This is a genomic window from Streptomyces pratensis (assembly GCF_037137275.1).
Classification (GTDB): domain Bacteria; phylum Actinomycetota; class Actinomycetes; order Streptomycetales; family Streptomycetaceae; genus Streptomyces; species Streptomyces pratensis_B.
The window spans coordinates 1-55,346 of the sequence record NZ_JBBBEN010000097.1 but is presented as its reverse complement, the minus strand read 5'-3'; the positions used below and the strand labels follow the sequence as shown (position 1 = coordinate 55,346).

The window sequence follows — 55,346 nt, the reverse complement described above, 5'->3', positions numbered from 1 at the left end:
TCCTCCTCAAGGACATGGAGCCCGGTGAGCTGCTGGAGAGCATCCGCGTGGTCGCCGCCGGCGAAAGCGTCCTCGCCCCGTCCGCGACCCGCAGGCTCATCAGCCACTACGCGTCCGGACCACGCGCCGGGCTCCCGGGCCGCGACGTCCCCCGCGAGCTCGGCAGCCTGACCAGCCGTGAACGCGGCGTCCTGCCTCTGGTGGCCTCCGGACTGACCAACGCGGAGATCGCCGGCCATCTCGGGATCACCGTCGGGACCGTGAAGTCCCATATCAACGCGCTGCTGCGCAAGCTCGAACTACGGGACCGGGTCCAGGCGACGATCTTCGCCTACGACCTCGGACTCGTCCACCCGAACCCGCCCCACTGACATGCCGCTCACCGCCACGCTCACCGAGGAGTCCCCCGTGGAGACCCGTCCTGGCTTCCCACCCCTTCGCTCGGCAGGCCGGGCCTTGAACACCCTTGCCGCCCGGCTGTACCTCATAGCCTGCGCGCTCCTGCTCGCCTGGGCGATCCTGGCCGCCTCCGAGGGGTCCATGGCGCTCGTCCTTCCCATCGTCGCCACCGCCCCGGCCGGTCTCGTGCTACTGCTCGTCCTGCCCGAGGGAGCCGTGGCGTTCTTCCTCTCCCTCGTTCTCGGCGCCCTGGTCAACGCCCTGGTCATCGGGTGGTGCGCCCGCGCGCTGCGGCGGGGGCGCACCTCTTAGGACAGCAGCCTGACCCACCGGTCGACAGCTCCGCACACGGAGTCTCCTGCCGAGCCGGGGCCGGGGCGAGCCTCAGTCGGTGGATTCCAGGACTTCGTAGACGTGCTTGATGTAGTCGTGGGTGCGTTCCGAGCCGAGGACCCCGTCGCCCACCCGGTTCATCGTGTACGAGAACGTGACGCCCCGGTCGAGGTCCATCATGACGATCGAACCGCCCCGGCCGACCCAGAAGCAGATTCTGCCGGTGGGCATGTGCGGCATCGTCCTCGGGTCGGCGAGTGCGTAGCCGATGCCCCAGCGAACGGGCACGCCCAGAAACAGGTCGACTCCGTCGGCCTGTACATCGAGCACCTTGTCCACCGTCTCCGTGGAGAGAAGCCGGAGGCCGTTCACCTGGCCGCGCCGTGAGATGACGGAAAGAGCACGGGCCATACCTCGTGCGTTGCCGTGGCCGTTGACGGCTCCGAGTTCGGCGGAGCGCCACTGCGGGGTGTCGACGTGTTCGTCACGGGCGGGACTGCCGGCCAGGGTCCTGGTGAAGATCCCCTCGGGGTCGAGGCCGGCGGGTATACCGGAGGTCTGCGAGGGGGCTGTGAGAGGGGCGATGCGCGGCCAGTCGGCCTGACGCGCGCCGATCTGGACATCGGCTCGCGTCGGCTTGGCGATCTCGGCGTCGACGAACTCCGTCAGCGTACGGCCACTGACCCGCCGGACAAGCTCTCCCACCAGTTGTCCTTGGGTCTGCACGTGGTACCCCGAAGCGGAGCCCGGCTCCCACCACGGGGCCTGTGAGGCCAGCCGGGCGCTCGCGGTAGGCCAGTCGTACAGGTCTTCCACGGAGAACGGCCGCTCCCAGCCCGAAAGTCCCGAGGTGTGGGACAGGACGTGCCGCACCTCGATGTGCTCCTTTCCCTGGGCGGCGAACTCCGGCCAGTAGTGCGCGACCGGGCGGTGCAGATCAAGTGCGCCGCGGTCGACGAGGACGAGGGCCGCGAGACTGGTGAGGGTCTTCGTGGTCGACCACATGCTCACCACGGTGTCCCGGTGCCACGGAGCGGTCCGTGCTTCGTCCGTGTGGCCACCCCACAGATCGACTTCCATGACCCCGTCCACATCGACGGCGATCGACGCCCCCAACTCCTCGCCGGCTTCGAGGTGCGCTGCCAGCGCCGCTCGTACCGGTGCGAACCGGGCAGTGCTCGTTCCCTCGACGATCATGCTCTTCTCCACTCTGGACGACAACCGTTCGATCTATCAACGGGCCAAAGCTCACAGTGGTTCACGCATCCCCGCAGGTCGTGACATCTGTTTACATACCGCTCCCACCGGAGGCCGGTGACGGGGCCCCCGCGCAAGCCCTCTCACTCCGCCGTGCCGCCCCCGGTGCGGGCGAGTACCGGCCGCGAGCCGTCGGGCCCGGACTACGCGGGTCCCGGTCTGCGGGGAGGGGCGGTGGCCGACCTGTCGGTGGAGGGACGAGAGGCTCCTCCACTCCTGGTTGCACACGACGATCATCCAGCCTCCCGAGGACCGGGCCGGGCCTCGGGCCCTAGTCTCGAAAACGTCGGGGAGACAGCCGGGAGCGGCTCCACAGACGGTGTCACCGTCTTCGCCGCCCTGACCTCCCGTCCGAATCGCCAGGCACACCACGCCGGCGCCCGCATGCACCAGGAGACCAACCATGTCCAAGCGCGTCCTTCTCCCGTCCCTCATCGGCGTCGCCGTCGTCGGCGCGGTGACCGCCGGTGGCCTCGCCATGGCCTCACCCGCCACGGAGCCGACCGTGAAGAATGTCCAGACGCGTTACGCAGCTCCCGCGAGCAGCCGCGCCGGGTCGCTCACCTTCTCGGCGGAGGTGCACGACGATTCGGGCGTCCGCGGTCTCAAGGTCCTCGTCTGGCCCGCGAGTGCCGAGCTCGATCCGACCGCGGCGGAGATGCGCGACGTGGAGAGCGCCAGGTGCCACAGCATCGCTGACGGAACCGCTCGCTGCGTCTACACGTTGCGGGTCAGTGCCGAGGAGGCGGCTGAGCTGGACCGGGGCGCCTGGTACATCTCGGCGCTGGCGACGGCGACGGACGGGGACACCGTGTTCCTGCGCCACGCCGCAACCCTCGACCCGGCCCGCTGACCCACGGCCGGCGTCCCGTACGGCAGGGGCGCCCCTGCCCGGGCGGTGCGTCGCGCAGCTGACGAGGCCTGCCGCCGGAGGAGGCCCTGCTAATGTCCTGTCCGATATGCGGGAAGCGGACAACGGAGTCCTCGTCACTCCTGTACCCGGAGCCCCCGCGCCACGATGCCGGTGGGTTCGCCCGGCGGGCCGGACCCCATGCCGATCACTGCGCGAACAGGTCGTCCATGTGCCGGGCCCTGGTCGGTGTGCCGCAGGGGTGACGCCGTGAAGTGAGATTTCGGCTGGGTACGGTGAAAGCTGTGGGGCAAGGCCTTGACTTCGGGCTGCTGGGTCCGTTGGAGGTGCGGCGGGCGGGGACGGTACTGGACCCGGGCCGGCGCAGGCAGCGGCTGCTGCTGATTCGCCTGCTGCTCGCCGACGGCCGGGCGGTCTCTTCGCAGACTCTGTGCGAGGAACTGTGGCCCCAGCAGCCGGGGCGGGCGCCGGGTGCGGCGCTCGGCTCCCTGTACGCCCACATCAGCAAGGTACGCGCGGTGCTGGAACCCCCGCGTCTGCGCCGACAGGGCGCTTTCGAGATGCTGGTCACCGAACCCCTGGGCTACGCCCTGCGGGTGCCGCCCGAGAACCGCGACACCGTGCGTTTCGAACGCTCCGTTGCCCGAGCACACCGGTTCATGGGCCAGGGCCGGCCCGAACACGTCGTGGAGGAGGCCCAGAAGGCCCTGGACATGTGGCGCGGCACGGCGTTCGCCGACGCCGCGCACCACCTGTTCGCCGCCCAGGAGACAGCACGCCTGGAAGAACTGCGGCAGACGACCCGAGAGATGCGCACCACTGGCCTCCTGCTGCAAGGCCGGATCACCGAAGCCGTCAACGCGGCACAGGAGCTCACCGCACAACACCCCTGCGGGAAACCGGCTGGGCCCTGCTGGTGCGGGCTCTTTACCTCGCCGGCCGGCACCCCGAAGCTCTTCAGCGCTACGCCGACGTGCGTCGGCGCCTCGCCGACGAGCTCGGCCTGGAACCGGGCCCTGCCCTGCGCGCCCTGCAGCAGGGCGTCCTCCACCACGACCTGCCGGCACTGCACCCGGCCGACCAGCCGAACGCCACGGTGACCCAGCACGGCCGCCGTCCGAGCGGGGCCCCGACCGGGGCGTCGGACGGGAACGGAGCGGCCTCTTCGACCGGCCCGTCCGCCCGCCGGCCCGGCGGCGCGGTAGCCGAGTCCGCCGTCCAGGGTGCAGCGGCCGCGGACGGCGGGAGAACAGCGTCCGCCCCTCTCCCCCTGGCCCGTCCGGCGCAACTGCCGCGTAGCCTGCCGGTGTTCGCCGGGAGGGCGGCCGAAGGCGCGTGGCTGTCCGCCGTCAGCGGTGCGCCGGACCGAACCGGGACCGCGACGGCCCCCGCCGTGGTCATCAGCGGTGCTCCCGGTGTCGGCAAGACGACCTTCGCCGTGCACCACGCACATCGCGTCGCCCCCTCGTTCCCCGACGGGCAGCTCTTCGTCAACCTGTGCGGTTTCCACCCGCACGCACCCGCCGTCGCACCCGGTATCGCCCTGCGCGGCTTCCTCACCGCCCTGGGCGCCCCCGCCGCGCGCATCCCCGCAGGCACCGACGACCGGAGCACACTCCTGCGCAGTCTCCTCGCCGACCGGCAGGTCCTCCTCGTGCTGGACAACGCCCGCGACGAGCAGCAGGTACGCCCCCTGCTTCCCGCGGGACCGGGCTGCCTCACCCTGATCACCAGCCGCAACCAGCTTCCGGGCCTGATCACCACCGACGGCGCCAAGCCCCTCCGGCTCGCGCTGCCCTCACCGACCGAGGCGCACCAGGCTCTCGAACGGCGCCTGGGAGCCGAACGGCTCGCCGCGGAGCCCACCGCCGCAGCCGACATCATCCGTCTGTGCGGAAGGCTTCCCCTGGCCATGTCCGTGGTCGCGGCCCACGCGGAGCTCGACCCCTCGCTCCCCCTCCGGGCCATGGTCGACGACCTGCGGCACACCCACGGCGGACTCGAAGCATTCGCCGGCTCCGACACCACCACCGACGTGCGTGCCGTCTTCTCCTGGTCCTACCAGTCCCTGGATGAGCACGCCGCCCGGCTCTTCCGCCTGCTGGCCCTTCATCCCGGCCCCCACATCACCGCCCCCGCCGCGGCAAGCCTCGCCGGACTTCCCCTCTCCCGGGCCCGCTGTGCACTCGGCGAACTCCTCAGTTCCTGCCTCGTGGAACAACCGCTGCCCGGTCGCTACAGCCTGCACGACCTCCTACGCGGCTACGCCACCGAGCTCGCTCACACTCACGAGACCGGCCAGGGGCGTCATCACGCCACTCTCCGGGCCCTGGACCACTACCTGTTCACCTCCTGCGAGGCGAATCGATTCCTCAAACAGGACATATCGCACAACCTCGAACTCGGTGAGCCCCGCTCGGGCGTCAGACCGGAGGAACTCACCACCGTCACGCAGGCGACCCGATGGCTCGCCGCCGAGCAGGCCGTGCTGACCGGCCTGCTCCACACCGCCGTCGGTCAGAAGCTCGACGATCACACCTCCGGGCTCGCCTGGTCACTCAAGGAACACCTCAACCGCCAGGAGTCCTGGCCAGAAGCCATCAGCGCGCTGACCCCCGCCCTCGAAGTGGCCCAGCGTCGGAACGACCTCCTCGAAGAGGGCCGTTGCCTACGGCACCTGGGTGGCATCCACGGCTACCTCGGCCATCAGGAGCAAGCCCTGCACCAGCTGCACCACGCGACAGCGATCTTCGAAGAGCTCGACGACATCGGCGAACAGGCACGAGCCCACTACGTCACGGCCTGTGCACTGTTCCTGTTCGGGCGGACGGCGGACGCTGTGGCAGCCTCCGAGCGGGGACTGGAACTCTCCCGGAAGACAGGTGAGGAGTTGTGGTTGGCCGAGTGCCTTCTCGAGCTCGCCTGGTTCCATGCCAACCTGCGGAACCTCGAGAAAAGCCTCCTGTACAGCGAGGAGGGCATCGCCTTGTTGCACCACCTCGACGCGCCCTGGCAGCTCGCCCAGGGGTGGGACATCCTGGCCCACAGCCTCCGCCTGCTCGGCCGTTTCGAGGACTCGGTAACGACCTACCAGCGGGCGTCGAGGGCGTTCGGGGAACTGGGAGACCACAGGAACGCCATCGGCACGCTGATGCGGCTCGGCGACACCCGGCTTTCCATGGGCGACCGGGAAGGCGCGCGGACGGACTGGACCGACGCCCTCGCAGACGCTGAGGCGCGGGAGATGTCACACAGCGCTCAGCAGGTCCGTGACCGGCTCACCGCTCTCGACATGGATGAGGACCCCACGCCCACCGTGCCGGAGAGAGCGGTCGGGAAGCACGAGCTCCCGGCGCCGAGGAGTAGTGATCCTGCCCCCTGAGCCGTGATGGGGAGGGCCCGGCGGGCGGTCGATTCGTCGGCCCGTTCGCGTTCTGTTCCGGGCTGCTGACATCGTCGTCGCGGGAGCGGACCACGCCGAGCTCCTGGACTCAGCGTGGCAGGCGGCAGGAGAGCCCGCGTCGCGAACAGCGCGGTCGGCACGGACCCGTCGGAAGCACTCACGGGCGGGGGGCGGAGCGTCTCTGCCGTCCCGGACGGCTGCGGCTGTCGGCTGGGCCGCCCGGGACGACTCCTGCTCTGACACCGGAGGTCCGCCCAGTGCGGCGAGGCCCCGGCCGTCGAGTCCTACTCGAGCCGGAAGCTCGTCAACTGGTCGTTGTGGATGGGCATGACGCCGGTCGAACCGCCGGCCCGGTAGCACCCCATGTCGTAGCTGTAGTTCTGGTGCCGGTACATACAGACGGTGCGGTCGGTCCGGTTCCAGACCGAGGTCGTACGGTCGTTCATGTAACTGCCGACGTTGGGCGTGCTGTTCGGGCTGGAGAAGAAACGGCCTTCATAGTTGCTGTGCTGCCAGATGCAGAAGTGCCCGGGGGGACACTGGCTGTAGTGGGCCTGGGCCGCTGGAGCGTTGAACGTCACCAGAGCGCCTGCCAGCACTGCTCCGGACAGAAGGGCGCGGCGAAGCCGTGAACCGATCACAGGTGTTCCTCTTCGTTCGTCACCGGCGGACATGCCGGGAGATGGTGGGTGCGGTAACTCTCACGCGGGAGACGCGGCGGAGCATCCACCGCGGAGCGGTGCGCCATGACCTCCGTATGCGTGTCCCTCTGCTGTGAACGGCCGGAACAGGGCGGCGGTTCATCTGCGCGGAGAACCACGAACGAGGGCAGGCAGGAAGGGCGCATCGTCCTTCCGGACGTCACCCCGGCCGTGCACCGGTCACGCGACCCGGACCCGGCCCCGCCGATGGCCCGGACACGCAGCGGTCTTCGCCCGACAGCAGGCGCGGCGAAGGCCGCCTCCCAGGGTCCGTCCGCTCGCCTGGCGTGCGCAGAGACGTGCCGCAGCTCGTTTCTGGGGGCGTGGACAAGCCCGAGGCCAGAAACGGTGGCAACGCTCCACGGTTTCGGCTCGGCCGGCCCGTGACGCCGAATCGAGGGCGCTACAAGCCGAGCTGAGCGGGACGACCGGCGCCTGGAGGCCGGTGGTGAACCCACCGTGCACGGCCGCGCCGGCTACGTCCCCAGGACCCCCTGCTTCTCCAGCACCTTGCGCAGCGCTCGCACGGCGTAGAAGGCACGGCTCTTGACAGTGCCGGGCGGTATGCCGAGGTGCTCGGCGGCCTGATCGACGCTGCACTCCAGGTAGTACATGAGGCGGATGACGGTTTGCTGTCGCTCGTTCAGCTCCCTCAGGGCCTGCGTCACCACATGAAAGTCGATCGTGGACACCGTGCTGTCGATGGAGGCGTCCAACTCCTCAACGGACGCGAGCTCCAGCGGCCTCACCTGGCGCGCCCGATGATGATCGATGACCAGGTTCCTGACCACGGTGAACAACCAGGGCCTGAGACGTTCGTTCCGGCTGCCCAGGAACCGGGCGTGCTTCCAGGCGCGGGCCGCGGTCTCCTGGAAGATGTCCTCCCCCTTGTGCCAGTCGCCGTCCAGCAGACGCGTGGCGTACCGGACGAGCAGAGGGCCGTACTGGTCGTAGATGTCCCTGACGAAGGCGTCGTAGTCGACGTCCGAGGGGAGGCGCCGGGCATCCGGCCGAGTCGGATCAAGGCCGGTGGCCCCCGTTTCCATGATCCCGTTCATGAGAGCGCCCCATCCTGTTGGTGTGCAATGGCGTGCTCACCCGCCTGCGCGGACGAGCAGCTCACACACTCGTCGGAAGCCCTTGGCCGGACCTTGTCGCTTTCTTGTCGTTCCCCGCTGAACTCCTACGCGCGTACAAACTTGCTTGCAGTGCGCAGCCAGGGGACGCACCGGGCGTCCGCATCACGCCGGGTGCCGGCACGGAGGCCGGACTTCGCCGCCTCTCATGGTCGACGGCGTCGGCCGGGGGGCTGGGCAAATGAGGGGTTCGCATCCCGTGCCTCCGGAACCACCGGCGCGCGTGGTCGAGGCCGCCCCCTTGTCCGCGCGCGATGTCGCCGCCCATCCGCGGCGGGCGCGGACGAGCCGAGCTTCCACGGACACGCTCGGGCGGCCGAGCTGATGGCGATCGGCAGAGGATGCGCGTTCACCGCACGCTTGCGCGGCGAACACCGCACGCGAAAGCCCCCACAACACGTCTCCCCAGGTCAGAACGATTCTGGGACGCTCGGTGGGGTGGGTGGGACTCGAACCCATAAGAGTGACGGCTCTCACCTGCGACGATGCCAAAACAACGGACAAAGCGGCCCGTTTCCGTCCGGCTGGCCCCCGCTCGATCCGGCTCGAACGAGGAGCGGTTAGGCGTTCGCCACACCGCCCCTGTACACGTACGACAACTGGCTCCGAGGAGCGCAGAAAGAACCCCCAGCCGCGTTCCTGACTCCTCCCCCGAGACGGGAAAGACTACCGGCCTCGACCTGCCCCCTGTCACGCTGCGTAGTGCTCGAGTTCTAGCCGGTGCGGAGCGGCCCACTTTGCCGGCTGCGCCGGGCTCGACTGCATCGCTGTCCCTGGCGGAGAGTTGACCAGCAAGCTACCGCTGAGCTCGGAGTCGGCCCTCTCGCCACTGGAGCGGCCGCTCAATCCGGCGCGAGTTCAGGTGCCTGTGACCACGCTCGGCTCGCCCGTGGTCCACAAGGTGTGCAATACACGGCGGTCGATGCGCCACCCGCTGTCGGTGCGGACGAATGAGTCCGTGTACGTGCCGCCGGTGTGGTAGAAACCGGTGCCGCGGTGGTGGTGGGCGATGATCTGTGTTCGCGTGCGTACTCCCTCGTCGGTGGGCTCGACCCAGATCGCTCCCAGGAAGTGCTGGGTGGCATCGAGCCGCCTCATGAGGTCGCCGATGGCACCTGCGATCTCGTACGCGCCCCGGGCCATCACGCCGGTGAAGTCCTCGCCGCCCGGGATGTAGCTTTCAAAGGTGTTTTCGAGCTCTGCGGTGTCGGTGAACGCGTCCGCAAGCTGACCGAAGTCACGGCTATCCAGCGCCTCCACATATCCAAGGATCACCGACCGGATCTCTGCTTCGTCGCGACCGTCGATCTGCTGGGTGTTCTGCGTCATTACCCTTTTCCTTTGCTTCTGTGGTGCATGAATTGGTCGTTGGTGGACGGGAGAAGTCAGGTCAGGGAGCAGTACGTCGCTGGCGTGCTGCGTGTCGATGTACTCGTCCGCACAGGCGACGCGGTCATCGCGGTCGCCGCGCCGCGGTGGCCCTGTTGGAGCAGCGTCTCGGTGCGTGACCGCCCCAGGCCTGCTCAGGCGGCGGTGATGTGCCGGGTGTGGAGATCGCGTGTCATGTCCGTACCTTCTGGGCGGCCGGCTTGTGACGGCCCGTCCGGTCGCGTGGTCGGTGGTGGGGGTGTGCGGTCACATCTGTCCCAGGCCGCCGTCGAGGAAGAGTTCGGCGCCCGTGGTGAAGGAGCTCTGGTCGGAAGCCAGGAACACCGCGGTGGCGGTCACTTCCTCGGGGCGGCCGATGCGGGCCAGGGGGATGCTGCTGCCCATCTGGTCCCTGACCTGCTGCCGGGACTCGTCGTCGTGCGCACCGGCCGCGACGTAGGTGGCAGGGGTATCGATTGGGGCCGGGGCTCAAAATGTTGACGCGGATACCGCGTTCAGTCAGTTCGTAGGCCCAAGAACAGCCCAGGCTCCGCAGGGCGGCCTTGGTCGCGCCGTACAGGCTCATCTGGGGAACGTTGCGGGAGGCGCTGACCGAACCGACGAGGATGCGGTGCCGCCGGTGATGAGAGCGACCTTGTCGGACAGCTGTCCCATGGCCGGCTCCTTCCCTTCTGGTGTTGCGGCCGTGGCCCTGTGGTGTTAGTCGTGCGGGTAGGAGATCGGGGCTGGCGGGCAGACTCCGCCGCCGGGCGAGTGAAGGTCGAACAGGGCCAAGCGTGGCGGCGAAGGTCGTGGCTGCCGCTACACAGAAGGCCGGGCCCAGGTTGGAGGGGAAGAAGGCGGCGTTGTCACCTGCGGCATGGACGCGACGGTGATCGCGAAGCCGAGGGAGCCTGCGACCTGCTGGGCGGTCTGCAGTAGGCCTGACATGGAACCGGCGTCTTCGGCTTCCGAACCGGGCCTGATCACCACTACGGTCGGGGTGAAGACCAAGGCCACCCCGACGCTGTGGATGAGCAGCGCGGGCAGGACGCCCGTGGCTTAGCTGCCGGTGGAGTCGAGGGCAGGGAAGCGACGAACTCACCGTGACCAGGAGCGCCCCAGTGAGCGTGAGTGAATGCGAAGCCCGACGTCAAGGCGCCGAAACGCAGCGCGCGTTGGCAGTACTGCACGACCACGAAGAGGATGGCCGACTGGGTGCCGCCGATGAGCGCCATGATAGCCGGCCTCCAGCCCAGCATCACTGCTGCGGGAACGAAGGACAGGATCGCCCAGGGGACTCAGTGGTATGGATGAAGCCGTAGACGAGCGCGAGGGGTCCGCCGGTGGCGGCGGCATCCACGTCTTCTCGAACATCGCCACCGACCGCCCCCGCAACAGCAAAGCCGGGGCCGACACCGGCTAACCCACCAGGTCACGCCCGGCCCGACCCGCACCAATACCCTCGGTGGAACGGAGCCCTCTTCAAGGCGGGACGACCGCTGCTGTCCCAACCAAGCGCAAGCAGGAAAACACGGCGTCATCTCATTTCTGCTTCGGCCCTCGCTCGTACCGGTTACGCCGAGCGGCATCAGGCCGGGTTCTCGCAGAAGGCCTCCACATTGTTGCCGTCCGGGTCCCGCACGAAGGCGGCGTAGTAGCTGTCGTGGTACTGCGGCCACATCTTCGGCTGGTGCAGAACCGGTGCCCCCTGGGCCACGGCCGCGGCGTAAAAGGCGTCGACCGCGTCACGGCCGGGCGCCGCGAAGCCGAGGTGCGTCTCGCGTGAGGGTGGTGCCGGTCCGACCACCGGACCGATCCAGAACTCGGGGCGCCCGGGCCCGTAGCCGATACGCTGCTGGTGCTCGATACGACGACTGGCGCCCAGAGGTGCGAGCACGACGTCGTAGAACGCCCCGCTCTTCTCGGGATCGGCGACCTGGATCTCCACGTGGTCCAGCACGTTTTCCTCCTCCTGGGGGTGGTGCGGAGTGGCGACGGGAACGATCAGTCCTGGTAGCCGAAGAAGGTCTTGATCTCCTCGAGCACCCGCCCGGGTGCCTCGTGCAGGAGCCAGTGCCCCACTCCCTCGACAGGGCTGCCTGTCGCCTGCGGAGCGGCGTCCTTGAGCGCAGTGTGGAACGCATCGAAGAGCTGCGCCTGGGCGATGATGTGGACGGGCATGTCCAGGGGCTTGCGCATGAGGCGGCGGTTGTCGGCCTCGTCCTGCGGCCATGCCTGGTAGTAGCGCGACCCGTTGTGCAGCACGCCCGGCCGGCCGTAGACCCGCGCGTACTCTTCGAGGCTCTTCTCCGGGGCCGGCGCTCCGAGCAGTTGATAGAAGTACGAGAGGAAGAGGCGCTCCTGTCCGGCCACGAGCTGCTCGAAGAGCGGTTCCTGCTGGAAGAAGGAGAAGTGGAACGACAGCGGCTTGAGCTGGTCGAAGGTGAGTGAACCGCCGACGAGGCCAAAGTCCATGATCATCAAGCCGCCGAACTGTTCGGGCCACTGGGCCGCAAGAGCATAAGCGACGGCGCTGCCGAAGTCGTGCGCGACCAACTGCACCCCCTCCTGGTGGCCGAGGTGGACGAGCAGGCGGTGCACGTAGCGGGCGAGCGTGGCCTTGTCGTGCGTGGGCAGCTCACCGGTGGTGTCCCCAAGTCCCGGCAGATCCACGGCGATGACCGTGTGGCCCGGCAGCAGGTCGGGCATGATCGCCCGATATTCGTACCAGCTCTCCGAGAAGCCATGGAGCAGCACGATGGTGCGGGGGCCGTCGCCTCCGACGACGTAGTGCATCTGAAGGCCGTCGATGGTGGTGAAGCGGTGCTCGAAGTGCTGAGCGAACTCCGGGTCATCACGGGTGGCTGCGTCGTAGCCCTCGCTCAACGGGGCTTCTGAAAGGGAGTGGAGGTGTGCGGACATGAGGGGTGCTCCTGAAAGTTGACAGGGGGGGCCGGTCGGCGCGTTAATGTAACGAACCTTGATACAGCTTACACATCACCGCGCTGCCCGAAACGGTCATCCTGCGGAGCAAGGAAAAGTGGGCCCGTGGGGGCTCCTCGCCGTTGATCCAAGGGGGACGTAGCCCTCCGGCGAGTGGTGATGGAACGGAACGAGCACTTCCGCACCACACCTCAGCAGCCGGCCCCACCCGTGCGTGCACCCATCCCAGAACGAAGTCACATCAATGACGTCGGCATCGACATCCGCGAAACCGTCTCTCTTCACGCCCGATTCACTCGGAGACATCAAGCTTGCGAACCGTGTCGTCATGGCCCCGCTGACTCGGATGCGGTCGGGTTCCTCCGGCATCCCCGGCGACCTGATGGTCGAGCACTACCGGCAGCGAGCGAGCCTCGGTCTGATCGTCACCGAGGGCGTCTACCCCAGTCGCGAGTCGCAGGCCTTCGTGGGACAGCCGGGCATTGTCACTGACGAGCAGGTAGCCGGCTGGCGGCGGGTGGCCGAGGCAGTGCATGCTCAAGGCGGCCGCATCGTGATGCAGGTCGTGCACGCCGGTCGCGTCTCCCACCCCGATGTCAACGGAGGGCGGCACATCCTGGCTCCCAGCGCGATCGCGATCAACAGTGAGGGACACACGGAGAAGGGCAAGCAGCCTTACCCGGTGCCGCAGGCACTGACCGCCCCGGAAGCCCGAGCAGCACTCGAGGACTTCGTCACGGCCTCCCGCCGGGCGATCGAGGCCGGCTTGGACGGCGTAGAGGTCCACGCCGCCAACGGATACCTGCTGCACGAGTTCCTCTCCCCAGCGTCGAACCACCGCACCGACGAGTACGGCAGCACACCGACGAACCGGGCCAGCTTCGTCGTCGAGGTGGTCACGGCGGTGGCGAAGGCCGTCGGCGCCGGGCGGGTCGGGTTGCGCATACCGCCCGAACGCAACACCAAGGACGCCTTGGAGACCGACAGGGACGACGTCCTGGCCACCTACGGCCACCTACTCGACCAACTGCGCCCGCTGGGCCTGCCCTACCTTTCCCTCCTGCACAAGGAGCTGGGAGGCGACCTGGCTCAGCAGTTGCGCCGGCGCTTCGGGGGCAAGTTGATGGCCACCAGCGGGTCCGCCTCGATCACCACGCGCGAGGAAGCGGTGGAGCTGATCGAGGCCGCTCACGCCGATGTCGTGGCCGTGGGCCGAACGGCCATCGCCAACCCCGACCTGGTGGAGCGCTGGCAGGGCGAGCACCTGGAGAACGTGCCGCGCCCGGCACTCTTCTACACATCCGACCCTGAGGGGTATACCGACCACCCGTTCCTCCAAGGCGGACAGAACTAGGGACACGGGCGGGCCCGAGCCTGCCGTCGTTCGGCGCGGCCCGCTCGCTTTGTGGTCTGCCCCCGGGCCGCCACAAGGCCGCGTCGCGGCACCACGGCGTGACAGTGCGGCGAGGTGAGGGGGCGGCGGCACACCGCTGATGCGGGTCGCCACCGACACGCACGGCAAAGTGTAATCAAAGCTGTTATATTTTATTTGAGCGGCTGGTGCAGCACCTCCGGCGTCCTTCACTGGAGGTGGCGGGCTCCCCGCAGCCTGCAGAGCCAGCCTCAGAGCAATTCTCCAAGGAGTGGGCAATGGGACAGCTTGACGGAAAGATCGCCCTGGTCACGGGCGGTACCACTGGTATCGGCCTGGGCGCAGCCAAGCGTTTCGCACGGGAAGGCGCCACCGTCTACGTCACGGGGCGCCGCAAGTCCGAGCTCGATGCCGCTGTGGCAGCGATCGGCGCGGACGCCGTGGGAGTGCAGAGCGACGTGTCCAGGCTCGATGATCTCGACGCCCTGTTCGCGACCATCAGGGAGCGCAGCGGACGGCTCGATGTGCTGTTCGCGAACGCCGGAGTGGGCGGCGTCATAGGCTTCGCAGACGTGACAGAGCAGGAGTACGAGCGAACGTTCGACATCAACGTCAAGGGCATGTTCTTCACTGTGCAGAAGGCGCTCCCGCTCCTTCCTGAGGGTGCCTCTGTCATCCTCACCTCCTCGACCAATGCCTCCCAGGGCATTCCGGCGATGAGCGTCTACAGCGCCACCAAGGCGGCTGCGCGCAACTTCGCCCGGTCTTGGGCGGCCGAGCTGGCGGGACGCAAGATTCGGGTCAACTCGATCAGCCCCGGCCCCGTCGAGACCCCCGGTCTCCTGCGCTTCGCGGGCGACGACGCCGACGCGCAGCGCGAACTCAAGGGAAACTTCGCCAGCTCCATCCCCATGGGGCGGGTAGGGCACGTGGACGAAGTGGCCTCCGCCGCCGTATTCCTCGCTTCCGACCAGAGCTCGTTCACCACGGGTGCCGAACTCTTCGTCGATGGCGGCCTCGCCCAGGTCTAGGAAGCAGACGGCCTGCAGGACGTTTCACCGCGGACTGGGCAGCAGCGAAACCGCCCTTCCGGCCGTGCAGAACCCTGCCGGAAGGGCGCACACGGCGGTACGCATGGGCGCCCCAGCTGCCCGCCTCCGTAGGCGCGCACGGTCGCACTGCCCAGGCGGTGACCATGCAATACCGGTGCAACGTCGGTCGTTGCGCATTCCAGCGCAGGCCGAGCGGGGAGCTCCCTTGTGGAAAAGGGGTCAGGGGCGTGCGGCATGTGCGCGAAAGGTCACATGGTTCCGGCCGTGCACATCCTGACCTGGCTGGCGCGCGACCGGCGCGGCATCAACAAAGGGGGCACAACGCCCCAGCGCATCGACGTTTCCCTCAGCGATCCCCTCGGCCAGGAGCCTGACCGGTGATTCCGTCGGGCGGGAGCAATATCCGCACTGCAGGGACGAACGGCGCAGCCCAGCTCCGCGAGCAACGTCGGCACGTGACTTGCTGCGGATGGCCTGCGTCACGATCGCGGACGCCCGAGCGGCATGCGACCCGGCTAGAGCACGCGGTGCCCGGTTTTTCTGTAACTGTTACAGTTTTTGGTGTCGCTGGCAGCGTGCGCGAGCGCCAGTCAGTACCGGCACCAACCGAGGGAGGCGAGCCCGCGTGAGCGCGAACAGCCGTATGAGCCTGGCCGTCCACATTCTGACCTGGCTGGCGTACGACCGGCGCGGCACCGACAAAGAGGTCGCGACGTCCCAGCGCATCGCGACCAGCGTCAACACCAACCCCGTCGTCATCCGACGCTGCCTCGGGCAGCTCAAGGATGCCGGACTGGTAGAAGTCACCCACGGACGCAACGGCGGCTGGAACCTCGCCCGTCCGGCGGAGAAGATCTCGCTTCTCAACGTCTACCAGGCACTCCCCGAGGAGCCGATCTTCGGAATGCACGCCTCGGATCCCAATGCGGAGTGCTACGTGGGTTTCGGCATCCAGCACGCCCTGGGTCAGGTGTATCAAGAGGCGACTGAGGCTCTCTGCCGGTCGCTGTCGGCCACCACCGTGGCAGACGTCCTGCGCGACACGCTGGCGTTCCACTCCGTATCCGCCGGGGCCCGCTGACCGTGCACGAGGTCGCGCCACCCGGCCGCGGCAACTGTGGCCGTCGGCCCGGCGTACGGCGCTTCCTCCTGGCGTACCGGTAGGACGACTTTGCGTGCCTCGCGATCACCCCTGGCCCGCGAGGCACCAAGGCGGTCGGCCGCACGACCGCCGTCACGCTGGGCGCCTGATGGCCATACCGCCATCCCCGTGAAGGTCCCTACCGGTCACGAAGGAACTCTCGTCGGTGGCGAGGAAGAGAGCCGCCGAGGCATCCCTGTCGGCCTCCCCGTACGGCCGAGGGGTCGTGGCCCAGGCGTTCACGGTGCGCTCAGCCTCCCCCGGGGTCTCGCCCTGGGATTCGCGGAAGCCCTCGGTCTCGACAGGGCCGGGGCTGAGAACATTCACCCGGGCGCCCCGGCCGCCCAACCCCTGTGCCCAGGAGCGTGCCGAACAGCGCACAGCGGACTTGGATGCTGCGTACAGGCTCATACCAGGGCTGCCACCGTCAGCGCTCACCGAGCGACAGCACGCCCGATAACCGCCCCCCGCCGGTGACGAGTGCTATGCGGTCATCCAGTTCTCCATATTCACCCCTCCTCGTATCGCCCCTGCCACGCGGGCGGGTTACACCACGAGGAGAAACCCTGCATGCGTCGCGGGAGACGCGGGGCCTCTCGCGGCCGAAGTCCGGGATGCTCTTATGGATGTCAAGCAGCGGTTACGAGGTGACTCGGGGTCGCTGCGGTGGCGTTCGTGTTGGTCAGGACGTGGTAGATCTCGCGGGCGACGAACCGCTTGAGGCAGCGGATGATCTCCTTCTTCGACAGGCCCTCCTTGGTTCGTCGCTCCACGTACCGCTTGGTGCGCTGGTCCCAGCGCAGGCGGCAGAGCACGATCCGGTAGAGGGCCGCGTTTGCGGCTCGGTCACCACCCCGGTTGAGCCGGTGGCGGTGGGTGCGGCCGGATGACGCGGACAGCGGGGCGACACCGCAAAGCATGGCGAACGCCGCTTCCGAGCGGAGCCGGTCGGGATTGTCGCCCGCGGTGACCAGCAGCCGGCCGGCGACGTCCGGGCCGACGCCGTTCAGCTCGGCCAGGGCCGGGTTGATCTCCTGGGCGAGCGGGGCTATCAGCTCATCCAGTTCGTCGATCTCCTGGCCCAGGTCGCGGTGGCGGCGGGCGAGCGATCGAAGGGCGATCTTCGTCGCGGAGACCGGGTCGTCGGCCTGGTCCAGGCTCGGGCGGAAGCCCACGCAGACAGTCAGCAGGTCTTTGTCCTTCAGGTGCCGCAGCATGGTGCGAACACCCTCTGGCGCGGTGACGATCAGGTTCTTGATCTGCCGGGTGACGTCGGACCGCTGCTGGACCGCGCTGCGGCGGGCGACCCGCAACGCCCGCAGGGCCTCGACCCGGCCGTCACGGGACTTCGGTGTCCCGGTGCGGCGTTCGGCGAGCGCGGCCCGGGCCGCGGCCCCGGCGTCGACCGGGTCGGACTTGCCCTGCCAGCGGCGGGTCTTGCGGTCCGGGCGGTCGATCTCGACCACTACCACGTCACATTCACGCAGGTAGCGGGCCAGGCCCGCGCCGTAGGCGTCGGCGCCCTCGACCCCGACCAGCAGCAGGGTCCCGAAGGGCTTCAGCCAGGCCAGGAGCTTGCGGTAGCCGAGCGCGGAGGCGGGGAACTGGGCTGAGCCCAGGACCCGACCCGCCGAGTCGATCGCGGCCGCGGTGTGGGTGTCCTTGTGGGTGTCGACGCCGCCGGTGCCCTCGACCTCGTGCTGTGCCATGGGGTGTGCCGTCCTGTCCATTCGACCGGGTGGGATGGCACCCGTCGGCCGGGAGGGCGGACAAGACAGTGATGGGGCCTCTGGCCAGGCCCTTATGAAGTCACGTCCCCCGGCCCGACGGATGCGGGCGAGCGTCCCCCGGACAGAGCCGACAGATCCCGTTGAGGACCCTGAGACAGTCAGGCGTTGGGTCAGACCCCGCCGGAGAACGCTCACGTACATCCTCACTGTCAGGCGTCGATAATTGCTAAAGTGTATCCACTTTAGTTACAGTAACGGCATCGCTTCGACTACACGGCCGTGTCGAGCGAGACGCAACTCCTCCCCCTCGTGCAGGTGCCAGCTGCTCGCACATGCGGCCTCTTTCCGCCTTTTCATCAATCCATCCCCCTATGAGGTGGCATGTCCGTCCACACCGGCAGCGATGCCGATACATCCCCGGCCCCGACGGAACACCGCAGGGTGCCCACCGTGGCCGTGCCGCGCTTCGTCGCCCTGGCCACGGTCGCCATCCTGGCCACGCAGCTCATGCTGCAACTCGACGCGCAGGTGGTGACGGTCGCACTCCCCCAGCTGCAACAGGATCTCGGCTTCTCCCCCGCCGGTCTGTCATGGGTGCCCAACGCCTACGCGCTGGCCTTCGGCGGACTCATGCTGCTCGGCGGCAGGCTCGGCGACGTTCTGGGCCGGGTCCGGGTCTTCACCATCGGAACAGTGCTGTTCGCCCTCGCGTCACTGGCCGCCGGCCTCGCTCCCGACGCGACGATCATGGTCGTCGCCCGGGGGGCGCAGGGAGTCGGAGCGGCCATCGCGGCACCGAGCATCCTGTCCCTGATCACCGCCATCGCCCGAGACGAGCATGCCCGCAGCCGGAACATGGCCCTGTTCACCGCCGCCTCCGCAGTGGGCTCGTCCTTCGGTCTGATCGTCGGTGGCGCGCTGACCGCCTTCTTCTCCTGGCGGTGGGGGCTGTTGATCAACCTGCCCATCGGAGCCGTCGTCGTTCTCGTCGTCCAATGGCTCGTCAAGGAGGACCGGCCGACCGGAGGCCGGGTGGACGTGGCGGGAGCGATCACCGCGACCCTCGGGTCGCTGGCCCTCGTCTACGGCTTCGTGCACGCCGCAGAGACAGGCTGGACCACCGCGGGAACGGCGGTCACCTTCATCCTCGCTCTCGTCCTGCTCACCACGTTCGTCGCCGTCGAGCGGCGCGTCAGGCTCCCGCTGCTCGACCTCTCCCTGGTCCGTCATCGCAAGCGCGCGACGGCCCTGGGCGCCATGGGGCTCACCGTGGGGGTCCACTTCTCCCTCCTGTTCACGCTGGTGCAGTTCTACCAACGGGAACTGGGCATGAGCGCCTTGGTCGCCGGCCTCGCCTTCCTGCCCCTGACAGGCACCGTCCTGATCGTCACGCAGTTCGTGCCCGCATTCGTACGGCGGTTCGGAGCCGGTCGGTTGCTCGTCCTCGGCACGGCCCTGGTCACCATTAGCTTCATCTGGTTCGCCGCCCTGGACGACTCCAGCACCTACCTCGGCGGGGTCGTGGCCCCCCTGGTGCTCCACAGCCTCGGTGTCGCCCTCGTGTTCACCCCCGGGACGATGCTGATCATGGAGGGGGTGCCCGCCCGGCACAGCGGGTCGATGTCCGGGTTCCTGCAGATGGTTCAGCAGGTGGGCGGCTCCCTCGGCATCGCCGTCATCGTCGCGGTCCACACGAGCGGCGGCGAGCCCGGCGCCTTCGTCCCCGGCCTGGCGGGTGCCTTCTGGACAGCGGCCGGCCTGGGTACCGCCGCCGTGCTCGTTGCCCTCTTCGGTCTCAGCACCCGACGCTCTCGAAGCTAGCCCGCCGGCTGACCGCGGGTGTGCACCACCCAGGTCGGCCCACCTTCTTCGACCGAGTGCCGCCCAATGTGGTGGCAGCGGCGAACGCCAGCAGCTGCTTCCGCACTCCGGGGTGAGCCTCTGGCTTCGGAGGACGACACTGCTGAGCCTTCCCGAAACGGTCAACCAGGGCGACGGCCCCGGCTACCGGCCGCCCCGGGCCCCNCGGGCGGGGCCCGGGGCGGCCGGTAGCCGGGGCGCCTCTGTCCGGCGGCAAGAGGGCCGTCCGGCAAGGTCGCCGAACGGTCAGAGGCGGGCAGGGGTTGGGTCAACGACGCACGACGCCGGTGGTCGACCCCTGGATCTGCCCCTCACCCTCGTCTACCGGGCAGTAGGCCGACACCACGGCGAGAGCGCGGGACGCTCGGTGATCCTATTGCGGGCTTCGAACCGCGGTCATTGGTGAGGCCCGCAGGTCAGGCGACTGTGACTACGCAGCGTTGTTGGCAAGCAGGAGCTCGTGGCAGCCCTGATCAGCGAGACGTGACGCGTTGTAGTTGGCAAGGGTGACGCGTCCTGGTTGGCAAGCTACTGTCACACAGGGTGATCGATGTCAGTGAGGATGTTGCTGCAGTGGTTCGCCATGGCGGTGCGGAGGTAGCTGTAGTAGTCACGTTGCGCCTGCGAGCCACGCAGCATGCTGATCACCGTCGTGTCGATGGCCGACGGTTCGGCTGCTGGCGTCATCGGAGGCAGCAGGCTGGGTGACAGGCGCCATTCACTGCCGGTGAGCTGAGACCAGGCCAAGGCAGAGAAGCATGCCTGAAGTCGCTGAGCGCTCTGCGACCTGGCGAGGCGGGGTCGCCGTTGTCCGGTGTAGTTCGCTTCGATCTTCTGCATCTCTGGCTCGGGGAGCGTCCAGTGCGCGAAGCACTGTCGTCGTGCGTGAAAGTCGATGACGGGCTGACTGCGAACGTGATCGGCGAGATGGTCGAGGACCTTGCCCAGATCCGCGTCCTGGCCGTGAATGCGTTCCTCCAAGGGGCGGAACCTGCTCCAGTCCGCCATCCAGCTTGGCGGAATGCCGAGGTAGGTTGCTGCCTCTTGCAGCGACATCCCGGTTCCTGTCTGGACGAGGTGTGCCGCGAGGCCCCTGCGGAGCGCGGCATGGCCTGTGCGTCTGTTTAAGGAGCTCGTCGCCGCGCTCAGCCAGCTGTCGGGAAGCCACTGAGGGATCGTCTCCGGTTGGCAACCTCGCTGGTGGACGAGGGGCGGACTTGGCAGCGGAGCCTGTGTGGGGAGAAGCCTGGGGAAGCGCTGGTTGAGTGCCTCGTGGAGTTCGTGTCTGAACAGAGGAGAACTGTCGCGTTTCAGTGCCAGCCAGGTGTGGCCCCAGGCGGTCTCCTCGCGCTCGGGCAGTCGGGCGGCGACCTGCCCGAGTTCGGTGCGGAACTCCGGGAGGGGCAGATTCAGGATTCTGGCGGAGATCTCTAGGAGTGCTGCTGTGCCCTGGGCTGAGAACGGTTCGCTGTCCCAGCGGGCTGTGGTGTTGGTTGAGAGCCTCCGGGACGGTGCGGGGCCGGGGCGTGCCAGGTCGTGGCCCAGGGCTCGGGCGAGTGCGCCGCTCGATGCGTGCTGAGCTGTGAGCGGCCAGGTTGCGCGCGTGAGGGTCGCCATGATGAGGAGGTCCGACATGCGGTTGTGGCCGGCCATCGTGTCCGGGGAGGGGCTGGTCCCGTAGGGCTGAGCTCGATGGAGACGGCTCTGGAGGTCCAGCAGTTCGGAAGTGGGGCGGTCGTCGCCGGTTCCCGGCGAGGTGTCGAGCCGGGCGCCGCAGGTTCCGCCCCTGGGGTAGGGGACGTTTCGGCACTGAGCTGGGTGAAGTCCTTGGACGTGGAGTTCCGGGATGAGGCGCCGGGAGTTGCCCCGGATCGTCTGCGCCGGCAGTGCGCAGGTGGGGCAAGTGGTGCGGAGGAACGAGTGATGCTTCAGGCAGGCGAAGGTGGTCGCCATGCGCCATTGAGATTGCCAGGGGCCTCCGTGACGCTGCTGGATCGGCGATCCGTCGCCGGCGAGGCATTCGGGGCAGTAGCGCGTCGAGGTGGTCAGCAGCCAGGTGGGAAAGACACCTCGGGCCCGGATGCCGAAGCCACCGAGACCCAGCATCGCTTCAGCGACGGGTGGGTAGCTGGTTACGTAGGGGCGAAACGTGAGTCCGAGCGCGTCCTGCGTCGACATGGTGGTGGCGGCACAGAAGCGGGTGAGTTCGTCCCCTTCCATCATCAGCATCAGACGTGCCGGGGCCACGTGGCGGTCGGCGGCGACGAGGCCGGTCTGCCGGAGGAGTTCGATCGGAGTCAGGTCCAGGCGGTGGGCGAGGCGCAGGGTGTAGCCGGGCAGGTCCTCGCCGGGCAACGGGGTCAGGCTTCGTGGCAGTCGCTGGGGCAGGCGGCGCATGTTCAGCCCGCTGCCTGGCCGGTTCGGGGCCCGGGGTCGTCGAAGACGGTGTTGCGGCCGCGGCGCCGGCGTGCGGTGTCCCGGGCCGGTGTGGGTGGTGCGGTGGGGGTTTCGGTGTCCGGGGGATGGTTGAGGTCTTCGCGGCCGATGACGATCTCGTCGAAGAGGGCTTCGTCGAGGCACTCTTTCCCGCTGGCCATGGCTTCCAGGCAGCCGTCCTCGATCAGTCGGCCGAGGAGCCCTACGACTCCGCCTGTCCGGCGCATGAGGTATTCGGGCATGGTCCCTTCGGTGAGCATGCCGTCGTGGGTGTGAAGCAGCCGCAGGTTTCCCTCGATGCCCTGGAGGTGGTTCACGAACGCCTGGATGCCGGTAGGGGTGGTGGTGCGGAACCGGTCGAGTTCTACCAGTTCGAAGCGTCGTTCGGTCTGGGTGACCTCCAGGCCGTGAATGCGGGTGGACTCCGGCGGCGGCATCACCCAGGAGCCCTGCTGGGAGTGCCAGCGGGCTTCGCGGAGCAGGCCGGTGCCGGGGATGTTCACTCCGGTGAGGATCAAGGTGACGTCCAGTCCCATGAAGGCCCGCATCAGGTCGAGGACGTCCTGGTCGTCGGCGCGGTGCATCCGCAGGCGGTTGATGTCGTCGATGATGAGGACCTTGACGCCGTGGTCCCTGAGCGACTCGGCGACCTGCCGGACGAGCTGGGGCAGGGTCAGGCCCCGGGACGGTGCCTTGAAGAAGTTCAGGATGGTGACGCAGGTGCTCTTCGGCGTCGCGGTGACCGGAGCCTGTACGTAGACGACCGGCGAGTGCAGGTCCACTGTGCCTGGCACGGACGCGGGGTTGAGCGAGTTGTGCAGGCGCAGCCACTGGTCTTCGAACGCGGTGACGACCCGGCAGACTGTGGCGGTCTTCCCGTGCTGGCCCCAGCCGCTCACCATCACGCCGGCCAGGGTTGGGTCGCCCTTCTTGCGGGTGTTGGCGCTGAGCCGGCGGTCGATCAGCCGGGACACCTTCCGAGTCATCGGCGTCTGCTGCAGCGGCAGGTTGACGTTGGTCATCTGCCGGTAGGTGTCGTAGTCGTCCCGCCGTCGAAGGGGCAGCGTGCGCCATTGTGCGACCGTGAGCCGTTGGGCCGGCACCAGCAGGGTGCGGGTGGCACGGAAGTGCTGCCATCCGGCGAACGTGTCGCGGCTGGGTGTGTCCGACAGGATCAGCTCGGCGATCTTCCTCCTGGACGGCAGGCCCGCCAGCAGGTCGCGCGGTGCCGCCAGGTCGTTCACGCGTCGTCCTTTGGCTCGTCGTCGTCAAGATCGGGCAGCAGGAAAAGGCTGCGCTGCCGCAAAGCGTCATCCAGCAGTTGAGGAGCCTGCGGTGGGTGGCCGATGTCTTCGCGGCGGTGGCGCAGGTCCGCGTCGACGGCGGTCTGGACGGTTCGCGCGTACCGGGGCCAGGACGGCCCGGCCGGCTCCGCAGCGTCGACGTCGGCGTACGGGAATATGACCGCAGGTGCCGGAGCTGCCGCGGGCGGGCGGTCGGATGCGGCGGCCCGGCCCTGGGAGGCCAGGCGGGAGCGGGACGCCTTCTCCTTCCTGGTCATCTGGGTGGGCCACTGGTCGACGGGGGCCGCCGACCGCAGGATCTGAAGCAGTGGGGGCAGGAGTTCGGTGTCGCTGAGCACCTTGAGTTTGCGCAGACGGGCGTCGGCGATGAGGGCCTCGACGGTTTTGTCGGAGAACGCCGGCACTTCGCCCTGCGGCGGCAACCCCGTCCAGCGCAGGATGTGCCACGTCTCGTGATCGTCCGGGTCCTGGAGGAAGACCGTGCGGCGGCCCCGTCGGTCGCTGCGCACGACCCACCGTCCCCCGTGCCGGCCGCCGCGGGCCGAGGGGCCCTGGAAGCGGGGCTCGTCCAGCACGGGGTCGTAGTAGTAGAGGCCGAGGATTTTTACCCCGCGACGACGGTGGATCATCACGTGGTGCTTGCGCAGGAGCTTGTAGTAGAGGTCGGGCGTCGGGATCTGCATTGCCCAGCCGCCCTGGTGCATCGCGGCGGCGAACAGGGAGTTGGGGCTGTGGTGGCCGCCGGGCTCCCAGCTGGGCGCGTACTCGCCCAGCGCGTGGGTCTGCCAGATTTTCACGATCCAGGTCGCGATGACGTGTTCCATCTGTCCCGTGCTGAGCACCGCGTCGGCTTCGGGGTCCGCCCCCCGGTCGGCGACATCGGTGCCGGTGAACCCCAGCAGGTGTTCGAGCAGCATCGTCTTCAGCGAGCCGAAAGCTCGCTCGACCGCGTACTTGTCCGTGGGCCGCATCGTGCGGGCGGGCAGGATGTTGCAGCCGATCTCGTCCTGGGCCTGGACGATCTGGTGGTTCTTGTAGGGGGCGCCGTGGTCGGTGGTGACCGTCTCCGGGGCGAAGAACGGTAGACCTGCGACCTTGTGGCCGGCGAAGTCGGCGACGATGCCGGCGGGCACCCCGGGGTAGGGCCACTCCATCTCCTCGCCCCAGCCCTCCCGCATCGGCAACGGCATCATCACGTCCCGCAGCAGCATCGCGACGTCGACCGAGGTGTCCGAGACCATCGTCAGGCGGAAGGCGCAGCACGAGTGCGTGTAGAGGTCCAGGGCGAGGGTGAGCATCACTGAGACGGGCTCGCCGAAGACGCTCTCGCGGAGCTTGACCGGCAGGGGCGTCGAGTCCAGCGCGACCACCTGCCCCGGGCGGTGCACCACCACCCGGGGCCCGGTGTCGTCCAGCATCTCGCCCGTTCGCAGATAGCGCTGGCGGGTACCGCCCGGCCCGAACCACTCACCCCAGATCCGGGCCAGGGTGTCGCAGCTGGGAACGTCCTTCGTCGGGAAGCCGGGGAACCGCTCGGCCATGTACTGGTGCAGCAGACGGTGCTTGCCCCGCATCGAGATCCGCGATCGCCGCACCGACTCCTGGCGAACGGCGAGGACCGCCTCCCGGATCTCCGGCCTCACGACCCGGCCCGTCCTACGCCGGGTCCAGCGGCCGTCCGCGCAAGCCAGCACCAGTTCGTCAACATGCGGTGCCGACAGGCGGATCAGCGTGCGCTCGCTCATGCGCCGCAGACCCAGAAGCTCCGCCTCCAGCGGATCGAGGCCCGCCAGCTCCCGGGCCTTGGTCTTGCGCCGCTGCATCAGCGTCGTGCGGGCCGGATCGTACTCGGGCTGCGGTTCGCCCGGCCGGGCTTTGGCCGGGTGGCCGTCACGGAATCCCGTGACGGCCTCCCGGATGTGCTCGGCCCGCAGGTGGGCACGCTGGAGCTGGAGAGGGGTGAGGTCCGCCAGCGCCCGCGGCTGGGCCCGCCGACCGTCCCCCGCAGTCGCCTGCGCTGCCTGCGCCAGAGGTTCGGGGCGGTGGTGCATGAGCCAGCTGACCGTCCGCTCCTCTGTCCGGCCCTCCGTGCTCACCAGGACGACACGGCCGTGCTGGGGGTGAACCTCGTCGACGACCCAGTCGACGCCGTCGATCCGGAACCCGGCCCCCGGCGCGAGGTCCAGCAGCCTCCGGGCGGCCGTCACCGGGACTCCGTCCAGCCCGCCGGCCAGACCAGGGATGAATCGTCCAGCGGGCGCCCCAAGTCGAAGCCGAGCCGCCGGTGCCACAGCAGATGAAGCGCATGGGCCCGACCCACTGCCGGCACCCGTGTCGCCTGTACGAGCTCCCCGAACGCGACCGGGCCGTCGGCGACGGCCGCGAGGAGGGCAGGCTGGCAGCTCAGCTGGTCGGTCAGGGGCCGCCGCTGTGCCGACAGCGCGTCCAAACCCGAGAGGACGTGTGGCCGCCAGCCAGTGATCACCGAGTAGCGCCACCCACAGGCGGCCGCCACCTCCCGGGACGCCGCGAACTTCACCGCGTCCATCTCACCGATCAGTCCCGCAGGCCGGATATCCAGCAACCAGTGCCCGGCGTCGCCCATCATGGCCAGGAAGTCCGGGGTGTGTTTAGCGTGCCCGTCGACGTGCTCGAAGCTGAGGGCGAAGGGCTGCGGGAGCACCTCGATCACCGTCATGAAGTCCAGCGCCAGCAGGGCCGCCCTCTCCTCCAGAGATTCGAAGCCGTGCATCCGCCCTGTCGAGACCAGGAACTCCAGCCCGGGCCGATGCCTCTGCTTCGTCCTCCAGGTGAAACCGCGAACCGGCTTCGACGACAGCACCGGCACCGAACCCAGGTCCCGGACCGGCCAGACGACTGTCGACCCGTTGACCTGCCACGCTGCCGTCCAGCGGCTCGCCCAGTTGTCCCGCATCACCAGCCGTCTGCGCGGCTCATCCAGGCTCCCGTACGACGGCGTCAGCTCGTCCAGCACGCACAAATCGGAACGGACCCGGAGGACCGGCTTCGGTTTCACCGCACCAGATCATCAGCTCGTCCCCCACCGCGCAGCGATTGATCACAACTGATCACTTTGCTGGCCGCGCCCGCCCCNGGGCGCGGGGGTGGGGCGTCGCCGTCCGCCGTGGCCAAGCCGGGTACGAGGGTGGCCGGACTCAGACGGTGAGGCTCAGGCGAGGCGGAACTGCTCTGGTTGGGCTTGTCCTTGGCGGTCCACTGGACGACCTCGACGCCGTCCTCGGTCTCCGAGGCGATGACCGACAGGACCTTGCCGCTGTGCACGGCGGCCCCCGCTGCCCGACCTGACCTCTTTGACAATGCGGAGGAGGTCTCCGCATTGTCTGAGGTGGCCATTCGGAGACATCCTCCGTTTCGTGTCCCGTCAGGAGGGGCCAGTCGTGTCAAGTCGTCAGATGCTCCTGTGCATGCAGTTCACCAGCGGTTACGGAGCCGAGCCCGGGGCGTGGCGCCTCCCTGGGGCGAACCTGCACAGCTATACGGACATGGATCAGTTCGTGCGGTACGCGCAGGCAGCCGAGCGAGGGAAGATCCAGTTGCTGTTCTTCGCGGACACCCCGGCCCTGGATGTGGACCTCGATGGTCAGGTTCCGCACTTCGCGATCGATCCGTTGCTGGTGATGACTTCCATAGCGCGCGAGACGGAGCGGATCGGGCTGGTCTCCACCGCCTCCACCACCTTCAACGAGCCCTACAACCTCGCCCGCCAGTTCAAGGCGCTGGACGTGATCAGCCACGGCCGGGCCGGGTGGAACGCCGTCACCACCTCCGTCCCCGCCGCCGCGGCGAACTTCGGCCGCGCCGTCCCGCCGCGGGCGGAGAAGTACGAGCGGGCCCACGAGGTCGTCCAGATCGTGCAGGCGCTGTGGGGGAGCTGGGAGAAGGACGCGTGGGTCCTGGACGTGGACGGCAAGAAGTTCGCCGACATGGACAAGATCCAGCCGGTCGGCCTCCAGGGCCGCCACGTCGCCTCCCGTGGCCCGCTGCCCATCCCGCCCTCCGAGCAGGGCCAGCCGGTCATCTTCCAGGCCGGCGGCGGCGAATACGGCCTGGAGCTGGCCGGCCGCTACGCCGACGGCGTCTACGCCAACCCCTACACCATCGAAGACGGCCGGGCCCAGCGCCAGGCACTGCGCGATGCCGCCGAGCGCGCCGGGCGCGATCCGGACGAGGTGAAGATGTTCGCCGGTTTCATGCCGGCCATCGCCGCCTCCCGCCGGGCCGCCCTCGACCGGCGACGGTTCCTGGACGAGTCCGTGGACCTGCGCCAGCGCGTCCGCTACCTCGGCACCATGATCGGCCTGCCGCTCGGTTACGAGCAGATCGACGAGCCGCTGACCGCGGACCAGCTGGCCGACGCCGTGCCCAGCCCGCACGACCCTCGCTCCGCCCGCGCCCTTCAGGTGGCCCGGGAGGGCTGGACCCTACGCGATGTGCTCGCTCACGGTGTCATCGACTACCACCCGGTCGTGGCCGGTACCGCCGCCGACGTGGCCGATCACATGCAGGAGTGGTTCGAGGCCGGGGCCTGCGACGGCTTCTCCGTGGCCATCGACGGCTACCACGACGGTGTCGACGCCTTCGTCGACCAGGTCGTCCCCCTCCTGCAGGAACGCGGCCTGTTTCACCTCGACTACGCAGGCACCACCCTGCGCGACCACCTCCACGCCCGCGAGCAGTACGGCCTCGACCCGCGCGTCACGGAAACGGCGGCCCGGTGATGTCCACCAGCGCTTCTCTGCGATCCGGCGCTGCGGCGCAGCAGGCGTTCAGGGACGTCATGGCCGCCGTGGCGTCTCCGGTCGCCGTGGTCACGGCCCTGGACGGCAGCCGGCCGCACGGCACCACGGTCAGCGCCTTCGCGTCTCTGTCCCTGGCCCCTCCTATGGTGCTGGTGTCGCTGGATGAACGCTCGCACCTGCTGGCGGTCATCCGCCGCAGTGGCCGCTTCGGTCTCAATGTCCTGGGCGCGCACCAGACCGATCTGGCCTCCGCCTTCGCCCGCCCGGGCCCCGACAAGTTCGACGGCGTCCCCTGGTCACCGAGCGAGGGACTGCCGCGGCTGCCGGATGCGGCTGCATGGATCGCCGCCGAGGTGGCCGACAGCGTCGACGCCGGGGATCACACCGTCCTGCTCGCCCGTGTAACAGCCGCGGAGGCGGGCGGGGAATCTCTGAAACCGCTCACCTATCACCGGCGCTCCTTCGGCAGCCACACACCACTGGCCTATTGACCGTGCGGCGCGTCGAGGCAGGTATGGGATCTGGGGCCTGATCACAGACCCGGTACATGAGGCGACTCGTCTGCCCTGTCCCGCCCGGCTTGCGGTGCCGAGGACGACCGTCACTGAAACCTGCCCGGGCCGCTCGGTCCCGGGAACACCAAGGAAGCAAGGAGCAACGATGCCGACGCTGGGAATCATCGGAAGCGGCAACATCGGGTCCGCGGTCGCACGGCTGGCGGTGGCTGCGGACATCGACGTGGTGCTCGCCAACTCACGCGGTCCCCAGAGCCTCACCGGCCTCGTCGGGGAACTGGGGCCGCGCGCCACGGCGGGCACCGTCGAGGAGGCCGCCCGCGCGGGGGAGGCGACCGTGCTCAGCATTCCCCTGACCGCGTACCGCGACCTGCCCGCCGGCCTGCTGGAGGGCAGGACCGTGCTGTCCACCGGGAACTACTACCCGTTTCGCGACGGCCGGATCGCCGAGCTCGACTCCGAGGAGGTGACCACAGCCGAGCTGGAGCAGCAGCTCCTGCCCGGCGCGCTGCTGGTCAAGGCGTTCAACAACATCCTGGCCCACCACATCCCCCAGCTGGCCCGGCCTGCCGGGGCCTTGGACCGCAGCGCCCTGCCCATCGCCGGCGATGACCGCGGTGCGAAGGTCCGGGCGGCGGAACTGGTCGAACGGCTCGGCTTCGACACGGTGGATGCCGGAACCCTGGACGAGAGCTGGCGCTTCGAGCCCGAGGCCGGCGCATACACCCGTATCTACCTGGCAGATCCCGATGTGCCCGCCGAGGACATCATGCAGGCCCCCGCAGCGCCGCTGCCCGCCGACAAGCTGCAGGAGGCGCTGCGGACGGCCCAGCGGGTGAAGGTGGCCGCGCGCACCTTCTGACAGCGCATGTCCGCGCAGCGCCACCCACCGGACGCTGCGCGCGAACCCCTTGGCCCCCGGCGTCGAACGACGCCGGGGGCCAAGGGCACTCGGGGTGGGTGCAGGTGTGCGGCGGACGAGATGTCCGCAAACGGCGCGCACCCCTCTGCTCACATGAACAGGACCCGGTTCAGGCGGACGCCGTACCCCGCGTCGGGGTTCGTGGTGGGGTCCCCGACCCTTTCCTGGATCGCGGCGACGGCCAGGTCGCGGCGCCGGGGCAGGCGATCGGCCTCCGCCGCGGACAGCGCGCCCGGCATCTCCTGGCGGGAGAGGTCCGTGCAGTAGCACGGCGCGCCTGGCTGCTGACGCCATGATTCCGCGAGGGTCCCGGCGTCGAAGGCGTCGAATCCGGTGTCCTCGACCAGCGCCATGGCCACCTGGCGGTCCTGGTCGCGGTCGGCGGCGACGGGGATGGCGATGCGGTCCGGGCTTCCTGCGGGTGTGCTCTTGGTCGCGAAGGAGTGGGACCCGATCGCGTTCCACGCCTTGGCGATCGGTCGGCCCAGCTGTTCGGTGACCCACAGGCTCTCGACCTGCCCGGCGTCGATGGCCTCGATCCGGTTGTCCCGTGCCGGGTAGTAGTTCGATGTGTCGATGAGGACCGTTCCGGCCGGCACGCCAGCGATCAGCGGCGCCACCTGCGGAAGACGGTTCAGGGGAATCGAGAGGATCACGACGTCGACGTCCGCCACGGCCTCCGTCGCGGTGACCGCATCCCCGCCCGAGGAGAGCACATCGGCCTCGATCGTCTGCGGGCCGCGCGAGTTGGCCACCTTCACCTCATGCCCCGCGGCACTGAGCCGCTGGGTCAGCGTCTTACCGATGTGTCCTACGCCCAGAATGCCGATCTTCACAGTGGATCTCCTTGCATCGAGTGGGGGGTGCGGGAGGTGGGTGCGGCCGACGTGGCGCCGCCGCACGGTGATGTGGCCGGCGGCTGGCCTCAAGGACGCCGACGCTCATGAAAGCCCTTCGGCGCTCCCGGGCGCCGTTTTCCTCGCGGGTGTCTCCCACCCGGTGCGCATGAGAGAGACGAGCGCGTCGGGTGACGACTCGTCGGCCATGACGGCGCCGCGCGCCCAGGCTGTGGCCAGCGTGCTGAGGAACAGGTCCCGGCCCCGTACCCAGGGCTGGGCGGCACCGTCCCGCTGAGCCGCGCCGAGAAAGTCCTCGGTGGTCGTGACGAAGCCCTGACAGGTGATCGCCAGAGGCGACGTGCCCCCCTCGCTCAGCGCGGCCCGGAGGGGCTCGGGCAGGCCGTCGAACGCGGTCACCCATTCGTTCAGCGCCTGAAGCCACTGAGCGAGCGCGGCGCGGGAGTCGGTCACCTCGCGCTGGATGGCAACGCGACGGGCCTCCAGCTCTTCGTCGCGGGCCTGCAGCAACGCGGCCAGCAGGGCCTCACGGGTGGGGAAGTGCCGATACAGAGTGCCCGGGCCTACCCCGGCCCGCTTGGCGATGGCGTCCATGGAGCCGGTGATGCCCTGCTCGGCGAAGAACTCCTCCGCAACCTCAAGGATGTGCGTGCGATTGCGCTGCTTGTCCGTCCGCTGCCGACGCCCGCCGACTGCTCCCTCACTCATGCCGTGCACCTCCCGTTGACAATGCGGAGACCATCTCCGTATTGTCGTCCGTGAAACGGAGACTATCTCCTTATTGGCTCCGGCGCTACCGCTGGCAGATCCGCAGACACTGCCACGGCGCTCGTGGCCGCCAGCAGCCGCACCTCGTTGGTCGCGCATTCACGGCCGCCCCTGTGCCTCACGCCCGGTGCGTGCGCCCGGGCTGCCGCGCGCACCCGACGGCACGCACAACTCGGCTTCAAGCACCCCACCCCAGCCCGACGGAAAGATCACATGTCCCCCAACAAGATCCCGGCACAGGCCGCCGCAGACACACCGGACGCAGTACTACCGACCCGCAACGACGACAAACTGACCTCCAAGGACGTTCTCGTCATCGGGATTCTGATGGTCTCCGCGTTCACGGTCCTGCTGAACGAGATGCTGCTGGGAGTCGCACTCCCCACCCTGATCACCGATCTCGGCATCACGCCCACCACGGGACAGTGGCTCACGACCGGTTACCTGCTGACCCTGGCGATCCTCATCCCCGCCACCGGGTTCCTCCTGCGGAGGTTCAACCTCCGCACGGTCTTCATCGGCTCGCTGTCCCTGTTCACTCTGGGCACGGCGATCGCCGCCGTCGCCCCGGGATTCGGTGTGCTGTTCACCGGCCGCATCATCCAGGCGGTCGGCACGGCCGCCCTCGTGCCCCTTCTGATGACCACGACGATGCGCCTGGTTCCCCCGCATCGCCGAGGCCGGACGATGGCGCTGGTCACCGGTCTGACCGCGGTGGCACCCGCGGTCGGCCCGGCGGTGTCCGGCGTAGTGATCTCCCAGCTCAGCTGGCGGTGGCTGTTCATCCTGGTCCTGCCCGTCGTCCTGGCCGCGCTGGCCCTGGGCGCCGCCAAACTGCGCAACATCACCACTCCGGAGCCTGTCAGGCTGGACGTGCTGTCCCTCGTCCTGTCCGCCATCGGGTTCGGCGCCCTCGTCTACGGCCTGTCCACGATCGGCGAGTCCGCCTCCGGCCACGCACCGGTGCCGCCTTACATCCCCATCGTCATCGGGCTCCTCGCACTCGCTGTCTTCGTCCGCCGGCAGACCGTGCTCCAGCGCAGCGACAACGCGTTCCTCGACATGAGGATCTTCCGCACCCGCTCGTTCACCGTTCCGCTGCTGGTCATGCTCGTCGTCGCACTGGTCGGCTTCGGCACCACGATGGTCCTGCCCCTGGTCCTCACCAACGTCGCCGGCCTGACGTCGTTCCAGATCGGCCTCTTCCTGGTCCCCGGCGGAGCCCTGATCGCCCTTGTCTCGGTCCTCGGCGGACGCGTCTACGACCGCTACGGACCCCGGCCCCTGGCCATCCCCGGATCGGTCATCTGGACAGGCTCCCTGTGGTTCCTGAGCCGCGTCGACGAGGGCACCAGTGTCACCGCGCTCCTGGCCGCCTACCTCGTCCTGTCGGCCTCGCAGGCCCTGATGTGGGCGCCGATGACGACGGCCGCACTGTCCTCCCTGCGCACCGAGCTCTACCCGCACGGCACCGCGGCCTTCAACACCGCCCAGCAACTGGCAGGCGGCGCAGGCGGCGCCGTCCTCATCTCGGCCTACACCATCGGCTCCCACGCGAAAGATGCGGGAGCGCTGAGCTGAACCTGGCACAGTCCGTCTCAGCAGCACAAGCCGCCTTCACGACGGCAGCGGTCATCGGCTGCCTCGCGATCATCGGCACCATCTTCGTCCGCAAGGCCGCGCCCAGCCCCCAGCCGCCGGCGTCTCCACCGAGCGGTGCTTCCGACAACGCCGCCGCAGTCACTGGGCTGAACGACCTGAGGGCCGACCTTCCCGGCGAACTCACCGCCAACCGCTGACCCCTTGGTACGCAGAACGTCAAGAGGACCCCCGCAGTAGCCGGGGTCCTCTTGACGTTCTGACATACCCAGTCGGGCCGCCTCGACCCGTCCCGCCCGACACCGTTGACGCAGTGTGACGACAGGTGTCATTTGCCAACAAGCCTGCTGATTTGCCAACTGCGTTGCGTCGTCACAGCGACAGGGTCACGCAAGATGGTCCGCAACGCGTCGTGCGGCGTCTGTGCGGTGAAGGGGTCGATGTGCATCTCTCGATGCGGGCCGGAGCGCCGAAGGCCCCTCTCACGGGCGAACGCGCCAAGCCGAGCGAGAGTTTCGAACTCGTCCTTGAAAGGCCCGTGATGCATCACCTGCACCACAAGGCTCTCGGGCAAGGTGAACAGCTCCACTTCGCCACCCGGATCGTCGGCACGGCCCGCCGCGTCACGGCGGGCCGACACAATTGCGTTATGGGTGGTCGAGTCGGCGACGCGGGTGGCGATGCGGTACTCAGGAGATCGATGCTGTTGCCGGTGTAAAAGTCTTCGCTCTCGCCAGATTCGGCCTGCTTCGGATACGCCGCTGGACTACCAGCGGCGTGTCAGCCTTTGGGCATGGCCTCCAAGGTCCGCTGCAGGCCATCGCCGATGCGATCCATGGTGGCCTCGTAGGCTTCTGGCATATCAACGTCGAGCCGGTCGGCGAGCACGAAGACCCACCACAGACACTCAGCCAGCTTGTGCCGCAGTTCGGCGTCCACGTCACCGTCGATGCCCCAGGTGCTCTCGGCGGCCAGCACCAGGCGCCCGACGTAGGCTGCGTCGTTCGTGAAGCCGAGCGCGAGTTCCGGCAGTGTCCAGGTCCGGCCCAAAACGCGCTGCTCGATCTGCTCGTACTGGGCTCGGACCTGCAGCGCCCTGTCCTCGGCCTCGATGAGGCCGGCCTTCTCGTCGTGTGTCGGCGTCTCGTTCATTGAGGGCCCCTCCGGGGAAATCGATGTCACTGACGACGCTAGAGGCAGATGCGGACGAATTCGGTCCTGGTCTGTCGGTGTGGTGATGCGGTCTGTCGGCAGACGGGTGACACACGTGACCGATGCGAGGTCAACGTGGCCGGTGATCGCCTACAGGGGCCCGGAGACCGCCCCGCTTCCCTCCGTGCCGCCCGTCACGGTCTGTCCATGGGGGCCAGCTCGAATTCGGCCCGGTCGGACTCGACTCCGTTGATCTGGAGGGAGATTGCGTGCCGCCCCGGGTAGTAGCGGCGTGTCGTGATCGGCCGGAACGAGTGCTCCCGCATCACCTCCATCTGTTCGCCCGGTGCGAGGGTTCGGGTGGCGAGTTTGAAGGTCTTACCGGTCAGGGTTCCGTTGGCCTTGCGGTGATGCACGATGTAGTCGATCGTCAGCCGCGCCGCAGAAGTACCTACGTTGCGGATTGAGGCGGTGAGCTGGACACTCTCGCCAAGAGGGACGACGTCCCGGTCCAGTCGGGGCCCGACCACGTCCAGGACCGCGGGAGCGAAACCGAGCAGTTCCAGTGCACCGAGGTGGCCGCGCTTGATGAGCGTGCGCAGCCCGTGCCGCACCAGGCGCTCCGTGGTGGCGTCAGGACTGTCCAGCCAGCGGCGCGCTGTGTCGACGACGATCTCGGGGTGGTCGCGGCTGAGGTCGTTGAGGTGGTTGGCGACCGAGCGGCGTACGTATTCGCTCTCGTCCCGATAGAGGGTGTCCAGGATGGGGACCGTCGCTCCGGGACGGGTCAGGATCTGCGGCACCCGTACCGCCCAGGGGAGGTAGGGACGGGTGCCTTCCGAGGAGAGCCTCCGCACATCGGGGTCTGCCGATCCAGTCCAGTCGCTCACGATGGTGTTGAGCGCCCGGTCGAGGTCGTGTCGCAGCAGTGTTCTGATCGCGAACTCGGAGGAGAGCCGCCCGGTGAGCTCGGCGAGAAGCGCCATCGCGTCGTCGAAGGCGGCGGTCTCGTCTTCCTGGACGGCGCGGGTGGCGAGCGCGCCGGTGACCGGCCAGATCAGCCATCCGGTGAACTGCGGTGCCTTGTCGCGGGCTGTTCGTACGGTCCGGGCGAGTGTGGCGTAATCGCCCGGTAGGTCTGTCAGCAGTGCGTCGCGCAGCAGGTCGGCGCGCTGTCTGAGGGGCAGCGGGCCGATCTGCCGTGCTGCCGCGTGCAGTGCCGTGAGGGTGGCGTCCGGAGCGGCGGCCCGGATGGCGTGCGTGAGGTTCTGCACGGTGTGGCGGCTGATGAGTTCGTCGGCGAACGGCATGCTGGTCTCTCCGTCATGTGACGTGGTGCAGTGCAGTGGTGAGTTGCCAGTCCACGCTGGCGTGGTCGATCGTGGCATGGACGGGAGAGTCCGCCATTTCGCCGGTGATTCCGGCGGCGCCGGCGCGGGCGTGCGGCAGGCTGTCGTAGGCGACGATGTCGATGATGCGTCCGTCGTCGGTCTCGACGATGCGTCGCCACAGGAAGCCGGGCTGTCGCTTCAGGTAGGCGTCGATGTCCGCGTTCGCCTGGACGAAGTCGTCGGCGGTGAGGCCCGGTGCTGGGCGCAAGGTGGCGATCTCGAGTGTCTCGGCCATGGTGTGTTCCGTTCTCGTCAAGCAGTGCTGTTGAGGGAGGTCAGCGAACGAACGCCTTGGCGGACAGGCCGTTGACCGTGGTGTCGCCCTGCTGGAAGCCGACCATGGACTCGATCATGCTGTGCGGGTAGTCGAGGGTGGGTGCCGTGAGGCTGTCCAGTTCGGTGATCTGCGTGTCGGTGAGCGTGACGTCGAGCGAGGCGAGATTGGCGGCCAGCTGCTCTTGAGTCCGGGCGCCGACCAGGGTGGATGTCACCTCGGAGCGCTGCCGGACCCAGGCGAGCGCCACCGCTGCCACTGTCGTACCGAGGCTGTCGGCGATCTCCCGCAGGGCGTCGAGGAGGACGAAGGTCGGTTCGCTCAGGTAGGAGGCGGCGTACGCGGTGCGCCCGGAACCGGCCACCTCGGTGGTGGTGCGCGAATACTTGCCGGACAGGACACCGCTGGCCAGCGGGCTCCACGGTGTGATGCCGAGCCCGAAGCGGCGGGCGGCTCCGAAGGTCTCGCCCTCGACGCTACGGGCGAGCAGGGAGTACTCGACCTGGAGCGCGGCGACGGGCTCCCACTCCCGCAGCCGGGCGGTGGTAGCGGCCTCGGCGACCCACCAGGCGGGCACGTTGGACAGGCCGATGGCATTGACCTTGCCCGCGCGGACCAGATCGGTGAGGGTGGAAAGGGTCTCCTCGACGGGAGTGTGCCGGTCCCACTGGTGCATCCAGTAGAGGTCGATGTAGTCGGTATTCAACCGCCGCAGAGATGCGTCCAGTTGGGCGCGGATCGCCTTGCGGCCGGCACCGCCGGAGTTGGGGTCGTCGGCCACCATGCTGCCGCCGAACTTCGTCGCCAGGACGACGCGGTCACGGCGGCCGGGGCGCTGGGCGAAGTAGCGGCCCAGAGTCTCTTCGGAGGCGCCGCCGTTGTACATGTTCGCGGTGTCCACGAAGTTGCCACCGGCGTCGAGGTAGTGGTCCAGCAGCCCGAACGAGGTTTCGGGGCCGGAGCCCCAGCTGCCGTCGTCGAAGTTCATCGCGCCGAAGGCGAGAGGGCTCACGCGGAGCCCGGAGCGGCCGAGGGTGCGGTATGAGGTGAGAGACATGGTGTTTCCTTCTGGGTTCTCGGAGTCTCAGAACTGCGGATGCGGACGATGGACCGCGGTGGGGGGGGTGGACTCCACACTCGCTGACAGGACCCCGAAGAGGGAGGTTGTGCGAGGGTGGGTGTGCCACACCCAGGCAGACCGATCGTGATCGTGGATGCGACGGCCCGGATGCGAGCGCCGACATCTGGCGCTGGTACTCAGCGGCACAGCGCGTCGCACGAGCCAGATCTTGTGGGAGAGCGGGCCGACTGGTGCAGGGGTACACAGAGCCTCGAAGTGGAGATCCACTGGCCCGTGCGGCCGGGCTCTTGAGTCTTCAGCGGCTGGAGGGCTCAGGATTCCACCCTTGGAGGAAGAACGGTCTGGCGTCCTGACTATCGGCCAACTCGCCCTTCTCACGGGGCGTCCATTTGGTGGGCCGGCAGGTCAGGCAGGCCGTGGAGAGGCCAGGAGGCACAACATCGCCCCTGAGGGGCCGGGAGCCGCCAAAGTACTGTCCGAGCTGTTCGGTGAGGCACATCGCGTCGACGTGCTGCGCAGCCTGGAAGCCGGGATGGAGGCAGGGGCGGAGCAATATCGCCTACTCGTCGCCCGTGTGCGCGGGCGGGATACGTCCCCTGATGCGGCCGAGGAGCTGAAATGGCTGGGGCGGGCCCTGCGGGCTGCGGACCAAGCCTGATCGGCCGGGCCGCCCCAGCTCCGCATGGGCAGATGGAAGCCTTAGCCCGGGCGCGCCCTGTCCCGCAAGGCCATGTGACCAACGTGAGGAGGCACGCATCCGCATCATGGTGAGCACGGTCTTCGTAGGGTGACGGAGCGAACGAAGTGGCAGCGATCACCATCGTTGCTTTCCGCTCATGGCCGCGAGGTAGGTGAATGCCTCGGCACTGCGACTTCCCGGGGCGGGAGCTCCGACCAGCAGGTGCTGTCCCGGGACGGCCGCCACGCCGTGGAGGCGGTACGAGAGCTCGATGTGTCCGGCTGCTGGGTGGACCACCTTTCTGTACGCACGGTCCAGGCCGATCGGCGCGCCGCTCTCCCACCTCCTCGCGAAGTCGGCCGACTCGATGGTCAGGTCGGCGACGAGGTCCATGATCTCGGTGTCCTGGGGCAGCTGGACGGCATTGAGACGCAGCGTGCGAAGCGAGCCGGCGACGGCCATCGGCCATTCGGTGAAGTAGCTTCGCGCCCCGGGATGTGTGAAGAGGATCCGAAGCAGGTTCTGATCACCGCCGGCGAAGGGAGACAGCAGTGCCTGGGCGTGCGCGTTGGCCGCCAGGATGTCGAAGCCGGGACTCAGTACGTAGGCCGCTGCCTGGTGAGAAGCGTCGAGGATGTGCAGTAGTTCCGGGTGCGCCTGTCCGCGTGCGGTGTCGGGACGCAGGTTCGGGTTGAGTCCGGCGAGACGGAACAGGTGGCTTCGCGCGTCGGGGGGCAGACGAAGGGCCTGGGCGAGGGATTCGGCGATCGGGGGCGAAGGGTGTCGCTCCCGGCCTTGCTCCAGTCGGCTGTAGTAGTCGGCGCTGACGTGCGCCAGGACCGCCACCTCCTGCCGGCGCAGTCCATCCACCCGGCGGCGACGACCACCGGTGCCCAGGCCGACGTCCGCGGGAGCCAGCCGGGATCTGCGGGCCCGAAGAAACTCCCCCAAGGAGTTCTCCCCTGGCTCCCCGGCATGCCCGCGGGTTCGTGCCGAGCCCATGGGCACCATGGAGGGCACGTGCATGCGCATCCGAACTCCTTCTCGGCTCGGCGCACCGGAAGTCGGCGTGCCCGACGCGAGCCGGCCCTTCGGTGCGCTTCAGGCATCCTGCGGGGTCTTGAGGTGGTAGCGGGTGTCGCCGGTGAAGTCGATGGTGACCTCACGCCGGGCGAAGGACCACGTCCCCTGACGCCGCTCGAAGCGGTCGCGGTACCGTCCGCCCGCCACCATCTGCAGCGGCAGGAGGCCGGGCACTGCCTGGAGGATGTTGTAGTACGACCGCGCTTCGGCGCTGTCGTCGTCCTCGTTCACCTCGATGAGGATGTTCGTCGTGATGTGCCGGGTGCGCAGGGTCCCGTCGTCGTGCACGACCAGCATCGAGCCGATCAGGTCCTCGATGGCCTTCCCGCCGCGGAGGCTCACCTCGCCCGACACGAACTCCGCGTTCTCGAAGAGTGCGCCGAACTCCGCGAAGTCGCCCTCGTCGACGAGGTGCGAGTAGCGGGCGATGAGGTTCTCGATCTGTCGGGCGCTGGAGATCGAGGAGGTGGAAGCAGGCATGGCAGTGGCCTTTCGACAGGGGGAGCCGCTCGCCCCGGCGGGCGAACACCCTCAGTCTGTTCGCGCGGCGACCGGCCAGGAAGGACCTGTCTTCCTGGGTGCCACACACCCATGTTCCACTCGGATCCGCAGGTGGCCGGACCACCTGCGATGTCCCTACAGGTCCTTGATCTGCGAGTCACCGACGGCGAGGGCCAGTTCGGGGCCGTAGGCGGAGGAAGGCGACTGGAAGCCGGGAGTGAAGGAGCCGTTCAGTACGCGGCGGGCGATTTCCACGGAGGAGAGCTGGGTGAACCGGTAACCGGTCGGTGTGTCGATCAGGGCCCGGGTCGCGCTGCCGTCCCGGCCGGTGACCTCGGCTACGACCTTGCTGCGTCCCACCTGCCGCTCCTGGGCGGTAGGGCCGTCGGGCAGCGTCGAGAGGTCCAGGTCGATGGGGAGCGGCTGGCCGACCTGCACGTACACCTCGATCGAGGGGACGCCCGTGGCGTAGTGACTGGTGATCAGGTCGCCCATGGACACCGATACGCACTCTTCGAGCCCGTCGTCACCGAAGTCGAACGAGGCCGCCTTGGGCTCCGGCAACGCGACGATGTCCCCGTCCTTGCGGACCAGCACGCCCAGGTCGCCGATGCCCTCGGTGGCGCTGACGATCGACCCGCGGGAGAAGAGGTTCAGGCCATCCGACTCCTCGGGGGTCGCGCTGAGGAGCTTGAGCGCCAGGCGCAGACTGATGGGCTCGGTGACGCGTGCCGCGACGTGGGCGGCCACGCAGTCACTGGGCACGACGTCCCAGCCGGCGCCGGACATGACCATCACGCCGGCGGCCTCAGCCTCGGCGTGCCGGGAGCGCGCGGCGGCGAACACGTCGTATTCGGCGGTGGTGTCGAGGTAGTGCACACCTTTGTCGATGCAGGCGTCCATCAGCGGTCCCGCGGTGCGGTGGAAGGGGCCGGCGACGTTCAGGACCACGGTGATGCCATCGAGCGCGTCGCGCAGGAGCGCGGGGTCGTCGACCGTGAAGGCGCGGCTTTCAACGCCCAGTTCCTCACCGAGTGCCTTGACGCGCTCCTGGTTGCGGCCGGCCACGACGACGTCGAGGCCCGACTCCTTGGCGTGCTCGGCGACAAGCTTCCCGGTGTAACCGGTGGCTCCGTAGACCAGCAGGCGGGGGGTGACTGACATGATGCTCCCATGAACAGGTAGGAAGTGGGACTGCGGGAAAGGCCGGTCCCGAGCGGTGACGCGCTCGGCGCTGTGTGCCTTGCATCCAGGCTAGGAGCAGATCCGGACACCTACGGTCCTGGTCTTTCACCGGTCGCTGCTTGGGGCCCCCTGATCGTCACCACTGCTCTCCTCGTCACAGCCGCTCCGATCGTCACTTCTGCTCGTCGGCTTCCTGCCGACCCGCGCCATTGCCGCGGTACAGGACGTCGAGCCGGGCGAGGAGTGCCTCGCGAACGGAGTCGGGTGACAGCACCTCCAGCGGCGTGCGCAGGCTGAGGAGGTAACCGGCGAGCTGATCGGGGTCGGACCCGCCGATGCTGATGACCGTCGCGTCCGGCCCGTCGGGTTCATGGGTGGCGACGATGGGTGCCACCAGGCGCCGGGCGTCGTCGAAGGACAGTGAGAGCCGGACCCGGGCGAAAAAGGGATATCCGGTGCGGGTGATGGTGTCGGAGACCAGCTGCGCGGCGTCCGGGGCGTCCAGCACCTCGACCACTTCCCCAGTGGACTCGACCTCCACGACCCGGTCCGCACGAAACGTCCGCCAGGCCGATCGTCCGACATCACGGGCCACGAGGTACCAGTGGGCACCGGTGTACACAAGGCGGTGCGGGTCGACGCACCGGACCGTGGTGGTGCCGTGCATGTCACGGTAGGTGAGCGTGGTGCGCTCGGACGCCCGGCAGACGGAGGCCAGGAGCAACAGCACGTCGGCGGACGCCCGGGGGGTCTCGCAGCGCGGAGTGTGTTCGACGGTGGCGTCGAGGCCCGCCAGCCGCCTCGCCATCCGGGTGGGGAGGATCTGCCGCAGCTTCAGCAGTGCCGACAGCGCTGCCGGGTCGGCGCCGAGTGCTGCACCGTGTGCGGCTTCCCTGAGCGCCACGGCCACGGCGAAGACCTCGTCGTCGTCCAGGTTCAGCGGCGGCATGCGGTTGCCCGCACCGAAGCGGTAGCCGCCGCCCGGCCCCGGCACGGACTCCACCCCGTAGCCGAGCTCACGCAGCTTGTCGACGTCCCGGCGCACCGTGCGTTCGGTGACGTCCAGTTGTCGTGCGAGTTCCGCGTTGGACCAGGTGGGCCTGCTCGACAGCAAGGACACCAACCGAAGCAGCCGAGCGGAGGTGGTGATCATGGAACGAACCTATCCGGGAGCCGCGAGCGGGGCGGTCCCGCGTGGATCGGAGGCGGCGTAGAGCTCCCTCACCCCCGCGTAGCAGCCTCGGCGGGGCATCACACGATGGTCGTCGCGCCGCGCTCGGCCGGCGCCACGAGGGACGTCACCGCCGCAGCGCCCGCACTGCCGGGCTCGGGAACGCCGACCAGAAGCTGCTGTCCTGGAGCGTCGTGGACGTCAAAGGTCTGGTAGGCCAGCTCGATACGGCCGACGCCGGGCAACACGAAGACCTTGTACGCGCGGGTCATGCTCTCGACCTCGTTCTCCTCCCACAGCCCCCGGAAGTCCGGCGATTCCTGCGACATCTCGGCCACGAGACCGCTGATGCCAGGGTCGTCGGGGAACCGGCCCGCGTGCAGCCGCAGCGCGTGCACCGTGGCGCGCGCCACGACGGGCCACTCGACGAAGACCTCTCGCGCACGGGGGTGCTGGAAAAGCACCCGGATCATGTTCGAGGTGCCCTCGAAGGGTGCGAGGAGCGCGGTGGCGACGGCGTTCTTCGCGAGTACGTCGAAGGCGGGGCTCAGCACGTAGGCGGCGGCCGCGGGAAAGGCGTCCAGCAGGTGCAGCAGGGAGGGGTGGACCAGATCGCGGCCTGCGGCCGAGGTGAGTGCGGGGTGAAGGCCCGCCAGCCGGAAGAGATGGGTCCGCGCGTTTGGTGTCAGGCGCATCGCCCGCCCCACGGCGTCGACCACTTGCGGCGAGGGATGGCGCTCGCGCCCTTGTTCCAGGCGCGCGTAGTAGTCGACGCTCACGCCGGCGAGCACAGCGACCTCTTCCCGCCGCAGACCCTTGACTCTCCGGCTGCCACCACCGGCGAGCAGACCCACGTCGGACGGTTCGGTGCGGGCGCGGTTCGCGCGCAGAAAGGCGCCGAGTTCGTTCTGTGGCTGCTGCATTTTCCGACCTGTCGGTTGGGGTGAACGAGAGGGTGATGTAGGGACCGGCCGGGCGGCACGGCCCTCTCTACCGGGCTTTCCGCCCGTCCTCAAGAACGGTGGAGACAGTCCGCATCAAGTGCTCACGCACCGATTGCGGATCGTCCAGGTCTCCCCCGGCCATCGCACCGTCCCGCAGAAGAACGAGCACCGCGGTGGTGTGCTCGCTGTCGGTGCAACCCGCAGCGGTCACGAGGTTCAGGACCGTCTGCCGGAACCAGGACCGGTGGGCCTGGACCGCCCGCCGGACAGGATGCCCTGGGCCCGGGTACTCAGCGGCGGCGTTGATGAACGGGCAGCCGCGGAAGCCCGGCCCGCAGATCTCCGCCCCGACGCCCGCCATCATCATCAGCAGCAGGGCCTCGGGGTCGGTACTCGTCCGGAACGCCTCCGTCACCTCCGACCTGATCTGCTGGTCGCGTTGCTCGACATGGGCGAGCACGAGGTCTTCCTTGCTGGGGAAATGGCGGTAGAAGGTGACCCGGGTGACCTGGGCCTCAGCGATGATGCGGTCCACGCCGACGTGACGGATGCCGTCGGCGTAGAAGATGGCGGAGGCCGTCTCCAGGAGCCGGGCTCGGGCCGGAGACGCTGTCGCGGGGGCTTGGGGCGGGGTCATCGCACCACTCTACCGGAACGACCGTTCCTCAGCAGAACGGCGAGACGGCCGCACCCCGAGCCTTCGGGTTCAGATGAGTTACCGCCAGCCAACTCCTTGCGCCCGCCCCAACTTTCAGCGATTCAGTCGTCGATTGACGATCACGAGAGCAAGCAGTACGGTCAGCGAAGTAGATAGAACGTTCCATCTACCTATGGAGCCCTCCGGGTCTCCTCATGCCACCAGCAGAGAAGGCACACCATGCCCCGACGCCACACCCACCCCGCACGCCGTACCCGTCGCGCCGTACTCGCGGTCGCCGGCGCGGCAGCCCTGGCCGCCGTCGCAGTCCCCGCCCTCGCCAGCAGCCCTTCAGATGACGGGAAGGCCGTCGCCACCGCAGCTGCCGCCTCGTACTCGGCGCCGAAGCCGACCGTCCTGCTCGTACACGGCGCCTGGGCCGACTCCTCCAGCTGGAGCCCGGTGATCGACCGGTTGCAGACCCAGGGATATCCCGTACAGGCGATCGCCAACCCCCTGCGCGGGCTCGCCTCGGACGCGGCCTATGTGAAGAGCCGGATCGAAAGCATCGGAGGTCCGGTCGTCCTGGTCGGGCACTCCTACGGCGGCGCGGTCATCGGGGAGGCTGCCACAGAGGAGCCCAATGTGAAGGCACTCGTCTACGTCGCGGCCTTCACGCCGGACAAGGGCGAGTCACTCGGCGCGCTGGTCGCCAAGAATCCCGGCTCGCACGCCACACCGGACGCGCTGAACCCCGTTCCCTTCGACATGGGCAACGGCGTGAGTGGCGTGGACCTCTCCATCAAGCCCGACAAGTACCGTGACGTGTTCGCCGCGTCCCTGTCCGCACGCAAGGCCAACAGTCTCGCCGCCGCGCAACGGCCGATCAGCGCCGCCGCCCTCGAGGAGACCGCGACCAACGCCGCCTGGCGAGACATTCCCTCCTGGTACCTGGTCACGCGCCAGGACCACGCTCTGCCCCCGGCCACCCAGCGCTTCATGGCCAAGCGGGCTCACGCGCACACCACCGAGGTCAACTCGCCCCACGCCGTCATGCTGACCCGCCCGGACACCGTGACCGGTCTGATCCGGCAGGCTGCGACGGCCACCCGGTGAACGGCACGGCGTTCGCACCGGCTCACCCAGCACAGACGGCATACAAGGAGACACAATGGCAGGCTCGATAGAAACAGGGAGTACGGTGCCGGAGTTCGTCCTCTCCGGAGGCGTGCTGCGCGGTGGTGACTTCGCCCGGGGGACCTACAGGCTCGACACCGAACGCGCGCGCCCCCTGGTCCTCGCCTTCTACCCGCAGGACAACTCAAGTGTCTGCACAAAGCAGTTGTGCTCCTACTCGAGCGGGCTGGAGCAGTTCACCGAACTGGGTGCCGAGGTCTGGGCCATCAGTCCGCAGGACGTCGACAGTCACGAGCAGTTCGCCCGCACGAACAACCTCCGCTTGCCCCTGCTCAGCGATCCGGACCGCACCGTGGCCAAGCTCTTCGGCGTCGCCGCCCCCGGCGTCGGCCTGAGGCGCTCGGTGTTCCTCGTCGCCCCCGGAGGGCGGATCGCATGGAAGCACGCGGCGCTTGTCGGCTTGACCTGGCAGCCCCTGGAGAAGCTCACCACGGAACTCTCCCTGCTCTGAGCTTCCGGGCCGCTGCCCAGGCGCTCGCTGCCTGGGCACCCGACAGCGCCGCGGCAGCAGCGGTGGCGTTGCAGAGCTCGTCCTCCAGGTGAGGACGGCGAGCCGAGGTCAGTAACACAGACAGAACAGCGAGGGGCCCGGCTGGTCAGGCGACCAGCCGGGCCCCTGGCTGCGGGGCCTGTTGCGGTGTCCGGTCACAGGCCATCCGCCATCAGGACCCGGTCCTGGTGGCCTCGTTCATCGATTCGCGAGGGCCGTGGCCACGGCCTCCAGCCCGTCACGGTAGATGCCGGTGAAGAGGGTCTCGGCCTCCTCGTCACTCACGCCTTCGGGAACGAAGCGTCCACTCCACTGGGTCTCGGCGGCCTCCGGCCTGCCGGGCACGGAGAAGACGCGGAGGGTGGAGAGGTAGCCGGTGACGGGGAAGGGCGCCTGGAGGATGGCGTAGCTGTAATAGCGCTCCTCGGCGCTGTACGCGGTCATCCGCTCCACGATGACCCCGCCTTCGGCGTTGGTCAACCGTCGGGCCCGGCCGCCCTGCTCGGGGACGGTCTTGGGGATGTACGGCAGCCAGTCGGGCAGGGAGTGGAAGCCGCCGATCAGTTCGCAGACCCGCTCAGGGGATGCCTGGACGACGCGGCTCACGGAAGTGGAGGCCATGGTGGCTCCTTTACGTGGGGGGATGTGGGGAGTGGATGCGGGCGCGGGTCAGACGCCGGCGGGGAGCGGGGCCGCCGGGTCGAGCAGGCCGGCAGCGCGCAGGTCGTGCCAGAAGGCGGCGGGGATCTCCTCCCGCAGAGCGCCGAGGTCTTCGGCTATGCGGGAGGGGCGGGTGGCACCGGGGATCGCGGCGGCTGCGGCCGGGTGGGCGAGCGCGAACTGGAGCGCGGCGGCCTTGATGGACACCCCGTGCCGGTCGGTCAGTTCCCGGATGCGCCGGACGGTTTCCAGGATGTGCGCCGGGGCCTCCTGGTACTCGAAGTGGGTGCCGCCGGCCAGGACGCCGGAGCTGTAAGGGCCGCCGACGACCATGTCGACACCCTGTTCCTGCGCCGCGGGCAGCAGCCGCTGGAGGGCCTGGCGGTGGTCCAGCAGGGTGTAGCGGCCGGCCAACAGGAAGCCGTCGGGGCGCGGCTCGTCCAGGGCGAGGGTGAGCTCGACGGGCTCGACGCGGTTGACGCCCAGGCCCCAGGCCTTGATCACGCCCTGATCGCGCAGCTCGTCCAGGACCCGGAAGGCACCGGTGCGGGCCGTCTCGAACTGGGCGAGCCATCGGTCGCCGTGGAAGTCCTGGGCGATGTCGTGCACCCAGACGATGTCGAGCCGGTCGGTGTTCAGCCGCTTGAGGCTGTCCTCGATGGAGCGCTTGGTCGCGTCAGCGGTGTAGTCATCGACCACCTTGTTGGGGCGGCCGTGCTCGAACAGACCGCCCTTCTCGCCGAGTTCACGGGCTGACGGGTCTTCTTCCTCGTCGAGGATGACGCGGCCGACCTTCGTCGAGAGGACGTAGGAGTCCCGGGGCTGCTGGGCCAGCAGCTCACCGAGCCGGATCTCGGCCAGGCCCGCACCGTAGAACGGTGCGGTGTCGTAATAGCGGATGCCCTGGTCCCAGGCGGCCTGGAGGGTGGCCTGGGCCTCTTCCTCGGGGATGGCGCGGAACATGTTGCCCATGGGGGCGGTTCCGAAGCCCAGCGACCCGGGCAGCAGGTGGGTGAGGCTCATCAGGGGGGCTCCCTTTCGTGCGTGGTGGCGAGCCGCTCGGTGCCTCGGGTGGGCCCTGCGCAGCTTTACCTGCATACGACATTACTTGCACACGCCATTAAATGCAAACGCGGGTTATCGGCGCATGGATGCTGACTCACGGGTTGGGGTGGGTGCTCCGGTCCCCATGTGGGGACCGGAGCACGGCGGCTGCCGGGCAGCTCAGGGCAGGATCGAGTCGACGTAGCCGCCGTCGACGCGCAGGGCGCCGCCGGTGGTCGCGGACGCGTAGGACGAGGAGAGATAGACGACCATGTGGGCGATCTCCTCGGGCTCGATGAGGCGCTGAATCAGGGACTGCGGACGATGCTTGATCATGAACTCGCGCTGCGCCTCGTCCCAGGGCAGCTTGTCGCCGACCAGCTCACGGACGAAGTCCTCGACGCCGCCGGTGTGCGTGGGGCCGGCGATGATGGAGTTGACGGTCACGCCCGTGCCGGCCGCCTCCTTGGCGAAGCCGCGACTGACGGCGAGCAGCGCGGTCTTGGTCATGCCGTAGTGGATCATCTCGGCGGGGACGACCACGGCCGAGTCGCTGGCGAGGTTGAGGATGCGGCCCCAGCCCCGCTCCGTCATGCCGGGCAGATAGGCGCGGATCAGCCGGACGGCGGAGAGAACGTTCACCTCGAAGTAGCGGCGCCACTCCGCGTCGTCGATCTCCAGCGGGGCGGCAGTGCCGAAAATGCCCAGGTTGTTCACCAGGACGTCGACCACTGGGACGGCCTCCAGTACGGCCGCGGCACCCTCCTCGGTCGCCAGGTCGCCCACGGCGGCGATGACGTCGTCGTTGCCGGAGTCGGCACGCACCCGGTCCACCGCGGCCGTGACGCGCTCCGCGCTCCGCCCGTTGACGGCGACCCGGGCTCCGGCGCGGGCGAGGCCGACGGCGATGGCGTATCCGATGCCCTGGGTGGAGCCGGTGACCAGGGCGGTACGGCCGGAAAGGTCGATCTGCACGATGGTTCCTCCTTGTCGAGGGTGTGAGGCTGCAGGTAATCCGGTGCCGGTGCGCGGCAGGCGCCCCGAGTACCCGCCCCCGTGACACGAGGGACGGGACGGGCACTCGGGGCGGTGGTCAGTTGAGGGTGTCGGGGTCCGGGCCGGTACGCAGACCGCGGTCCAAGCCCGCGATGGCGGACATCTCGGCGTCGCTCAGCTCGAAGCCGAAGACATCGAGGTTCTGCCGGATGCGCTCGGGAGTGACGGATTCGGGGATCACGATGTTGCCGCTCTGAAGGTGCCAGCGCAGCACTACCTGCGCCGGGGACACTCCGTGTGCTCCGGCGATCCTCACGATCGACTCGTCCCCGAGGACCGCTCCCTGGGCCAGCGGGCTCCACGCCTCGGTGGCGATGCCGTGCTCGGCATGGAAGGCGCGCAGCTCGTTCTGCTGGAGCGCGGGGTGCAGCTCGATCTGGTTGACGGCCGGGGTGACACCGGTGTTTCCGAGGAGCCTCTGCAGGTCGGGGACTCGGAAATTCGAGACGCCGATGGCGCGGGTGCGCCCGCTCGCCAGGATTTCCTCCAACACCTTGTAGGTCTCGGTGTACAGATCGCGGGCCGGGGTGGGCCAGTGGATCAGGTAGAGGTCGATGTAGTCGAGGCCGAGCTTGTCCAGGGAGGCGTCGAATGCGGCCAGGGCCTTGTCCTTGCCCTGGTCGTCGTTCCACAGCTTGGTCGTGACGAAGAGTTCCTCGCGGGGAAGGCCGGAGGCGTTGAGGGCTTTGCCGACGCCTCCCTCGTTGCCGTAGACCGCAGCGGTGTCGATACTGCGGTAACCGGCATCGAGCGCGCCGGCGACGGCGGCGGCGGTCTCCTCGTCGGGGACTTGGAAGACGCCGAAGCCGAGCTGCGGCATGACCACACCATTGTTGAGTGTCACGTTCGGGATGGCAGTCATGAGGGGCCTTTCGGTGGTGCTGTCGGTACTTTCCTTGCCGGTCAGCGCTGATCGACGCCGACCGGTGCGAGCGGAGGCTGGTCAGAGGGCCTGGAGCGCGGTCCGGGCGAAGCCGTGGTCCTGCTCGGGAGCGCCGCCACCGAGCCCGAGGGCGCCGATGAGATGACCGCCGCGGTGGACGGGCACTCCGCCGCCGATGAACAACAGGGGCTTGTTCAGCGCCGTGGGCAACGAGTGGAAGGGGCCGTCCGGCTTGACCAGGTCGGCGAGTTCAGCGGTCGGTGCGTTCAGTTGCAGGGCGGTGTAGGCCTTGGCGGTGCTGGTCTCGCCGGAGATGAGCACGGCGCGCTCGTCACGACGGAAGGCCAACAGGTGCCCGCCGGCATCGAGAACGGTGATGCTGACGGGACCTTCCGCCTCGTCAGCGGCACGACGTGCCGCAGCGATGAGGGTCTCGGCGTCGGCAATGGTCAGCGGGGCCGCGGGGGTGTTCACGGGTCACTTCCTAATGTGAGGGATGGACGGCCTCGTGTCGCGGCGACCAGGAGCGGATAGCGCTCACCACGGCCGAAACGGCGCCTGAGTCGGCAGCCAGGACGACATCTGGGGCAGAGGTGAGGGCCGCGTGCAGGGTCTGTGGCTTCGAGGGGGCTGGCGCCCAGGACGGTCATGCTCGGTGCGCCGATCCCAACGGCCAGGTCAGCAGCGCGAGCGGCATGGCGAGGGTCCTCGGACGGCGCAAAGGGAGAGGTAGGGCGGTGACTCCCGGAGTGGACGATGCATTCGCCCCTTACCTGCGTTCACAATAGTTGCACACGCCGGATAATTGCAAGCGCGGGTATAGTGAACTAGGGGTTGCGCCCGGCAGGCCCCCTGTCAGCCTGACACCACCGCTCGCAACCAGCCTGAGGGAGCTGCGCATGACCGCCACCGACCCGGCGATGACCGCACTGGCGCACAGTTGGTCGGCCCTCTCATTGCTGCACGGCCGCATCGAAAGCCGCGTCGAACGCGCACTCCAGGCAGGGCACGAACTGAGCGCCCGCGAGTACTCACTCCTCGACGTGCTCGGCCGACAGCACAACGACGAGGGCGGGCACCTGCAGATGCGCCAGGTCGCCGACTCCGTCGTGCTCAGCCAGAGCGCCACCACGCGACTGGTGACCCGGCTGGAACAGCGCGGGCTGCTCTCGCGCTACCTGTGCCCCACCGACCGTCGCGGCATCTACACGGATGTGACCGACGCCGGCATGCGCCTGCTGGACGAGGCCCGCCCCACCCACAACACAGCCCTGAGCAAGGCCTTGGACGAGGCGGCCGAGGACCCCGCGCTCGCCCCCCTCGTCAAGGCTGTCCACGAGCTGCCGGGCGCCATCCAGCCGACGTGAGCCGGGCCCTTTTGTCAGCGGGCGAACCCTTCCTGGGGCTGGATAATCTCCAGATTTGTGCCGTCCGGGTCATTGAAGTACGCGACCTTCGTACCGAGCGCTTGCTCCGGGGTGACCTCGCCGGCGAGGAACGTGTAGTCATCCCCCAGAAAGTCGTACCCGGCCTTCTTCATGCGCCGGTAAACCGCGTCGAAGTCGTCGACCCGGAAACACAGGTGCATGGAGCCAGGGCGGTTCGCCTTGCCGTTCGTGCGCTCGCCTACCGGATCCTGAAACTGGATCAAGTCGATGCCCAGGCCGTCCAGGTTGATCGTGGCGTAACGCAGTTCTGCGTTCGGCAGCCCTTGGGAGCCACCGAACGGAACGCTGTTCATGGTGCCCTGCGCGACGGGTTCTCTCCCGGTCAAGGCTTGGTAAAACGCGATCGAGGCGTCCAGGTCCGAAACCGAGATGCCGACGTGGGCGGCCTGGGTGAGATGCATCGAGGTGCTGCCGAGCGCAGAGGCAGGGGCCTGGACATCGGGCGGCCGCCCGAACACGTCCTGCGCCGGATCATGGACTTCTCCTCCACGTCACCCGGACCGGGATCCCATGGTGATACCTCCCGCACGGCTTCGCCCCGCGGGAAACCGTCCATGGACAGTTCACCGCCGACAGAAGGACGCGGTTCTCGACCGTCTCTCAGGAGCCCTGAGGGAAGTCCGCGCTTAGCGAGGCCGCTTCGAAGGCGCTCAGTTCTGCCGCCATATCCGCCACTTGCTCCTGGACGGCCGCGTACCCGCCGGCGCCCAGGACGATACGGCGGGGCGGGGTGGCGCTGTTCATCGCATCCACGACAGCACGCACTCCGCGCTCCGGGTCGCCGGGCTGCCGACCGTCCTGTTCGATCATGGAGGAGCGGACGGATCGGATCAGGGGAAGGTAGGCGTCGACCGTCTCGCTCACGGCCTCGTCGGCGAATGACGCGTAGGCGTGTGTCCGGAAGGCGCCTGGCTCCACGGCCAGGACCTTGATCCCGAACGGGGCGACTTCGTGGCGCAACGCTTCGGTCAGTCCTTCGATGGCGTACTTGGCGGCGCTGTAGTAGCCGAACCCCGGCGTACTGCGCAGGCCTGCGACGGAGGACATGTTGATGATCCATCCGTCACCCCGCTCTCGCATGCCCGGCAGGACGGCACGAAGCATCTGCGCGACGGAAAAGAAGTTGAGCTCGAAGGAGGCCCTGACCTCACTGTCGGGCGCCCCCTCGACGGAGCCGTACCATCCCCGGCCGGCGTTGTTGACCAGGACGTCGATACCGCCGAAACGCTCTTCGGCGGCCCGGACGGCCTCGTGGACCTGGGACGCGTCGGTGACGTCAAGGGAGTGGACGAGCACCCGGTCGCCGTGGCAGGCGGCCCAGTCCTCGAGCAGGCGAGGGCGGCGGGCGGTGAGGACGACGTTGTCGCCCGATTTCAGGGCGGCGTTGGCGTAGGCCATGCCGAATCCGCCGGGGGTGCCGCCGGTGATGAACCAGGTCCTCATGTTGTTCGTGCTCCTGTCAGGGTCGTGGTGAACAAGGGTGGCGGGCGGCTGGTCAGGGGGCGATGCCGAGTTCGCTGATCAGTCCATGGGCCAGCACGAATCGGCAACGCAGATCGACCTTCCCGCCAGGGAAGTCCCCTTCGAGGTGCTGGCTGACGGTGTACCGGTCGGATGCGTCGCGTTCCGCACCGGTGAGCGTGCTCGCGTAGGTGTACTCGGTGTCGGTCCGCCCGAGCCATCGGCTGATGGCCTCGGCTCCCTCGTAGGTGTGTCCGTCGTCCGCAACCGTGGCGTGCGGCGCGAAGGCCGATGCCGCAGCCGAGACGTCCTTGGCGTCGCGGCCCGCCAGGTAGCGGGTGATCGCTTCGGGCAGGTCGGTGGGGTTGATCGGCGTCGGGTGCTGAGTCATGGGTTTCTCCTCTGCGCCAGGGCGAGCAGTCACGGGATGCTGCTCTTGCAAGCCGGGCGGCGACATGCCTGACGTGGGCACATCACCGCAGAATCACGCAGACTGCTAAAATAGAAGGTACTGACTTCTACACTAGCAGTTACTTCTGGAGGATGACATGACGAGCCGCATGCGACTGGAGGACCGGGAGTGCCCGCTGTCGACGACGGTGCAGCACGTCGGCGAGTGGTGGACTCTGCTGATCTTGCACGACGCCTTCGATGGCTATACACGCTTCGACCAGTTCCAGCAGAACCTGAACATCTCCACCAGCATGCTCACCACGCGGCTGAAGACGTTGGTCGCGGACGACCTGCTGGAACGACGGCTCTACCAGGACAAGCCGGCCCGCTACGAGTACGTGCTCACCGAGCGGGGCCGATCCCTTCGGCCCGTGATGGTGGCCCTGGCCGCCTGGGGGAACCGGCACCTGACACCGCAGGAACGATCCATGATCTTGGTGGACGCCGCCAGCGGCGAGGAGGTCGAGCCGGTTCTGGTCGACGCCCGTACAGGCAAAAACCTCGACGACAGTGAGGCTTTCGTCTTCGCCGCCGGCCCGGCCGCGAGCACCGCAATGCGCTCGCGGTACACGGGATCGCAGAGTCAGCGGCCGGGCAGGGTCGACGGGCAGTAGGCGCGCCCGGTTCGCCACCACTCACGGGCAGCGAACCGGTGCCTCGCCTCCTCGAAGATCATTCCTCCGGGAGTTCCCGGCCAGGCTGGCCGACTGCCGCGCTTCAGGGCGATGGTGCGGCCCGCGCAAGAGCCCGCGTCCGTGATGGTTCACCGGTCACGACTGCCGCGTCCGGGACGTCCGCGAGCAGCCGTGCCGCCGCCGTATCGAGGGCCGCGCGGTCACCCCCGGATGGAGGCCATGCCCGCGCCGGCGGCCAGCAGCCGCGGCCGCCGGTAGGTCAACGCCGCCGTGCGGCGAGTAGTCAGCTTGCGCGGTCTCACTCGATCGTGCACCTGTGATCTTCCCTTCCAGTCGCCGGACCGGGAGCGCTCGCGGTCGATGCCACGTGAAGGTAGGGCCTGGGCTTTTGAGCTGTCGGACCTCTCGCCCTCCCCGTACCAGCTGGAGCCGACGCAGTCCGTGATCGCCTCCCGCAGTGGGTCGGACGCGGTGCCGTTCGACGCGCGTTCCACGACGCCTCACATCCGAGCCTGCTGCTGGCGGCAGGAGAGCGTGACTGATCTCCGAGAACGCCGCGGCGAGGAGGTCAGTGCCAGTCATCCCCGGGCAGGAGCACCATGTTGTGCGCGCCGATGGCATCAGTCACTTCATCGAACTTCTCCTGGGTCCAAGGCTCTGGAGGGCCGCCCGTCGAGCCGTAGTTCAGGAAGAACGCCTCGGGCCCTGCCGGGGTGTAGAAGACGAGCAGGCGGGCCGGTTCCTGCGCCAGGTTCCGAAAGGCGTGCCGGGTCCCTTTGGGTATGTAGACGAAGTCACCGGGGTGAGCCGTGAACCTCTGGTTCCCGTTGAGGAATTCGAACTCCCCGGTGAGCACATAGAACGCCTCGTCCTCCTTGGAGTGAATGTGCGGCACGTTGCCGTGCCCCGGTTCGACGAGCCCGCTCATGAACGCGAGAGCACCGTCCGTCGCCTCGCCAGTGACCTTGACGGCGAACGTCTCGTGGCCTGTGAGCCGAGTGACGCCTTCGTCCTTGCGGACGACGAAGCCGTTGGGGGAACTCCAAACCGGATCGTCCTTGTCGGGGAGCGGTGAGCTGAGAGCCATGATCGCGGTCCCTTCTCCGCGGCGCCGCCCGAGTGGCCCGCCGCGGCAACATGTTGACTGTAAGTCATTGAACGCCAGTCAAGCAATACTGTCGATGTGGGGCCCTGCTCGCCCCTCACATACGCTGCAGGACGACATGGCCGCCGCCGAGGAGGGATCGACGTGAGCGCACCCGAAGCAGAGAGGCCGCCGACCCGTCGGCAGGTGGCAGCTCAGGAAACGCGCCAGAAACTGCTGTGCGCCGCCCTGGAGCACTTCTCCCGGCGCCCTTACGGAGAGGTGACCGTCGGGGACATCGCACGTACGGCGGGTGTCGCTCACGGACTCCTGTCCCATCACTTCAAAGGCAAGGAAAGCCTCTACGCAGAGGTCGTGCGGGAGGTCGACCAGCAGCTCAAAGCAGCAACGAAGTTGGAGTCCGACGGACCCGTACCCGACCGGCTACGTCGGCACTTCGTTGCGCATCTACGCTTCCTGGCCTCGCATGAAGACGCCGCGCTCAATCTCGTCCTGCGTCGTACGCAGGGAACCGACGTGGCGTCGACGGCCTTCGAGGCGACATGGGAGGAGGGGGTCCGGAACATCTGCGCGGTGCTCGGCCTCGACGCCGACGACCCCGTTCTGCTGCTGCCTATACGGGGGTTCGGCGCCGCCTGCGACGAGATGTCCCTGCTCTGGCTGCGCAACGGCCGCCCGGTCGAGATCGATGCCCTCGCCGATGCCTGGATCACCCTGCTCGTGGGCGCTGTCCGCGCCGCGTACGGCCTCACACCTACCCGCGAACTACGCGAGGCGCTCGTCACCCTGGAGTGAGACCAAGCCGCCCCGGTCAGCTCACGCCGGGTAGTTCCGTGCCTGTTCCGTTGCCTTCTCCGATGGCGGCTCGCGTCAAGGGCGCCTCCTCCTGGCCGCCGTCACGACCACTTCCGCCACCAGGCGCGCCTTGCCGTTGGAACTGCGAGACCCGCACCAGCATGTCTCACGCCTTCTGCAGCGAACACCGGCTTCGGCCTGGGCAAAAGGCCGGTCCCGGGGGTGGGAGGGAGCACCGGAATGTCACGGCCGATCCCACTTGGCGGGCCCTCTCAGCGAGGCCGTGCCCGTCAGGCGAACACCACTTCGGGCCAGGGGAATGCTGCGCGACGACGCCACCAGCAGCAGGCGCCTCCCCAGCCCCGGGGCCCAGGGTGGGCTGCGGGCCAGCATGGCCTGGCGGCTGTGGACCCTTCCAGTTCGGGGTCGTTTCCCGGGTGAGCCTGCGGCTCATCAGGTCGCCCCTCGCAAGGTGGGTCATCGCTTCCAGAGCGGTGTGGGTGAGTTTCGTGGTCGCGGGCGAGGCGGCGGTGGTGCATGAGCCATCCGAAGTCCGCTCGACGATCCAGTGCCGCGGCATCATCTTGAAGCCCTTCTGTGCGGCGTCGCGGGGGACTTCGACGTCGAGATGTCGAGGGCGGCACCGTGATCGATGGTCTTGGTGCGGTAGCCACTGTCGACCCACGCCTTCGTGACGCGAGGGCGGCCTCCGGCCGTGTTCGGGAGCAAGCGCATTCCGCCGGCATCGTCACAGACGCTGGCGGCGGTGACCAGTACCGGCACCAGCGGTGCCCAATCCTTTGGTGCCGGGCGCAGGCCCTTGGCCACACCTCATCTGAGCCTCCTCCGGGGTGAAGACGAGCGCACGGCGCTGAGTTCGTAGCGGTGGTGGAGACGTCGGTAGCCTGCGAGCCCGGGCAACGGAGCCCTCCTCGCTTCAGCGGCGGCGGCCGAACCATCGTGAGGACTCAGCATCTTTTCAGCCGACCGAGGCCCTGGCTGTCGTACGTGTCGGCGCCGGAATCAGATGGCGGTAGGGGCAGTCCGTACCGGTCGATGGCCAGGCAAGTTCTGAATACTAGTCAGCCCCAGTCGGTCGTCTTCGTTCCCGCCAGAGGCCCCCTTCTGCCGCTCGGACGCTCCGGGAGTAGGTCGTGCGCCGAGTCCAGTCCAACTCGCCCGAGCCCCGAGCTCCTCCAGGACTATGCGGGGGGTGCCTCTATGTCTTTCGTCAAGGCGTCCGAGTTCGGTGTGGGGTGGTTCGGGGTTG

General features: G+C 68.7%; 53 protein-coding genes and 4 pseudogenes (1 of these 57 running past the window's edge). 19 read left to right on the top strand and 38 right to left on the bottom strand.

Annotated features, from left to right (window positions below):
• Together V9U70_RS22580 and V9U70_RS22575 are read left to right on the top strand one after the other, a co-directional pair.
• Positions 1-371 carry the 3' portion of a response regulator transcription factor gene (locus tag V9U70_RS22580; RefSeq protein ID WP_336677963.1) on the top strand. It extends 304 nt beyond the left edge of the window, so 371 of the gene's 675 nt are visible here — the last part of the coding sequence; its start codon lies off the left edge, out of view; the stop codon is at positions 369-371.
• 85 nt (positions 372-456) lie between these two features.
• Positions 457-711, top strand: coding sequence for an SCO4225 family membrane protein (locus tag V9U70_RS22575; RefSeq protein ID WP_336677962.1), 255 nt, complete (start codon positions 457-459; stop codon positions 709-711).
• Between the two features lie 72 nt (positions 712-783).
• On the opposite strand, the gene V9U70_RS22570 is transcribed toward V9U70_RS22575, so the two are convergent.
• Complete coding sequence (locus tag V9U70_RS22570) at positions 784-1,929, bottom strand: serine hydrolase domain-containing protein (RefSeq protein WP_336677960.1); 1,146 nt, start codon at positions 1,927-1,929, stop codon at positions 784-786.
• 463 nt (positions 1,930-2,392) lie between these two features.
• Here V9U70_RS22570 and V9U70_RS22565 point away from each other — a divergent pair, with 463 nt between their 5' ends.
• From V9U70_RS22565 to V9U70_RS22550, 3 genes and pseudogenes are all read left to right on the top strand, one after another.
• Positions 2,393-2,842, top strand: a complete 450-nt coding sequence (locus V9U70_RS22565; RefSeq protein ID WP_336677958.1) for a DUF5707 domain-containing protein — start codon at positions 2,393-2,395, stop codon at positions 2,840-2,842.
• A 578-nt stretch (positions 2,843-3,420) separates the two neighbouring features.
• Positions 3,421-3,848, top strand: a pseudogene (locus V9U70_RS30630) (AfsR/SARP family transcriptional regulator); the annotation flags it as partial.
• Positions 3,849-4,166: 318 nt separating this feature from the next.
• Complete coding sequence (locus V9U70_RS22550; RefSeq protein WP_336678382.1) at positions 4,167-6,242, top strand: ATP-binding protein; 2,076 nt, start codon at positions 4,167-4,169, stop codon at positions 6,240-6,242.
• A gap of 305 nt (positions 6,243-6,547) precedes the next feature.
• Here the strand turns inward: V9U70_RS22550 and V9U70_RS22545 are convergent, their stop codons facing one another.
• From V9U70_RS22545 to V9U70_RS22515, 7 genes and pseudogenes are all read right to left on the bottom strand, one after another.
• On the bottom strand, positions 6,548-6,937 hold the full coding sequence (locus V9U70_RS22545) for a peptidase inhibitor family I36 protein (RefSeq protein ID WP_336677956.1): 390 nt from the start codon (positions 6,935-6,937) through the stop codon (positions 6,548-6,550).
• 503 nt (positions 6,938-7,440) lie between these two features.
• The gene (locus V9U70_RS22540) at positions 7,441-8,022 is read right to left on the bottom strand and encodes a sigma-70 family RNA polymerase sigma factor (protein ID WP_336677954.1); all 582 of its coding nucleotides are present in this window, start codon (positions 8,020-8,022) and stop codon (positions 7,441-7,443) included.
• A 936-nt stretch (positions 8,023-8,958) separates the two neighbouring features.
• Positions 8,959-9,429: a nuclear transport factor 2 family protein gene (locus V9U70_RS22535; protein ID WP_336677952.1), complete on the bottom strand. Its 471-nt coding sequence runs from the start codon at positions 9,427-9,429 to the stop codon at positions 8,959-8,961.
• Positions 9,430-9,735: 306 nt separating this feature from the next.
• Positions 9,736-9,945: an SDR family oxidoreductase gene (locus V9U70_RS22530; RefSeq protein WP_336678380.1), complete on the bottom strand. Its 210-nt coding sequence runs from the start codon at positions 9,943-9,945 to the stop codon at positions 9,736-9,738.
• A gap of 61 nt (positions 9,946-10,006) precedes the next feature.
• A pseudogene (locus V9U70_RS22525) lies at positions 10,007-10,054 on the bottom strand (hypothetical protein); the annotation flags it as partial.
• 1,005 nt (positions 10,055-11,059) lie between these two features.
• Positions 11,060-11,431: a VOC family protein gene (locus tag V9U70_RS22520; RefSeq protein WP_336677950.1), complete on the bottom strand. Its 372-nt coding sequence runs from the start codon at positions 11,429-11,431 to the stop codon at positions 11,060-11,062.
• Positions 11,432-11,475: 44 nt separating this feature from the next.
• The gene (locus V9U70_RS22515; protein WP_336677948.1) at positions 11,476-12,393 is read right to left on the bottom strand and encodes an alpha/beta fold hydrolase; all 918 of its coding nucleotides are present in this window, start codon (positions 12,391-12,393) and stop codon (positions 11,476-11,478) included.
• 265 nt (positions 12,394-12,658) lie between these two features.
• On the opposite strand from V9U70_RS22515, the gene V9U70_RS22510 reads away from it, so the two are divergent.
• The 3 genes from V9U70_RS22510 (at position 12,659) to V9U70_RS22500 (ending at position 15,919) form a co-directional block, all read left to right on the top strand.
• The gene (locus V9U70_RS22510; protein WP_336677946.1) at positions 12,659-13,768 is read left to right on the top strand and encodes an alkene reductase; all 1,110 of its coding nucleotides are present in this window, start codon (positions 12,659-12,661) and stop codon (positions 13,766-13,768) included.
• Positions 13,769-14,064: 296 nt separating this feature from the next.
• Positions 14,065-14,817, top strand: coding sequence for an SDR family NAD(P)-dependent oxidoreductase (locus tag V9U70_RS22505; protein WP_336677945.1), 753 nt, complete (start codon positions 14,065-14,067; stop codon positions 14,815-14,817).
• 646 nt (positions 14,818-15,463) lie between these two features.
• A complete protein-coding gene (locus V9U70_RS22500; RefSeq protein WP_147985178.1) occupies positions 15,464-15,919 on the top strand; it encodes an Rrf2 family transcriptional regulator in 456 nt (151 codons plus the stop codon).
• 153 nt (positions 15,920-16,072) lie between these two features.
• Here V9U70_RS22500 and V9U70_RS30625 read toward each other — a convergent pair whose 3' ends face one another.
• Together V9U70_RS30625 and V9U70_RS22495 are read right to left on the bottom strand one after the other, a co-directional pair.
• Positions 16,073-16,390: an SDR family oxidoreductase gene (locus V9U70_RS30625; RefSeq protein WP_419724011.1), complete on the bottom strand. Its 318-nt coding sequence runs from the start codon at positions 16,388-16,390 to the stop codon at positions 16,073-16,075.
• A 218-nt stretch (positions 16,391-16,608) separates the two neighbouring features.
• A complete protein-coding gene (locus V9U70_RS22495) occupies positions 16,609-17,688 on the bottom strand; it encodes an IS110 family RNA-guided transposase (protein ID WP_336677939.1) in 1,080 nt (359 codons plus the stop codon).
• A gap of 402 nt (positions 17,689-18,090) precedes the next feature.
• Here V9U70_RS22495 and V9U70_RS22490 point away from each other — a divergent pair, with 402 nt between their 5' ends.
• Positions 18,091-19,530 carry an MFS transporter gene (locus tag V9U70_RS22490; RefSeq protein WP_336677937.1) on the top strand — a complete coding sequence of 480 codons (1,440 nt, stop codon included), beginning with the start codon at positions 18,091-18,093 and terminating at the stop codon, positions 19,528-19,530.
• A 573-nt stretch (positions 19,531-20,103) separates the two neighbouring features.
• Here V9U70_RS22490 and V9U70_RS22485 read toward each other — a convergent pair.
• From V9U70_RS22485 to V9U70_RS22470, 4 genes are read right to left on the bottom strand one after another with little or no spacing between them, the layout of a single operon-like run.
• A complete protein-coding gene (locus V9U70_RS22485) occupies positions 20,104-21,966 on the bottom strand; it encodes a TniQ family protein (protein ID WP_336677935.1) in 1,863 nt (620 codons plus the stop codon).
• 2 nt (positions 21,967-21,968) lie between these two features.
• A complete protein-coding gene (locus tag V9U70_RS22480; protein WP_336677933.1) occupies positions 21,969-23,249 on the bottom strand; it encodes an ATP-binding protein in 1,281 nt (426 codons plus the stop codon).
• On the bottom strand, positions 23,246-25,516 hold the full coding sequence (locus V9U70_RS22475; RefSeq protein ID WP_336677931.1) for a transposase: 2,271 nt from the start codon (positions 25,514-25,516) through the stop codon (positions 23,246-23,248). The genes V9U70_RS22480 and V9U70_RS22475 overlap by 4 nt, the downstream gene beginning before the upstream one ends.
• A complete protein-coding gene (locus tag V9U70_RS22470) occupies positions 25,513-26,304 on the bottom strand; it encodes a TnsA-like heteromeric transposase endonuclease subunit (RefSeq protein ID WP_336677930.1) in 792 nt (263 codons plus the stop codon). The genes V9U70_RS22475 and V9U70_RS22470 overlap by 4 nt, the downstream gene beginning before the upstream one ends.
• Before the next feature lie 451 nt (positions 26,305-26,755).
• On the opposite strand from V9U70_RS22470, the gene V9U70_RS22465 reads away from it, so the two are divergent.
• From V9U70_RS22465 to V9U70_RS22455, 3 genes are all read left to right on the top strand, one after another.
• Positions 26,756-28,069, top strand: coding sequence for an NtaA/DmoA family FMN-dependent monooxygenase (locus tag V9U70_RS22465; RefSeq protein WP_336677929.1), 1,314 nt, complete (start codon positions 26,756-26,758; stop codon positions 28,067-28,069).
• Positions 28,069-28,581: a flavin reductase family protein gene (locus V9U70_RS22460; protein WP_336677927.1), complete on the top strand. Its 513-nt coding sequence runs from the start codon at positions 28,069-28,071 to the stop codon at positions 28,579-28,581. Before V9U70_RS22465 ends, V9U70_RS22460 begins: the two co-directional genes overlap by 1 nt.
• Positions 28,582-28,750: 169 nt before the next feature.
• Entirely contained in the window at positions 28,751-29,467 is a 717-nt protein-coding gene (locus tag V9U70_RS22455) for an NADPH-dependent F420 reductase (protein WP_336677926.1), read from the top strand.
• Positions 29,468-29,616: 149 nt separating this feature from the next.
• Here the strand turns inward: V9U70_RS22455 and V9U70_RS22450 are convergent, their stop codons facing one another.
• Positions 29,617-30,363, bottom strand: coding sequence for an NADPH-dependent F420 reductase (locus tag V9U70_RS22450; RefSeq protein WP_419724010.1), 747 nt, complete (start codon positions 30,361-30,363; stop codon positions 29,617-29,619).
• Between the two features lie 105 nt (positions 30,364-30,468).
• Positions 30,469-31,092 carry a TetR family transcriptional regulator gene (locus V9U70_RS22445; protein ID WP_336677924.1) on the bottom strand — a complete coding sequence of 208 codons (624 nt, stop codon included), beginning with the start codon at positions 31,090-31,092 and terminating at the stop codon, positions 30,469-30,471.
• 273 nt (positions 31,093-31,365) lie between these two features.
• Here V9U70_RS22445 and V9U70_RS22440 point away from each other — a divergent pair, with 273 nt between their 5' ends.
• Positions 31,366-32,733, top strand: coding sequence for a DHA2 family efflux MFS transporter permease subunit (locus V9U70_RS22440; RefSeq protein ID WP_336677922.1), 1,368 nt, complete (start codon positions 31,366-31,368; stop codon positions 32,731-32,733).
• A 346-nt stretch (positions 32,734-33,079) separates the two neighbouring features.
• Here V9U70_RS22440 and V9U70_RS22435 read toward each other — a convergent pair whose 3' ends face one another.
• The 11 genes from V9U70_RS22435 to V9U70_RS22385 all read right to left on the bottom strand — a co-directional run bounded on the left by V9U70_RS22435 (position 33,080) and on the right by V9U70_RS22385 (position 42,849).
• Complete coding sequence (locus V9U70_RS22435) at positions 33,080-33,391, bottom strand: GyrI-like domain-containing protein (RefSeq protein ID WP_336677920.1); 312 nt, start codon at positions 33,389-33,391, stop codon at positions 33,080-33,082.
• A 140-nt stretch (positions 33,392-33,531) separates the two neighbouring features.
• Positions 33,532-33,903, bottom strand: a complete 372-nt coding sequence (locus V9U70_RS22430; RefSeq protein ID WP_200694936.1) for a nucleoside triphosphate pyrophosphohydrolase family protein — start codon at positions 33,901-33,903, stop codon at positions 33,532-33,534.
• A 194-nt stretch (positions 33,904-34,097) separates the two neighbouring features.
• On the bottom strand, positions 34,098-35,213 hold the full coding sequence (locus V9U70_RS22425) for a DNA alkylation repair protein (protein WP_336677916.1): 1,116 nt from the start codon (positions 35,211-35,213) through the stop codon (positions 34,098-34,100).
• A gap of 13 nt (positions 35,214-35,226) precedes the next feature.
• Entirely contained in the window at positions 35,227-35,529 is a 303-nt protein-coding gene (locus V9U70_RS22420; protein WP_336677914.1) for a hypothetical protein, read from the bottom strand.
• A gap of 40 nt (positions 35,530-35,569) precedes the next feature.
• Positions 35,570-36,625, bottom strand: coding sequence for an aldo/keto reductase (locus V9U70_RS22415; RefSeq protein ID WP_336677913.1), 1,056 nt, complete (start codon positions 36,623-36,625; stop codon positions 35,570-35,572).
• Positions 36,626-37,463: 838 nt separating this feature from the next.
• Complete coding sequence (locus V9U70_RS22410) at positions 37,464-38,279, bottom strand: helix-turn-helix transcriptional regulator (protein ID WP_336677912.1); 816 nt, start codon at positions 38,277-38,279, stop codon at positions 37,464-37,466.
• Between the two features lie 150 nt (positions 38,280-38,429).
• The gene (locus V9U70_RS22405; RefSeq protein ID WP_336677910.1) at positions 38,430-38,891 is read right to left on the bottom strand and encodes a nuclear transport factor 2 family protein; all 462 of its coding nucleotides are present in this window, start codon (positions 38,889-38,891) and stop codon (positions 38,430-38,432) included.
• Between the two features lie 156 nt (positions 38,892-39,047).
• Positions 39,048-40,076, bottom strand: coding sequence for a saccharopine dehydrogenase family protein (locus V9U70_RS22400; RefSeq protein ID WP_336677908.1), 1,029 nt, complete (start codon positions 40,074-40,076; stop codon positions 39,048-39,050).
• 193 nt (positions 40,077-40,269) lie between these two features.
• The gene (locus tag V9U70_RS22395; RefSeq protein ID WP_336677906.1) at positions 40,270-41,250 is read right to left on the bottom strand and encodes a helix-turn-helix transcriptional regulator; all 981 of its coding nucleotides are present in this window, start codon (positions 41,248-41,250) and stop codon (positions 40,270-40,272) included.
• Positions 41,251-41,348: 98 nt separating this feature from the next.
• Positions 41,349-42,191 (bottom strand): helix-turn-helix transcriptional regulator, encoded by an 843-nt coding sequence (locus V9U70_RS22390; protein WP_336677904.1) that lies wholly within the window; start codon positions 42,189-42,191, stop codon positions 41,349-41,351.
• 67 nt (positions 42,192-42,258) lie between these two features.
• The gene (locus tag V9U70_RS22385; protein WP_336677902.1) at positions 42,259-42,849 is read right to left on the bottom strand and encodes a TetR/AcrR family transcriptional regulator; all 591 of its coding nucleotides are present in this window, start codon (positions 42,847-42,849) and stop codon (positions 42,259-42,261) included.
• A 240-nt stretch (positions 42,850-43,089) separates the two neighbouring features.
• Between V9U70_RS22385 and V9U70_RS22380 the strand changes: the two genes are divergently transcribed.
• Positions 43,090-43,965, top strand: a complete 876-nt coding sequence (locus tag V9U70_RS22380; RefSeq protein WP_336677901.1) for an alpha/beta fold hydrolase — start codon at positions 43,090-43,092, stop codon at positions 43,963-43,965.
• 55 nt (positions 43,966-44,020) lie between these two features.
• Positions 44,021-44,497 (top strand): peroxiredoxin, encoded by a 477-nt coding sequence (locus V9U70_RS22375; protein ID WP_336677899.1) that lies wholly within the window; start codon positions 44,021-44,023, stop codon positions 44,495-44,497.
• 237 nt (positions 44,498-44,734) lie between these two features.
• Here the strand turns inward: V9U70_RS22375 and V9U70_RS22370 are convergent, their stop codons facing one another.
• From V9U70_RS22370 to V9U70_RS22350, 5 genes are all read right to left on the bottom strand, one after another.
• Positions 44,735-45,157 carry an SRPBCC family protein gene (locus V9U70_RS22370; RefSeq protein ID WP_336677897.1) on the bottom strand — a complete coding sequence of 141 codons (423 nt, stop codon included), beginning with the start codon at positions 45,155-45,157 and terminating at the stop codon, positions 44,735-44,737.
• A gap of 48 nt (positions 45,158-45,205) precedes the next feature.
• Complete coding sequence (locus tag V9U70_RS22365) at positions 45,206-46,219, bottom strand: aldo/keto reductase (RefSeq protein ID WP_336677896.1); 1,014 nt, start codon at positions 46,217-46,219, stop codon at positions 45,206-45,208.
• Between the two features lie 201 nt (positions 46,220-46,420).
• Entirely contained in the window at positions 46,421-47,215 is a 795-nt protein-coding gene (locus V9U70_RS22360) for an SDR family NAD(P)-dependent oxidoreductase (RefSeq protein WP_336677894.1), read from the bottom strand.
• A gap of 118 nt (positions 47,216-47,333) precedes the next feature.
• Positions 47,334-48,158: an aldo/keto reductase gene (locus V9U70_RS22355; protein ID WP_336677892.1), complete on the bottom strand. Its 825-nt coding sequence runs from the start codon at positions 48,156-48,158 to the stop codon at positions 47,334-47,336.
• An 81-nt stretch (positions 48,159-48,239) separates the two neighbouring features.
• Positions 48,240-48,653: a GlcG/HbpS family heme-binding protein gene (locus V9U70_RS22350; protein ID WP_336677890.1), complete on the bottom strand. Its 414-nt coding sequence runs from the start codon at positions 48,651-48,653 to the stop codon at positions 48,240-48,242.
• A gap of 425 nt (positions 48,654-49,078) precedes the next feature.
• Here V9U70_RS22350 and V9U70_RS22345 point away from each other — a divergent pair, with 425 nt between their 5' ends.
• Complete coding sequence (locus V9U70_RS22345; protein ID WP_336677889.1) at positions 49,079-49,546, top strand: MarR family winged helix-turn-helix transcriptional regulator; 468 nt, start codon at positions 49,079-49,081, stop codon at positions 49,544-49,546.
• 14 nt (positions 49,547-49,560) lie between these two features.
• Here the strand turns inward: V9U70_RS22345 and V9U70_RS22340 are convergent, their stop codons facing one another.
• Positions 49,561-50,028 carry a VOC family protein gene (locus V9U70_RS22340; RefSeq protein ID WP_336677887.1) on the bottom strand — a complete coding sequence of 156 codons (468 nt, stop codon included), beginning with the start codon at positions 50,026-50,028 and terminating at the stop codon, positions 49,561-49,563.
• A 9-nt stretch (positions 50,029-50,037) separates the two neighbouring features.
• Here V9U70_RS22340 and V9U70_RS22335 point away from each other — a divergent pair.
• A pseudogene (locus V9U70_RS22335) lies at positions 50,038-50,248 on the top strand (transposase); the annotation flags it as partial.
• Here V9U70_RS22335 and V9U70_RS22330 read toward each other — a convergent pair.
• Entirely contained in the window at positions 50,228-51,070 is an 843-nt protein-coding gene (locus tag V9U70_RS22330) for an SDR family NAD(P)-dependent oxidoreductase (RefSeq protein WP_336677885.1), read from the bottom strand. The pseudogene V9U70_RS22335 and the gene V9U70_RS22330 sit on opposite strands and share 21 nt — an antisense overlap.
• A gap of 52 nt (positions 51,071-51,122) precedes the next feature.
• On the bottom strand, positions 51,123-51,479 hold the full coding sequence (locus V9U70_RS22325) for an RING finger protein (protein WP_336677884.1): 357 nt from the start codon (positions 51,477-51,479) through the stop codon (positions 51,123-51,125).
• Between the two features lie 157 nt (positions 51,480-51,636).
• Here V9U70_RS22325 and V9U70_RS22320 point away from each other — a divergent pair, with 157 nt between their 5' ends.
• Positions 51,637-52,155, top strand: coding sequence for a winged helix-turn-helix transcriptional regulator (locus tag V9U70_RS22320; protein ID WP_336677882.1), 519 nt, complete (start codon positions 51,637-51,639; stop codon positions 52,153-52,155).
• Positions 52,156-52,376: 221 nt separating this feature from the next.
• Here V9U70_RS22320 and V9U70_RS22315 read toward each other — a convergent pair whose 3' ends face one another.
• Positions 52,377-52,670: a hypothetical protein gene (locus V9U70_RS22315; protein ID WP_336677880.1), complete on the bottom strand. Its 294-nt coding sequence runs from the start codon at positions 52,668-52,670 to the stop codon at positions 52,377-52,379.
• Between the two features lie 74 nt (positions 52,671-52,744).
• Positions 52,745-53,263, bottom strand: a complete 519-nt coding sequence (locus V9U70_RS22310; protein ID WP_336677877.1) for a cupin domain-containing protein — start codon at positions 53,261-53,263, stop codon at positions 52,745-52,747.
• Between the two features lie 162 nt (positions 53,264-53,425).
• Here V9U70_RS22310 and V9U70_RS22305 point away from each other — a divergent pair, with 162 nt between their 5' ends.
• A complete protein-coding gene (locus V9U70_RS22305) occupies positions 53,426-54,076 on the top strand; it encodes a TetR/AcrR family transcriptional regulator (RefSeq protein ID WP_336677875.1) in 651 nt (216 codons plus the stop codon).
• A 412-nt stretch (positions 54,077-54,488) separates the two neighbouring features.
• Here the strand turns inward: V9U70_RS22305 and V9U70_RS22300 are convergent.
• Positions 54,489-54,862, bottom strand: a pseudogene (locus tag V9U70_RS22300) (transposase family protein); the annotation flags it as partial.
• Between the last annotated feature and the right edge of the window lie 484 nt (positions 54,863-55,346).

What these genes read in the sequence shown, in the direction of transcription:
- V9U70_RS22365 (WP_336677896.1), bottom strand. Translation starts at nt 46,219, where the DNA reads ATGAGCCTCACCCACCTGCTGCCCGGGTCGCTGGGCTTCGGAACCGCC.
- V9U70_RS22400 (WP_336677908.1), bottom strand. Translation starts at nt 40,076, where the DNA reads ATGTCAGTCACCCCCCGCCTGCTGGTCTACGGAGCCACCGGTTACACC.
- V9U70_RS22445 (WP_336677924.1), bottom strand. Translation starts at nt 31,092, where the DNA reads ATGAGTGAGGGAGCAGTCGGCGGGCGTCGGCAGCGGACGGACAAGCAG.
- V9U70_RS22465 (WP_336677929.1), top strand. Translation starts at nt 26,756, where the DNA reads ATGCAGTTCACCAGCGGTTACGGAGCCGAGCCCGGGGCGTGGCGCCTC.
- V9U70_RS22570 (WP_336677960.1), bottom strand. Translation starts at nt 1,929, where the DNA reads ATGATCGTCGAGGGAACGAGCACTGCCCGGTTCGCACCGGTACGAGCG.
- V9U70_RS22420 (WP_336677914.1), bottom strand. Translation starts at nt 35,529, where the DNA reads ATGGCCGAGACACTCGAGATCGCCACCTTGCGCCCAGCACCGGGCCTC.
- V9U70_RS22340 (WP_336677887.1), bottom strand. Translation starts at nt 50,028, where the DNA reads ATGCATCTCACCCAGGCCGCCCACGTCGGCATCTCGGTTTCGGACCTG.
- V9U70_RS22330 (WP_336677885.1), bottom strand. Translation starts at nt 51,070, where the DNA reads ATGAGGACCTGGTTCATCACCGGCGGCACCCCCGGCGGATTCGGCATG.
- V9U70_RS22440 (WP_336677922.1), top strand. Translation starts at nt 31,366, where the DNA reads ATGTCCCCCAACAAGATCCCGGCACAGGCCGCCGCAGACACACCGGAC.
- V9U70_RS22495 (WP_336677939.1), bottom strand. Translation starts at nt 17,688, where the DNA reads ATGGCACAGCACGAGGTCGAGGGCACCGGCGGCGTCGACACCCACAAG.
- V9U70_RS22345 (WP_336677889.1), top strand. Translation starts at nt 49,079, where the DNA reads ATGACCGCCACCGACCCGGCGATGACCGCACTGGCGCACAGTTGGTCG.
- V9U70_RS22510 (WP_336677946.1), top strand. Translation starts at nt 12,659, where the DNA reads ATGACGTCGGCATCGACATCCGCGAAACCGTCTCTCTTCACGCCCGAT.
- V9U70_RS22565 (WP_336677958.1), top strand. Translation starts at nt 2,393, where the DNA reads ATGTCCAAGCGCGTCCTTCTCCCGTCCCTCATCGGCGTCGCCGTCGTC.
- V9U70_RS22505 (WP_336677945.1), top strand. Translation starts at nt 14,065, where the DNA reads ATGGGACAGCTTGACGGAAAGATCGCCCTGGTCACGGGCGGTACCACT.
- V9U70_RS22375 (WP_336677899.1), top strand. Translation starts at nt 44,021, where the DNA reads ATGGCAGGCTCGATAGAAACAGGGAGTACGGTGCCGGAGTTCGTCCTC.
- V9U70_RS22310 (WP_336677877.1), bottom strand. Translation starts at nt 53,263, where the DNA reads ATGGCTCTCAGCTCACCGCTCCCCGACAAGGACGATCCGGTTTGGAGT.
- V9U70_RS22540 (WP_336677954.1), bottom strand. Translation starts at nt 8,022, where the DNA reads ATGAACGGGATCATGGAAACGGGGGCCACCGGCCTTGATCCGACTCGG.
- V9U70_RS22535 (WP_336677952.1), bottom strand. Translation starts at nt 9,429, where the DNA reads ATGACGCAGAACACCCAGCAGATCGACGGTCGCGACGAAGCAGAGATC.
- V9U70_RS22325 (WP_336677884.1), bottom strand. Translation starts at nt 51,479, where the DNA reads ATGACTCAGCACCCGACGCCGATCAACCCCACCGACCTGCCCGAAGCG.
- V9U70_RS22380 (WP_336677901.1), top strand. Translation starts at nt 43,090, where the DNA reads ATGCCCCGACGCCACACCCACCCCGCACGCCGTACCCGTCGCGCCGTA.
- V9U70_RS22485 (WP_336677935.1), bottom strand. Translation starts at nt 21,966, where the DNA reads ATGCGCCGCCTGCCCCAGCGACTGCCACGAAGCCTGACCCCGTTGCCC.
- V9U70_RS22405 (WP_336677910.1), bottom strand. Translation starts at nt 38,891, where the DNA reads ATGCCTGCTTCCACCTCCTCGATCTCCAGCGCCCGACAGATCGAGAAC.
- V9U70_RS22545 (WP_336677956.1), bottom strand. Translation starts at nt 6,937, where the DNA reads ATGTCCGCCGGTGACGAACGAAGAGGAACACCTGTGATCGGTTCACGG.
- V9U70_RS22415 (WP_336677913.1), bottom strand. Translation starts at nt 36,625, where the DNA reads ATGTCTCTCACCTCATACCGCACCCTCGGCCGCTCCGGGCTCCGCGTG.
- V9U70_RS22390 (WP_336677904.1), bottom strand. Translation starts at nt 42,191, where the DNA reads ATGCAGCAGCCACAGAACGAACTCGGCGCCTTTCTGCGCGCGAACCGC.
- V9U70_RS22430 (WP_200694936.1), bottom strand. Translation starts at nt 33,903, where the DNA reads ATGAACGAGACGCCGACACACGACGAGAAGGCCGGCCTCATCGAGGCC.
- V9U70_RS22370 (WP_336677897.1), bottom strand. Translation starts at nt 45,157, where the DNA reads ATGGCCTCCACTTCCGTGAGCCGCGTCGTCCAGGCATCCCCTGAGCGG.
- V9U70_RS22515 (WP_336677948.1), bottom strand. Translation starts at nt 12,393, where the DNA reads ATGTCCGCACACCTCCACTCCCTTTCAGAAGCCCCGTTGAGCGAGGGC.
- V9U70_RS22455 (WP_336677926.1), top strand. Translation starts at nt 28,751, where the DNA reads ATGCCGACGCTGGGAATCATCGGAAGCGGCAACATCGGGTCCGCGGTC.
- V9U70_RS22320 (WP_336677882.1), top strand. Translation starts at nt 51,637, where the DNA reads ATGACGAGCCGCATGCGACTGGAGGACCGGGAGTGCCCGCTGTCGACG.
- V9U70_RS22425 (WP_336677916.1), bottom strand. Translation starts at nt 35,213, where the DNA reads ATGCCGTTCGCCGACGAACTCATCAGCCGCCACACCGTGCAGAACCTC.
- V9U70_RS22355 (WP_336677892.1), bottom strand. Translation starts at nt 48,158, where the DNA reads ATGACTGCCATCCCGAACGTGACACTCAACAATGGTGTGGTCATGCCG.
- V9U70_RS22490 (WP_336677937.1), top strand. Translation starts at nt 18,091, where the DNA reads ATGTCCGTCCACACCGGCAGCGATGCCGATACATCCCCGGCCCCGACG.
- V9U70_RS22395 (WP_336677906.1), bottom strand. Translation starts at nt 41,250, where the DNA reads ATGATCACCACCTCCGCTCGGCTGCTTCGGTTGGTGTCCTTGCTGTCG.
- V9U70_RS22460 (WP_336677927.1), top strand. Translation starts at nt 28,069, where the DNA reads ATGTCCACCAGCGCTTCTCTGCGATCCGGCGCTGCGGCGCAGCAGGCG.
- V9U70_RS30625 (WP_419724011.1), bottom strand. Translation starts at nt 16,390, where the DNA reads ATGAGCCTGTACGCAGCATCCAAGTCCGCTGTGCGCTGTTCGGCACGC.
- V9U70_RS22385 (WP_336677902.1), bottom strand. Translation starts at nt 42,849, where the DNA reads ATGACCCCGCCCCAAGCCCCCGCGACAGCGTCTCCGGCCCGAGCCCGG.